At 37.9% G+C, this 45,463-nt stretch carries 45 protein-coding genes (1 of these 45 cut by a window edge); 25 read left to right on the top strand and 20 right to left on the bottom strand.

Annotated features, from left to right (window positions below):
- Nucleotides 1–206 precede the first annotated feature (206 nt).
- Nucleotides 207–830 carry an NAD(P)-dependent oxidoreductase gene (locus ACFQZ9_RS26915; RefSeq protein ID WP_498946456.1) on the bottom strand — a complete coding sequence of 208 codons (624 nt, stop codon included), beginning with the start codon at nt 828–830 and terminating at the stop codon, nt 207–209.
- A 315-nt stretch (nt 831–1,145) separates the two neighbouring features.
- Here ACFQZ9_RS26915 and fumC point away from each other — a divergent pair, with 315 nt between their 5' ends.
- Entirely contained in the window at nt 1,146–2,525 is a 1,380-nt protein-coding gene (gene fumC / locus ACFQZ9_RS26910; protein WP_498946455.1) for a class II fumarate hydratase, read from the top strand.
- A gap of 75 nt (nt 2,526–2,600) precedes the next feature.
- Here the strand turns inward: fumC and ACFQZ9_RS26905 are convergent, their stop codons facing one another.
- Nucleotides 2,601–2,810: an alpha/beta-type small acid-soluble spore protein gene (locus ACFQZ9_RS26905; RefSeq protein WP_026574432.1), complete on the bottom strand. Its 210-nt coding sequence runs from the start codon at nt 2,808–2,810 to the stop codon at nt 2,601–2,603.
- A 325-nt stretch (nt 2,811–3,135) separates the two neighbouring features.
- Here ACFQZ9_RS26905 and ACFQZ9_RS26900 point away from each other — a divergent pair, with 325 nt between their 5' ends.
- The gene (locus ACFQZ9_RS26900) at nt 3,136–3,306 is read left to right on the top strand and encodes a hypothetical protein (RefSeq protein ID WP_498946454.1); all 171 of its coding nucleotides are present in this window, start codon (nt 3,136–3,138) and stop codon (nt 3,304–3,306) included.
- A gap of 36 nt (nt 3,307–3,342) precedes the next feature.
- Here the strand turns inward: ACFQZ9_RS26900 and ACFQZ9_RS26895 are convergent, their stop codons facing one another.
- The 8 genes from ACFQZ9_RS26895 to ACFQZ9_RS26860 all read right to left on the bottom strand — a co-directional run bounded on the left by ACFQZ9_RS26895 (nt 3,343) and on the right by ACFQZ9_RS26860 (nt 11,123).
- Nucleotides 3,343–4,452, bottom strand: a complete 1,110-nt coding sequence (locus ACFQZ9_RS26895; protein ID WP_198312814.1) for an ABC transporter ATP-binding protein — start codon at nt 4,450–4,452, stop codon at nt 3,343–3,345.
- Between the two features lie 110 nt (nt 4,453–4,562).
- Nucleotides 4,563–5,468: a PucR family transcriptional regulator gene (locus ACFQZ9_RS26890; RefSeq protein WP_498946453.1), complete on the bottom strand. Its 906-nt coding sequence runs from the start codon at nt 5,466–5,468 to the stop codon at nt 4,563–4,565.
- Nucleotides 5,469–5,562: 94 nt separating this feature from the next.
- Complete coding sequence (locus ACFQZ9_RS26885; protein WP_498946452.1) at nt 5,563–5,775, bottom strand: hypothetical protein; 213 nt, start codon at nt 5,773–5,775, stop codon at nt 5,563–5,565.
- 53 nt (nt 5,776–5,828) lie between these two features.
- A complete protein-coding gene (locus ACFQZ9_RS26880) occupies nt 5,829–6,035 on the bottom strand; it encodes a YheE family protein (RefSeq protein ID WP_498946458.1) in 207 nt (68 codons plus the stop codon).
- 96 nt (nt 6,036–6,131) lie between these two features.
- Nucleotides 6,132–7,307, bottom strand: coding sequence for a YheC/YheD family endospore coat-associated protein (locus ACFQZ9_RS26875; protein WP_498946450.1), 1,176 nt, complete (start codon nt 7,305–7,307; stop codon nt 6,132–6,134).
- Complete coding sequence (locus tag ACFQZ9_RS26870) at nt 7,304–8,665, bottom strand: YheC/YheD family endospore coat-associated protein (RefSeq protein ID WP_498946449.1); 1,362 nt, start codon at nt 8,663–8,665, stop codon at nt 7,304–7,306. The genes ACFQZ9_RS26875 and ACFQZ9_RS26870 overlap by 4 nt, the downstream gene beginning before the upstream one ends.
- Nucleotides 8,643–9,746 (bottom strand): YheC/YheD family endospore coat-associated protein, encoded by a 1,104-nt coding sequence (locus tag ACFQZ9_RS26865; RefSeq protein WP_498946448.1) that lies wholly within the window; start codon nt 9,744–9,746, stop codon nt 8,643–8,645. The genes ACFQZ9_RS26870 and ACFQZ9_RS26865 overlap by 23 nt, the downstream gene beginning before the upstream one ends.
- Nucleotides 9,747–9,749: 3 nt before the next feature.
- Nucleotides 9,750–11,123 (bottom strand): YheC/YheD family endospore coat-associated protein, encoded by a 1,374-nt coding sequence (locus ACFQZ9_RS26860; RefSeq protein WP_498946447.1) that lies wholly within the window; start codon nt 11,121–11,123, stop codon nt 9,750–9,752.
- Nucleotides 11,124–11,327: 204 nt separating this feature from the next.
- Between ACFQZ9_RS26860 and ACFQZ9_RS26855 the strand changes: the two genes are divergently transcribed.
- From ACFQZ9_RS26855 to ACFQZ9_RS26830, 6 genes are all read left to right on the top strand, one after another.
- Nucleotides 11,328–11,675, top strand: a complete 348-nt coding sequence (locus tag ACFQZ9_RS26855; RefSeq protein WP_133332743.1) for a YlbF/YmcA family competence regulator — start codon at nt 11,328–11,330, stop codon at nt 11,673–11,675.
- Between the two features lie 248 nt (nt 11,676–11,923).
- Nucleotides 11,924–12,793 (top strand): Cof-type HAD-IIB family hydrolase, encoded by an 870-nt coding sequence (locus ACFQZ9_RS26850; RefSeq protein WP_498946446.1) that lies wholly within the window; start codon nt 11,924–11,926, stop codon nt 12,791–12,793.
- 119 nt (nt 12,794–12,912) lie between these two features.
- The gene (locus tag ACFQZ9_RS26845) at nt 12,913–14,424 is read left to right on the top strand and encodes a coproporphyrinogen III oxidase (protein WP_498946445.1); all 1,512 of its coding nucleotides are present in this window, start codon (nt 12,913–12,915) and stop codon (nt 14,422–14,424) included.
- A 424-nt stretch (nt 14,425–14,848) separates the two neighbouring features.
- On the top strand, nt 14,849–16,228 hold the full coding sequence (locus tag ACFQZ9_RS26840; RefSeq protein ID WP_026574443.1) for a purine-cytosine permease family protein: 1,380 nt from the start codon (nt 14,849–14,851) through the stop codon (nt 16,226–16,228).
- 185 nt (nt 16,229–16,413) lie between these two features.
- The gene (locus ACFQZ9_RS26835) at nt 16,414–17,895 is read left to right on the top strand and encodes a response regulator (protein ID WP_498946443.1); all 1,482 of its coding nucleotides are present in this window, start codon (nt 16,414–16,416) and stop codon (nt 17,893–17,895) included.
- A gap of 114 nt (nt 17,896–18,009) precedes the next feature.
- Nucleotides 18,010–18,801, top strand: coding sequence for an enoyl-CoA hydratase (locus ACFQZ9_RS26830; RefSeq protein ID WP_498946441.1), 792 nt, complete (start codon nt 18,010–18,012; stop codon nt 18,799–18,801).
- Nucleotides 18,802–18,840: 39 nt separating this feature from the next.
- Here the strand turns inward: ACFQZ9_RS26830 and ACFQZ9_RS26825 are convergent, their stop codons facing one another.
- The gene (locus ACFQZ9_RS26825) at nt 18,841–19,026 is read right to left on the bottom strand and encodes a YhzD family protein (RefSeq protein WP_198312804.1); all 186 of its coding nucleotides are present in this window, start codon (nt 19,024–19,026) and stop codon (nt 18,841–18,843) included.
- A 124-nt stretch (nt 19,027–19,150) separates the two neighbouring features.
- Here ACFQZ9_RS26825 and ACFQZ9_RS26820 point away from each other — a divergent pair, with 124 nt between their 5' ends.
- The 6 genes from ACFQZ9_RS26820 to ACFQZ9_RS26795 all read left to right on the top strand — a co-directional run bounded on the left by ACFQZ9_RS26820 (nt 19,151) and on the right by ACFQZ9_RS26795 (nt 26,959).
- On the top strand, nt 19,151–20,050 hold the full coding sequence (locus ACFQZ9_RS26820) for an ABC transporter ATP-binding protein (protein ID WP_498946438.1): 900 nt from the start codon (nt 19,151–19,153) through the stop codon (nt 20,048–20,050).
- Nucleotides 20,043–21,296 carry an ABC transporter permease gene (locus tag ACFQZ9_RS26815; RefSeq protein ID WP_498946436.1) on the top strand — a complete coding sequence of 418 codons (1,254 nt, stop codon included), beginning with the start codon at nt 20,043–20,045 and terminating at the stop codon, nt 21,294–21,296. Before ACFQZ9_RS26820 ends, ACFQZ9_RS26815 begins: the two co-directional genes overlap by 8 nt.
- 125 nt (nt 21,297–21,421) lie before the next feature.
- Nucleotides 21,422–22,642: a metallophosphoesterase family protein gene (locus tag ACFQZ9_RS26810; RefSeq protein WP_498946434.1), complete on the top strand. Its 1,221-nt coding sequence runs from the start codon at nt 21,422–21,424 to the stop codon at nt 22,640–22,642.
- Between the two features lie 18 nt (nt 22,643–22,660).
- Complete coding sequence (locus tag ACFQZ9_RS26805) at nt 22,661–25,663, top strand: ATP-binding protein (RefSeq protein ID WP_498946432.1); 3,003 nt, start codon at nt 22,661–22,663, stop codon at nt 25,661–25,663.
- A gap of 54 nt (nt 25,664–25,717) precedes the next feature.
- Nucleotides 25,718–26,662, top strand: a complete 945-nt coding sequence (yhaM, locus tag ACFQZ9_RS26800) for a 3'-5' exoribonuclease YhaM (protein WP_198312799.1) — start codon at nt 25,718–25,720, stop codon at nt 26,660–26,662.
- A 108-nt stretch (nt 26,663–26,770) separates the two neighbouring features.
- Entirely contained in the window at nt 26,771–26,959 is a 189-nt protein-coding gene (locus ACFQZ9_RS26795; protein WP_133332732.1) for a sporulation YhaL family protein, read from the top strand.
- 52 nt (nt 26,960–27,011) lie between these two features.
- Here ACFQZ9_RS26795 and ACFQZ9_RS26790 read toward each other — a convergent pair whose 3' ends face one another.
- The gene (locus ACFQZ9_RS26790; RefSeq protein ID WP_498946430.1) at nt 27,012–27,887 is read right to left on the bottom strand and encodes a peptidylprolyl isomerase; all 876 of its coding nucleotides are present in this window, start codon (nt 27,885–27,887) and stop codon (nt 27,012–27,014) included.
- Between the two features lie 194 nt (nt 27,888–28,081).
- Between ACFQZ9_RS26790 and ACFQZ9_RS26785 the strand changes: the two genes are divergently transcribed.
- A complete protein-coding gene (locus tag ACFQZ9_RS26785) occupies nt 28,082–28,177 on the top strand; it encodes a YjcZ family sporulation protein (RefSeq protein WP_198312797.1) in 96 nt (31 codons plus the stop codon).
- A gap of 87 nt (nt 28,178–28,264) precedes the next feature.
- Here ACFQZ9_RS26785 and ACFQZ9_RS26780 read toward each other — a convergent pair whose 3' ends face one another.
- Nucleotides 28,265–28,444, bottom strand: a complete 180-nt coding sequence (locus tag ACFQZ9_RS26780) for a hypothetical protein (protein ID WP_026574454.1) — start codon at nt 28,442–28,444, stop codon at nt 28,265–28,267.
- 180 nt (nt 28,445–28,624) lie between these two features.
- Between ACFQZ9_RS26780 and ACFQZ9_RS26775 the strand changes: the two genes are divergently transcribed.
- On the top strand, nt 28,625–29,008 hold the full coding sequence (locus ACFQZ9_RS26775) for a DUF1878 family protein (RefSeq protein WP_498946427.1): 384 nt from the start codon (nt 28,625–28,627) through the stop codon (nt 29,006–29,008).
- Here ACFQZ9_RS26775 and ACFQZ9_RS26770 read toward each other — a convergent pair.
- The 3 genes from ACFQZ9_RS26770 to ACFQZ9_RS26760 all read right to left on the bottom strand — a co-directional run bounded on the left by ACFQZ9_RS26770 (nt 29,005) and on the right by ACFQZ9_RS26760 (nt 30,993).
- A complete protein-coding gene (locus ACFQZ9_RS26770) occupies nt 29,005–29,577 on the bottom strand; it encodes an HTH-type transcriptional regulator Hpr (protein ID WP_198312796.1) in 573 nt (190 codons plus the stop codon). The two genes, ACFQZ9_RS26775 and ACFQZ9_RS26770, sit on opposite strands and share 4 nt — an antisense overlap.
- A 329-nt stretch (nt 29,578–29,906) precedes the next feature.
- Nucleotides 29,907–30,437, bottom strand: coding sequence for a tryptophan transporter (locus ACFQZ9_RS26765; protein WP_026574457.1), 531 nt, complete (start codon nt 30,435–30,437; stop codon nt 29,907–29,909).
- A 136-nt stretch (nt 30,438–30,573) separates the two neighbouring features.
- Nucleotides 30,574–30,993, bottom strand: coding sequence for an HIT family protein (locus ACFQZ9_RS26760; RefSeq protein ID WP_198312795.1), 420 nt, complete (start codon nt 30,991–30,993; stop codon nt 30,574–30,576).
- A 594-nt stretch (nt 30,994–31,587) separates the two neighbouring features.
- On the opposite strand from ACFQZ9_RS26760, the gene ACFQZ9_RS26755 reads away from it, so the two are divergent.
- From ACFQZ9_RS26755 to ACFQZ9_RS26740, 4 genes are all read left to right on the top strand, one after another.
- Nucleotides 31,588–32,328 (top strand): ABC transporter ATP-binding protein, encoded by a 741-nt coding sequence (locus ACFQZ9_RS26755; protein WP_498946423.1) that lies wholly within the window; start codon nt 31,588–31,590, stop codon nt 32,326–32,328.
- Nucleotides 32,321–33,532: an ABC transporter permease gene (locus tag ACFQZ9_RS26750; protein WP_498946421.1), complete on the top strand. Its 1,212-nt coding sequence runs from the start codon at nt 32,321–32,323 to the stop codon at nt 33,530–33,532. Before ACFQZ9_RS26755 ends, ACFQZ9_RS26750 begins: the two co-directional genes overlap by 8 nt.
- A 605-nt stretch (nt 33,533–34,137) precedes the next feature.
- Complete coding sequence (locus tag ACFQZ9_RS26745; protein WP_498946420.1) at nt 34,138–35,100, top strand: nuclease-related domain-containing protein; 963 nt, start codon at nt 34,138–34,140, stop codon at nt 35,098–35,100.
- A gap of 58 nt (nt 35,101–35,158) precedes the next feature.
- Nucleotides 35,159–35,881: an EcsC family protein gene (locus tag ACFQZ9_RS26740; protein ID WP_498946419.1), complete on the top strand. Its 723-nt coding sequence runs from the start codon at nt 35,159–35,161 to the stop codon at nt 35,879–35,881.
- 22 nt (nt 35,882–35,903) lie between these two features.
- On the opposite strand, the gene ACFQZ9_RS26735 is transcribed toward ACFQZ9_RS26740, so the two are convergent.
- The 3 genes from ACFQZ9_RS26735 to ACFQZ9_RS26725 all read right to left on the bottom strand — a co-directional run bounded on the left by ACFQZ9_RS26735 (nt 35,904) and on the right by ACFQZ9_RS26725 (nt 39,449).
- Nucleotides 35,904–37,082 carry a M20 family metallopeptidase gene (locus tag ACFQZ9_RS26735; RefSeq protein WP_498946417.1) on the bottom strand — a complete coding sequence of 393 codons (1,179 nt, stop codon included), beginning with the start codon at nt 37,080–37,082 and terminating at the stop codon, nt 35,904–35,906.
- A 105-nt stretch (nt 37,083–37,187) separates the two neighbouring features.
- The gene (locus ACFQZ9_RS26730; protein ID WP_498946415.1) at nt 37,188–38,585 is read right to left on the bottom strand and encodes a hypothetical protein; all 1,398 of its coding nucleotides are present in this window, start codon (nt 38,583–38,585) and stop codon (nt 37,188–37,190) included.
- Nucleotides 38,586–38,948: 363 nt separating this feature from the next.
- Nucleotides 38,949–39,449: an antibiotic biosynthesis monooxygenase family protein gene (locus ACFQZ9_RS26725; RefSeq protein WP_498946414.1), complete on the bottom strand. Its 501-nt coding sequence runs from the start codon at nt 39,447–39,449 to the stop codon at nt 38,949–38,951.
- Between the two features lie 272 nt (nt 39,450–39,721).
- Here ACFQZ9_RS26725 and hemE point away from each other — a divergent pair, with 272 nt between their 5' ends.
- The 5 genes from hemE (at nt 39,722) to lplA (ending at nt 45,097) form a co-directional block, all read left to right on the top strand.
- Nucleotides 39,722–40,768, top strand: a complete 1,047-nt coding sequence (gene hemE / locus ACFQZ9_RS26720; RefSeq protein WP_198312455.1) for a uroporphyrinogen decarboxylase — start codon at nt 39,722–39,724, stop codon at nt 40,766–40,768.
- Between the two features lie 91 nt (nt 40,769–40,859).
- Nucleotides 40,860–41,792, top strand: a complete 933-nt coding sequence (hemH, locus tag ACFQZ9_RS26715; protein WP_498946413.1) for a ferrochelatase — start codon at nt 40,860–40,862, stop codon at nt 41,790–41,792.
- 31 nt (nt 41,793–41,823) lie between these two features.
- Nucleotides 41,824–43,260, top strand: coding sequence for a protoporphyrinogen oxidase (gene hemY / locus ACFQZ9_RS26710; RefSeq protein ID WP_198312453.1), 1,437 nt, complete (start codon nt 41,824–41,826; stop codon nt 43,258–43,260).
- Nucleotides 43,261–43,352: 92 nt separating this feature from the next.
- Entirely contained in the window at nt 43,353–44,087 is a 735-nt protein-coding gene (locus tag ACFQZ9_RS26705; protein WP_198312452.1) for an MBL fold metallo-hydrolase, read from the top strand.
- Nucleotides 44,088–44,107: 20 nt separating this feature from the next.
- Nucleotides 44,108–45,097, top strand: a complete 990-nt coding sequence (gene lplA / locus ACFQZ9_RS26700; RefSeq protein WP_498946412.1) for a lipoate--protein ligase family protein — start codon at nt 44,108–44,110, stop codon at nt 45,095–45,097.
- A 49-nt stretch (nt 45,098–45,146) separates the two neighbouring features.
- Here lplA and ACFQZ9_RS26695 read toward each other — a convergent pair whose 3' ends face one another.
- Nucleotides 45,147–45,463 carry the final stretch of a fatty acid--CoA ligase family protein gene (locus ACFQZ9_RS26695; RefSeq protein WP_498946410.1) on the bottom strand. Its footprint extends 1,246 nt past the window's final position, so 317 of the gene's 1,563 nt are visible here — the last part of the coding sequence; the start codon falls outside the window, past its right edge; its stop codon occupies nt 45,147–45,149.

The raw sequence follows: 45,463 nt of genomic DNA, 5'->3' as shown, positions 1-45,463 counted from the left end.
GTTTCTAAACTATATTTGGTCATAATTAAAAACTGCACCTCCAATTGTTATTTGTGTCTAACAATTGGGGTGCAGTTCATTTTGATTAAGTCCTCTTTTTTATAGGCTGTGTAAAAGGATACTGTTGATTTTTAAAAACGTTGATAGGAGCGAGCATCCTGGAACGGAAATCAACAACTAAGTTTAACAGAGGTTTTTTATAAAAACTAATAAGTCAACCCCACCCGAAAACCAACAAATTCCTCACGAAACAATTGCTGATAGGCAAAATCGCCCGTATCAAAAACAGAAATAGAAGAAGGATTTTCCGGAAGAACATCTTTTTCATAGCGGTATTGCCCGATTCTTTCTCCAAGCGGTAAATAGGTCGGGCAGACAACCGTCCAATCAAGCCCGGATTCTTTCAAAATAAGATAGGCACGTAAATGCTCCTTTGCATCCCGGGTTGTTTTTCGTTTTGATTCCTTTGATTGAAAACGATAAAGATGCGGTGCAGAACGAGCTTGGAGAATTCCGGCAGTACCAATCGTTACGATACGTGTAATCCCTTTAGTTTTCATATGTTTAATTATCACCGGCATGGAATCAGATAGCGTAGTTGTATCATCTGTATTCAAGGCACTAATCACTACATCCGCACCTTTCATGACCTGAGCGATTTTGATCTCGTCTAATGCATTCCCCTCGATCATCGAAAGCCGGGAATCCTCCTTTAAGGATAGTTTATCTGGATTTCTTACAAGTGCTTGTACATCATGTTGGTCGGAAAGGGCGTTAGCTAAAATAATCGAACCCACTCTCCCTGTTGCTCCAAAAAGGCAAATGTTCACGAAAAGTTCACTTCCTAACCTAAAAGTTGTTGATATTTATCACAGGATTACGCTGTTTCCTATGATACCTTAAAATTGTTTAAGTATATTTATAAGGAGGGACATGTGTATGTCTGAGTATTCTGTAGTGCTGACAATCGGAAGTTTTTTAATCCTATCCTATTATATTATATATACCATCGTGAAAGCATAAGGCTGCAGACAAAATGTCTGCAGTTTTTTAATTTAACACTAGCCCCCTCCAACACTTTTATAAATAAAATGGATAAGAATGGGAATATATATGTAGAGGAAAAAATAAGTGAGGTGGGTTTTTTGGAGAATTTCAGAATTGAAAAGGATACACTAGGAGAGGTTCATGTGCCTGCGGATAAGTTCTGGGGGGCACAAACACAACGCAGTAAGGAAAATTTTAAAATTGGAAAAGAAAAAATTCCATTAGAAATGGTTTATGCTTTAACCTACATAAAAAAAGCAGCATCAATGGTAAATGGGCAACTTGGTAAGTTGAATGAAACAAAAATGGAGGCCATCAAGAGTGTATGTGATGACATCCTTAACGGGAAGTACGATGAGCATTTTCCTCTGGCAGTCTGGCAGACAGGAAGCGGGACTCAAACGAATATGAATGTAAATGAAGTGATTGCGAATCGTGCAAATGAAGGGCTCAAAGGGGAGGGGAAAGCTGAGAAAATACATCCTAATGATGATGTAAATATGTCACAAAGTTCGAATGATACTTTCCCAACCGCCATGCATATTGCCGCTTATAAGAAAGTAATTGAGCATTTAATCCCTTCGCTTCAAGAACTAAAAAACACACTAGAGGAAAAAGAGAATGCCTTTAAGGGATTAGTTAAAATTGGGAGAACTCATCTTCAGGATGCAACTCCACTAACATTAGGCCAGGAAATAAGCGGCTGGAGAGCGATGCTTGAAAAAAATGAAAAAATGATCACGGATGCCTGCCATTATTTACTTGACCTAGCGATTGGTGGTACAGCAGTAGGAACCGGTATCAACGCACATCCCGAGTTTGGAGCGAAAATGGCTGAAAAACTTTCAGAGCTGACGGGGCATCCCTTTCGCTCCTCACAAAATAAATTTCAGGCTTTAACCAGTCATGATGAAATTGTTTTTGTTCACGGCTCTTTAAAAGCACTTGCAGCCGATTTAATGAAAATAGCCAATGATGTAAGATGGCTTGCCAGCGGTCCAAGAAGCGGTATCGGTGAAATCAGTATTCCTGCTAATGAGCCGGGAAGTTCGATTATGCCAGGGAAGGTAAATCCTACTCAAAGTGAAGCCTTAACAATGCTTGCCTGCCAGATTTTTGGTAATGATGCTGCTATCGGCTTTGCTGCAAGTCAGGGGAACTTTGAATTAAATGTGTTCAAACCAATGATTATCTTTGATTTAATTCAGTCGATTACATTACTTTCTGACGGAATGCGCTCCTTTAACGAAAACTGTGCAAAAGGATTAGAGGCAAATGTAGAGATAATTAGGCAGCACGTAGAAAATTCGTTAATGCTGGTCACAGCATTAAATCCGCATATCGGTTATGAAAAAGCTGCAGAAATAGCCAAACTAGCATTTAAAGAAAACACCACGCTCAAAGAAGCTGCCGAAAAAACAGGTTATGTTTCGCCAGAACAATTTGATGAATGGATTAGACCGGAAAAAATGGTCTAAAATGAAAGCCCCCTCTTCGAAAGAGGGGGCTTAGCCATATTATTTATTTTTTTTATTTACCAATTTACCTTTTGATTAACGGTTGAATGCGCCGCCGCCAAGTTGGGATTCAGCCATTGCAACAAGACGCTTTGTGATTTCTCCTCCAACAGATCCATTTGCACGAGAAGTAGTATCTGCTCCAAGATTTACGCCAAACTCTGATGCAATTTCATACTTCATTTGATCAAGTGCCTGTTGAACGCCTGGTACTAAAAGTTGATTAGAGTTGTTGTTACTTGCCATAGTTGAATAACACTCCTCTTAATAAATTTGGGGTCAGTATGGAATTGAACCATAATGGTTGAACCATTGCCTCCTTGGCCTAACCCATCGTTAAAAGTTTTGCGTGTGTTTGTGTTTCTGTGTTGCTTTGTATTCTCTATTATGTTTAAAAATGAGAAGCTTATGCGAATGATTGATTGGTAATTTATTCCACTATTTTTGTATTCCAAAAGGAGCAAACTAATTTCATCTTATAACTTAAAGGGTGAGAGCTATGTCAGTGTGCCCGGTATGTAATGGATTACGGGAAGTATACTTACTATGCACGAATTGTGGAGATTCTATGTTGGAAAGTGGAAGACTAATGGATTTTTATGATGATTATAGTCCATATATGGAGATTGATCTAATGAAAATGGAAGATGGATATCCGGATACTAATTCAGGGAATAAATGTCCTCATCTTTATCGATGTCCATCCTGTTTAGCCGATACGGTAGTATTTATAAAAGAATAAGCCCGTAAAAAACGGGCTTATTCGAAAGAAGATTTATTAATCATTATTTGGACGAATACGGAATTCGTTGTCGACATCAAAGAAATGTGCTTTATTTAAATCAAATGCAAGTTCAATGGTATCTCCTGGTTTAACATCAGCGCGTGAATCAAGTCTGGCAACGAAATCCTGTTCGCCGATTGTAGAATAAACCATTAATTCCGCACCTGTTAATTCAGCCACATCCACTTTTGCAGAAATTTTTGTACCGGTAGAAGCTTCAATAAATACTGGCTCATCATGAATATCTTCCGGACGTACCCCTAGAATGATGGATTTTCCGACATAGCCTTGCTCGCGAAGGTATTTCATTTTACCCTCTGGAACAGCGATGGAGTTTTTGCCAATGACAAATTTTCCATCTTCAAGCTTCCCGCTTAAGAAGTTCATGGCTGGTGAACCGATAAAACCGCCAACAAAAACATTTTCCGGTTTCTCGTAAACTTCCTTTGGTGAACCAACTTGTTGGATAATACCGTCTTTCATGACGACAAGGCGAGTCGCCATTGTCATTGCCTCGGTTTGGTCATGGGTTACGTAAATCGTTGTCGTGTTAAGTCGACGGTGAAGTTTTGCAATCTCTGCACGCATTTGAACACGAAGCTTAGCATCAAGGTTTGATAATGGCTCGTCCATTAAGAATACCTTTGCATCACGAACAATTGCACGACCTAGTGCAACACGTTGACGCTGACCACCGGAGAGCGCTTTTGGTTTACGAGTTAAATAAGGCTCTAGACCAAGGATTTTGGCTGCTTCTTTTACACGGCGATCAATTTCATCCTTTGGAAACTTACGAAGTTTCAAGCCAAACGCCATATTATCATAAACGGTCATATGTGGATATAATGCATAGTTTTGGAATACCATGGCAATATCACGATCTTTAGGAGCAACATCATTCACTCGCTTGCCATCAATGAAAAAATCTCCCTTTGAAATTTCTTCTAAACCGGCAATCATACGAAGCGTTGTTGATTTCCCACAGCCGGACGGACCTACGAAAACGATAAACTCTTTATCATCAATATGAAGGTTAAAGTCTTCAACTGCAGTAACCTTATTATCATAAATTTTATAAATATGGTCTAATTTTAACTCAGCCAATTGAACTGCCTCCCCTAATCGATTTATTCTATTCTCAGTTTACAGAGAAAGGGGAAAATTCGATATAGACAGGTTGCACAAAAAATGAAAACGCTTTTTTGGGCAGTATGTTACTTTCGTTGATGCTCGAAGAGTAAACAGGCTAGAAAGACAGTAAAGGCACCGAAAAAATCCTTTAATTGAATCCCTGTTTTTTCGATAAATTTATCGATTCGGTACTGAAGCGTGTTTCGGTGAATATATAATTTTTTTGCAGTCAGGCTGGCATTTAAGTTATTTTCTAGAAAGGTTTTAATCGTTATATACATATCAGGGTCTTCATTAAATATTCCTGACAATTCTTGATGAATCATCTCTCGGAGTGTATCTGGCAGCTGAACGGTTAAAAAGGATGGAAAAACTCGCTGAAAGGTAAAAAAGTTGCTTTCTGACAGATGATTTTGCCCAAATGTAAAGTATTCTTTTTCCCGCAAAAATTGCGAAGAAAGTTCTTTCGTAAATAGCGTGAATTTCCCTATATAAAAAAATGGTTTTGCGTAAAAGTCACTTTCAAGGGTTTCGGACATCGAAAATAAATCTTTCTCTGAAAGGGACATTTGGTTCTTTTCTTCTATCACAATTCCACTGTTCCCATTTTCCCAAATGATGATAACATCATCTGAAAAAAATCCCTTTAATGCAGATTCAATCTCGGTTTGGTCCAAGTCACTTCCTTTAAAGTGGAAATGGATAAATCTGATTTGGATATCATGATCACAGGATGGAGGTTGTCCATTTATAAATAAAAATTCATACCATCGTTTTGAAAGATCACTTGACGGGATAATAGGAAATTCAATCCATTCATAAAGCGACTTTAGCAGCATGAATTCCTGGTCGGTTAAGGTTCCTTTTGGAATACCTATCCATTCATTTTCATGTCTGTCATAAAAGACATGAAATGGTTCGGAAGGACGTTCAGGCTTTTTCGGAAATAAAACTGCGCCATCATACAAAGGCAATAATTTTCTCAACATCATTCATTTCCCCGTATTTACGTATTTTTATGATTTCTTTTTATTATAGCAGTTCATTAAAAAAGGCTGCACCGAAAACGGTTCAGCCAGGATCTTAATCACATTCATAAGGCGGTGCTTCCTCGACGAGGTCACGGGCTTCTTCAATATTGGTGGAATCGTAGCGGGCATGAACAGATCCGCCAGACATTCCTTCATTCATCATTCGGTCGATATCAAGATAAGCCTTGTCGCGCCCTTCAAATTCTAAATCTGTGTTGGTTACATTGTCTTTGTCTTTTTTCAAGACTATCGCTCCCTTTCCCATTTTCTCCTATTTAGTTTGTGGAAAGGTCTCATTTTCATACGTAAAAGAAAAGATTAATGATCATACACATGATAAAGCATGAGCTCATGAACCTGACTAGTCAGCCATTCAATCTCTTCTTGTAACGGGGTGACAAGAGTCCATTCGATTTTCCCTGTTTGATTATAAATTCCTGTATATCTTTGTTTTTTATAGTAAAAGGAAAAACTCCAGCCGGGAATATTTTGATTTTTAAATAGCGGTTTAAACTGAAAGTGCATGAGCAAGGTAATCATCCCCTCAGGTAAGTTGTCCCTTTTAGCTTACCTTGTTCATGGGAGGAAGGAAATACTGAATTTGTGGAAATATTAAAAAAGTTAAAAATTAGCGATTTGGTAAAATAAGCTGCAAAGTTTTTCAATTTTCTTGGTTTCTATTTCTGTTTCATCAAAGCTCATTGGTTTTGAATTGATTTCATAGAGATAATAATTACCGGAATGGCTGACACACGCATCAATGGAAAATTCACCAAAAAACCCAAGCTCATCCGATAGAACCTTTCCAGCATGCTTAACAATTGTTTTAATAAATTCATCGTGTTTATTCGTTTGGAGGAGCTGATAGGGGAGAAGTCTGCCGCCTAGCGGAACATGGGTAGTGAGATCCTGATGATACGATTGGCGGATTCCAATCCCTGTAACTTGATAATCATTTTGCACTGCATGGACGAGAATTCGAAAATCAAAGCGATTCCCTTCAAATTGGGCGGAGTCAATCTCTTCCTGTGCCAAATAATGCTTTGAGGTTAGTTCCTGCTCCCAGTGCTCCCAAAAGGCTTGAAAAGTGGGGAAGTTTTCATTTATTTTTAGGCCCTGAAGAAAGATTTCATTATTTTCAATTAGTTTTAAACGGTAAATTCCTTTTCCTTTCGCTGATTGAGCTGGTTTTAAATAAATATTTCGATGTTTTTGAAGAAATGAAAACAGGTCATTTTTTGGGAATGCCAAAATCGTTTCAGGCAAAAAATCTTGGAGAATCGGATGATTTTTAAAGAGGAAATAAAGTTCAGATTTATCGATAAAGCATGGGTTGAAGAATGGGATATTCTTTTCCTTCAGGATTTGGAAAACATGTTGACTCTGATCAGACTGTTCAGATTTTCGAAAAGGTATTCGATTATAGACCAGATCAGGGAAGGGGGCAGTAATTTTAATCCAATTCTCTTGTGCAGGAAGGAATGTAAATCCTTCGATAGAATCATCGTGAACTCCTTCGGATGTAAAGATAAAGCTTATTCCACCTTGTGAAATAAGCTTTTTTTGGAGTTCTATAAAAAGGGGCCCATTTCCGGTAATTGACCCATTTCTTTTTTGAGCTGTCATGATTCCAATGAGCGGCCCAAGATGATTATTTTTTATCCCCAATTCAAAGCTCAAATGATCCGAAGCGGCTTGTTTGAAGCAAATCGGCTGTTTCTCTCCGCCAAGTGTTACGGTCCCGTCCATCTCACCTTGATACCACTGTGTCGCAACTGGGTCAAAGTAAATTTTCATTTGAATAATTCCTCAGGATGTAAAATGGATTGTTCGGTAATAAAAATAGCAAATGCAAGGGTAAGTTTCCGGGTTAATAGGTCAAATTCCTCCAAATCGGGATGATTGAAGATCGATCTTCCTGGTTTCGAATTGGCTTCAAATAGCCAAACGTCCCCATTCCGGTCAATTCCTAAATCGAAGCCAATTTCCCCAATAATACCTTCGATATTATGTTCGAGGGCCTCACTTAACATTAGGGCTGCACGGGAGAGTTTTTCGGTATAGAGTTCACTTTCTTCCCCAAGGAAAATTTCCTCAAGTGTTTTAATATCCCCACCGCTCCTCTTATGGGTTGTTACACTGCCGAGGCCAGCAATTTTTGCAGCAATGGCTGTTACCTGCCATTTTCCTTCCTCATCCTTATTGGTGTGGACACGAAAATCAACCGGCCGTTTCTCGTGTCGAAGCAAATGAATTCCCTGTTGTACCAGCATTTTATCTAAACGTTGATTGGTAAAAACATGAGGAAATAATTTTTCAAGACTTGAGAATTTCCGTAGTCGATTTACGAAGTCCTCATCCTGATAACGGCAAAAATACTCGCCCGTATGTTTATCATAAATAATTTGATGGACACCCAATCCAAGACTCCCATTTTTCGGTTTGATATAAACATGCCCATATTTGGCCAGCATCGTTTCAATTAAGGAAAAGGATGTAAACGGGATGGTTTCGGGCAAAAAGTTTGCTGCTAAACCATCCTGCTGGAGTCTTTCATATACATCAAGTTTATTGAAAAAACCCGGATTATACCAGGGAATTAGATAATCCTTTTGAAGCCTTTCTTTCACTTTAATTAATTTAGGGTTCCTTTCGCTTTTGCGATTTGGAAGACGGTCATAAATGACATTTGGGAATGGAACATCAAAGGTTTGCCATGTATTTTTGTAGTAAAAATACCCTTTAATGAGTCCCTGCTCCCAATCTATATGTTGTTCACCAAACACAAAAGGCAGGGCCCCTGAATTTTTAACCGATAGAAGCTTTGTAAATAGCTGTGTTCTCTCTCCCATCGGCTGTGAAGGAAAAGATGTGAAGCCAGCCGTGAAAATCCCAATCAGTGGACCGATATGAAGAGTTTGCTTATCTAAAAAGACATGCATCGGAACAGCCAGGTCAGGTAAAGACAGAGCTTCCTGGATGGCTTTACTAAGAACAATCCGATCATTCTTATCAGGATGCGGGAAAAAATGAACCTCGATTGATTTGGAACCGAAAGCCATTTTATTGATCGCTTTTCCCTTCAAGAGGGAAGGGGGACAGAAAACAATCTGTTGGTTGTTTTGAGCAATCTCAATTCGATAGTGTTTTCTCATATAAGTTCTTCCTTTCTTGTAAATCAGACTGAGAAAGGTATTTTCCATAGAGAAGCGGCGCAAGGTCAAGAGTTTCTTTTAAGTCTTTCTGGGTCTGTAAGAGGACCTTTCTTCCGGGTTTTGAATTCATATCCAGAATCCATAGTGAACCGTTTTTCGCAAGTCCAATATCGACACCGATTTCAAATAAAGGTAAAAACTCTTTTTCAAGTAATGGGGGAAGATGTGTAATAATATATTCCAACTCACTGCAAATAAAGTCTTTATTGTGGGCCGGTAAGGTGGAGAGCCATGTGGTAAAGTCAATGGCTGAACCGCCGGCACTTAAGTTTGATAGGATTCCGCCGGTGGTTCCGACTCGAACTCCTTTGCCGCGTTCAGCCCATATCCCATTTTCGTCCTTTTGGATAAAAATGCGGATATCAAAGGGCTGAAAATCATCATTATATAGCTCTAAATATGGTTGATATAGGTATTTGTGCTGCTTCAATAGGGTCTTTAACCATGCCATTAATTTTGCCTCATTTGGAAAAATACGTGATATGATTTTTTTATTTTTTTCTGTTTTGACATGGAAGGTTTTGTCATTCTTTTTTAGATAATAAATACCATAGCCTTGTGAGCCATTAATTGGCTTTAAAATGATTTTCTTTGTTTTATCCAGTTCTTTTAACAATCCTGTAATATCATTTACCGGGTTTGATTTCGGTAAATAAGCGGATAACATTGAACTTCGTAATGCTTCGTAGAGGTCTAATTTATTAGGCAGACCATATCCTAAAAAGGTAATATCATCCCTGCTCTTTAACCAGGATACAATGGGCAAGCATTGCTTCGAATGCTCATCCTCCCCGTAAAAGCAGCGATCATATAATATGGTTGGGATTGGAAATTCACATTCTACCCAACTGTTTATCTCTGAATCAAATTTTTTTCCTTTTACTTGAAGGGTATGGGGATGGATTTGGGAAGGGATAAAGCGGAAACATTCTATACCGCAAGAGTGTGCTTTTGCTGCAATTCCATCAAGATAGGAAGTTTCACTATCTATATTTAATGTCATAATACCTAATGCAATCAAAGATTATTCCTCCTTTTTAAGAGGGGGTTCAAAGGTAAGTTTTGTGCAAAAGCGGATAATTGCTTTTGCAGAAGGGCGAATTTTCCTGTTCCCATCCTCAAAGTTTTTCGACGGTTTGGAATTCACTTCAATAAGCCAAAGCTCTCCGTCATTGTCCACTCCTATATCGATTCCAAGTTCACCGGTAATTCCAGGGGAATACCGGCTGATGGTTGTGGCTGTATCAATCGAAAGTTTTTTCATTTGCAAAATAACCGTAGCAGCCTTTTCCTTTTCAATTCCGGTACATAAGGCCTGAAGAGGCTTCATAATGGTTCCGCCTCTGGCAATATTGGATACAAACTCTTCTTCATGTGAAATTCGTGCTACAAGGGACGTAACTGACCAATTATTCTGGATATTTTTATGGCATAAGGCTCTAAAGTCCATTGGACAGGATTCTCTCATCATAAGATGTATTCCTTGCTGGATAATATAAATTCTATTACCTTGAATCATTTTTATTTGTTTATAAATATTTTCGATGGAGTCATTTGCTAAAATTTTATTTGACACTGCCTTTATAGAAGTTTTCAAACTATATCCGTTTTGATCGTGAGTTAATCTGAAAATATTTTTTCCTTGACTCCCGTGGATGGGCTTGATAAAGACCATATCATATTTTTGTGTGAATTCTTCAAGATTTTCCTTCGTGAAGATTTTTGTCTCCGGTATATAGGAGTGCAGGGAATTTTCCTGGATTAATTGCTCATATACATCCCATTTGGAAAGAAATCGGTCGTTAAAGATGGGGATCTTTAATTGGTCAAGTTTTTCACGAAAGCGTCCAAATTGGCTTGATTTTTCTCGCTTGCGTGAGTGTATTCGATTGTAGACCACATCCGGTAAGGGAAGTTTTTTTGGAACCCATTTTCTTTCTTCTAGGTAATATCCTTGATTCGAGAATTCATCATCGGAAAAAACATAAAAAAATCCACCTGCTTCAGAAATACCATGATGAAGCTCCTCACAAAATGTATGGATTGAACGAAAATTAGGTTCTTCCTGGTTTTTAAAATTAAAATCGGTTAAAAGCCCAATAATCGGTCCAAGAAACAAAGTGTGATTCTCTACATCAAATTTTGCTTGGAAGGTATAATGTTTTACAGGTAAGCAAAAATCTTGTATGAAAACTTCCGAAAGAGATATTTCATTTTCCGCCATTTCGGTCGTTTGAATTTTTGTTTTAATGGTTTGTTTCCCTAATGATAAAATTAATTCCCGCTCTCTTTGTAAATGTAATTTTTTAAATAATTGATTCGACAAATAGATATGATTGTCGGCCTCGCAGGCGGGTTTCCTGGGGGTAATAGTGATTTTGGTTAGGATTAGGGACATGATCACTCCTCATTTACTGAAGAATCGGTTAAAGTAAAACTTGACGGGGTAAATAGGCATTAGCTGATATAGTATCCTATGTAAATACAATCCAAATTGTGATTTAACTAAGAAAGGACACGGGAGTTAGTGACATTCTCGCTTTATTGGGCATAGTTTGATATAGTTGAATGTAATTGTTGAATGGTAAAGGAGTGGAAAGAAGTGGCAGTTAATTTATATGATGCAGCATATGCATTAGAAACATCCATTCGTCAAAGTGATGAATTTGTACAATTAAAGCAAATGTATAATGAAGTAAATGCTGACCCGGCAGCGAAACAAATGTTTAATCAATTTCGGGAGATTCAAATGAATCTTCAGCAAAAGCAAATGATGGGACAAAATATTTCTGAAGCTGAGGTACAACAGGCCCAAGCAACCGTCGCTCATGTACAACAAAATGAAAAAATCGCCCGTCTCATGCAGGCTGAACAAAGAATGAGTATGATTATCGGGGAATTAAACCAATTAATTATGAAACCGTTAGAAGAACTCTACGGCAAAATGTAAAATGTTTAAAAAAAGCATTCAGTGATTAAAACTGAACGCTTTTTTTATTAAAAAGGCTGTGTTAAAAGACAATGTTGATTTTTTAATTCTGTTGATTGGAGTGCGTGGAACGGAAATCAACAGGCAAGTGTTCAAAGCTTTTTATTTCAAAAAAATAAATCCTCTGCTTTCCCCTTTGTTCTATAAAGTGGTAAAAAAACATAAATGTGATATAAGGGTAATTTCACCAAAGAACAGGGGGCAACATAATGATTTATCGCTTGCTTGCGTTAAATATTGATGGCACACTTCTTCAATCAAATGGGAAGATTCAAAAATCAACAAAGGAAGCCATTGAATATGTTGGGCAAAAAGGGATCTATGTAACACTTGTGACCTCAAGAAGCTTTCCCTCGGCACGTAAAGTTGCCAGGGCTTTAAAAATAAAAACACCATTGATTACCCATCAAGGTGCCTTTATATCTAATGTACTTGAAAAGCCTATTTACGTGAAAAGAATCACCGAAGACATTACCTATGACACTGTACGTTTGCTAGAAACGGTCCCATGTCAAATCCGGCTTGTCCATGAACAATTTTCATTAGCCAATAAATTAAAGCTTCACAATAATTTATTAGCAAAAACTGTTTTTACTTCTGGTGACCCTGTTTTCTATTCTCAGCAATTTGTGCCGTCATTAAGCGAATATTTGCATGATCAACCAGTAACACCGCCAAAAATTGAAGTTTATTTTGAAACCGAAAGTGACTTGAAGGATGCAAAAATAGCACTGGAGAAAATGTACACAGAAATTGATATGATTGAACTGGATTCCCTTCGTTTAGATATCGTTCCTGCAGGAGTTTCGAAATTAAGTGGATTGACTTATCTTGGTCAACAACTAGGGATTAGTAAAAAAGAAATGGTTGTGATTGGTGAAGGTATGGATGATATTCCACTCATTGAAGAAGTGGGTCTTGGGGTAGCAATGTGGAATGCCAGCTTCGAAGTGAAAAGAGCTGCGGACTGGGTAACACGTTCTCAAAACGAGAATGGGGTTGCCTACATGGTCAAAGAACATTTCAGAAAGCAGCAGCCAATTGAATTTTTGAGGAAAATGAATATTATCAAAAAATAATTTTTGAAGGTACCAAGGTTATAACTTTGGTATCTTTCTGTTTGCAATGATTTCCATTATATTGACCTTGAATTATTGATTTTGTACACTTAAGGAAGTTTAATTTGAGGTGATTGTTTTTGAGAATATCAATTATTGGGTTAGAGGATACAAGATTTGACCGGCCGCTCCAGTTGATAGCCAATTTGTTTTTTGAAGAATCATTGATTCTAAAAGAATATGATGAAAAAGCAGATATAAGCATAAAGTTTTCGATGCAAATAAACGAAATTGTGACAGTCTCGGCTGAATTAATCAGCCTTTCCGGAAAAAAGGTGACGGCAGAATACGAAAAAGAACTGCTGCCGGGTGTTTCAGATAAAGAAACCTTTAAACAAATAAAGAATGCAGTTGCCCATGTTTATTTAACGGTGCTGCAGGACTGTACCGGAATAATTCAAAAATGGGGGATTTTGACAGGCGTCAGGCCAACGAAGTTGCTCCATCGTAAAGTTCAAGAGGGGATCCCTAAGGAACTTGCCCATCAGCAGTTAAAGGATGATTATCTGATTACCGATGAAAAAATCAACTTAATGCAGCAGATTGTCGATCGGCAGTTGTCGGTCGTACCAGATTTATATTCACTGCAAAAAGAAGTCAGTATTTACATTGGGATACCGTTTTGTCCGACAAAATGTGCTTACTGCACCTTCCCGGCCTATGCCATCAATGGCCGCCAGGGGTCAGTAGATTCTTTCCTGGGTGGGCTTCATTATGAAATGAAGAAAATTGGTCAATGGTTACAGGAAAAAGGAATTCGAATTACGACAGTATATTATGGCGGAGGAACTCCGACAAGTATTACAGCAAAAGAAATGGACATGCTTTATGAAGAAATGTATGAATCATTCCCTAATGTTGAAAAAATTCGTGAGATTACGGTCGAAGCCGGACGCCCTGATACAATTACTCCTGAGAAGTTAGAGGTATTGAAAAAGTGGAAGATTGACAGAATTAGCATTAATCCTCAGTCATATACTCAGGAAACGTTAAAAGCAATTGGCCGGCACCACACTGTAACTGAAACAATTGATAAATTTCATTTAGCGCGTGAAATGGGGATGAATAATATCAACATGGATTTAATTATCGGACTACCTGGAGAGGGTCTGCCGGAATTTACCCATTCACTCGCAGAAACAGAAAAACTGATGCCGGAATCTTTAACGGTTCATACTCTGTCTTTTAAACGTGCTTCTGAAATGACTCAGAATCGGGAGAAATACAAGGTTGCCGAACGCGCTGAAGTCGAGAAAATGATGGGGCTTGCGCAAGTTTGGACAGATGATCATGGGTATGTACCGTATTATTTATATCGTCAGAAAAATATTCTAGGAAACCTTGAAAATGTCGGATACTCGCTTCCGAATCAGGAAAGCATTTACAACATTATGATTATGGAGGAACAACAGACCATTATTGGTATTGGCTGCGGTGCTGCAAGTAAATTTATCGACCCTGTTACTGGGAAAATTACACACTTTGCCAATCCAAAAGATCCGAAAACCTATAATGACAGTTTTGAAGCCTATACAGAAGATAAGATTAAAATCTTAAATGAGTTATTTACGGAAAAAGGGTCCCCTGCATAAAACTTGCAAGGGTCCTTTTTCTTTTAGGCTGTGTTAAAGGTGATGTTGATTTTTAAAACAAAGTTGATTGGAGCGGAAAGCAACAACCAATTTAAACAGAGACTTCTTGTGAAAAATTGCAATAGGCTTTTAAAATCAAAAAATAATCCATAAAATCAAAGAAAAATCCAGAAAATAATCAAATGGATAGAATAATCTGGAAGGTGATATTCAGAATTTTTATTGTTTTTGAAAAACAATCCTCTATATAACCTTACCAATTCTTAGATAAAATAAATATTAAGAAATAGTAATTTCCTAAAGCACTAAATCATTACAAAGGGAATTGAAAACGTTCCCAATTGAATTAAATTGAAGAAGGGTAGGGTATTTATATTCTTGTTTCATTGTTCAATCACCATAACGTGATCAGGAGGGGTAGTATATGAATATTGAAAAACGTACGATAGAATTTATTCCTGAATCAGAAAGACATGGCAGTGTCCGTAATTTATTTACCATTTGGTTCAGTGCGAATATGCAGGTAACAACTCTAGTTACCGGTGCTCTTGCGATTGAATTCGGATTAAGTATTTTTTGGGGACTTATAGCAGTTATTTTAGGAAACCTGCTTGGGGCGATTTTTATGGCTTCCCATTCTGTACAAGGACCAAAACTCGGAATTCCTCAAATGATTCAAAGTCGTGCCCAATTCGGGGTAGTTGGTGCTGTTATTCCACTTTTTGTTGTTATTCTGATGTATATTGGCTTTTTTGCCAGCAGCGGTGTGCTCGGTGCCCAAGCAATTAGCAGTGCATTTTCCATCCCTGTTAACTGGGGCATTGTGTTAGTGAGCATAATCTCACTTGTTATTACTCTTATTGGTTATGATTTAATCCATAAGTTGGAGAAATATTTTGCAATCATTTTTGCTATTGTTTTTATTTTTGTTACTGTTGAGGCTTTTAGACTTGAGATGCCGGCACATATTTGGGCACCAGGTCATTTTTCAGGAGGTACATTCTTATTAATGGTTAGTATTGCAGCAACATGGCAATTAACCTATGCTCCGTATGTAGCTGATTATTCAAGATATCTACCAAGTAATACCCCTTCATCCAAAACATTTGGTTATACCTATGCCGGTACTGTAATCGGAACAGTGTGGATGATGTCGTTAGGAGTTATTCTTACAGCACTTATTCCAAAATTTCTAGACAATTCTAGCTTAGGGCTTGCTAAACTTGTCGGACCGCAATTAGCTGTTATTATGTACGTGGTGATTGTGCTTGGAGTTTTAGCAGTAAATGTGCTAAACCTTTACGGAGCATTCATGTCAATTACGACAACATTGGAGGCATTTACAAAATTAAAAGCAACAACTAATGTCCGTTTTTGGCTAGTTTTTGCTACAGCCATTATTGGAACAGTATTAGCTATATGGGGAAATGGAAACTTTTTATCGAATTTTGAGAATTTTATCCTTTTACTTTCTTATTTTATGGTTCCATGGACGGCCATTAACCTAATCGATTATTACCTTTTACGACGCGGTGAATACAATGTTTGGGATGTTTTTGATGTAAATGGGCAGTATGGGAAATTTAATTGGATTGCCATTATCGCATATTTGATTTCATTCATTCTTGAAGTTCCATTCGTGAATACATCCATGTATGTTGGTCCAGTTTCCAAAGCATTGGATGGTACTGATATTGCCTGGATTGTGGGTCTAGCCGTTCCGTTGGTTCTCTATTATTATCCAATGAGAAAAAAAATTAATTTAAGCAATCCTATCATAACTAATAATCAAAAAGAAATGTAAGACGTAGTACTAGACTACATTAATTGGAAGGCTGACCTTTTGGGGTGGCCTTTTTCTAGTTTTGTTCTAAAAGTGGATACATACAAAGCTCCTTGTGAAATTCACGTTGCAGAGTATAATTTCCTATATAGATGGTATATGTATGAAAATATCGATTATATACTTTGATGTGGAAGGTTGATTAAATGCGTTTGTTAATAGCTGATAGGGATTCAACGGAACGGAATGGAATTGAATGGCTAGTCAAATCCTATTCAATGAGAATTTCGGATATCCATCAAAGTTCGGATATGGTGTCATTATTAAAAGAGTTGGAAGAATTTAAACCGGATTTACTCCTTGTAGAACTGGAGATGATCCCTTCTACAGGTTGGGAAACCTTTATTAATAAAATTGAAAAATTTGAAGGGGCGGTCATCGCCATAACAACAGAAGCAGTTTTTGAAAGGGCATGGCAAGCTATACAAATCCAATCATCAGGTCTGCTTTTAAAGCCATTATCACCTGAACGTATCAGACTAGTAATTTCTAAGGTAATTAACAGTAACAAAAATAATAAAATATCAGAACTAGATAAATGGACAGAGAAAGAACTATTGCCAAGATATTATAATTCCTTATTCATTGATGTAGAAGATTTTAGAGCGAATGTTATCGGAATATTGGTTTTGCAACCGGAAGACAAAAATGAAATAAGAGAGCTTTCAGAATGGCTGCAGGATTCTACCTCTTCTCAACAGTGGTACGTTTTGCCTTTAAGAGATCATATTGTTTGTCTTCTCCCCAATTATACTGGTGAAATGGTCTACGATGAAGGAAAACGAATATTTCGGGAAGCCATTAGAAGAAACAGTAGTAAATTATTTATAGTCGTTTCTTCGATTAATTACTCATCAACAACGATACACGACTGTTATGAAAAAGCGTTGCAATCTTTAAAAACAATATTCTTTAAAGGATATCAACAAATTGTAGAAGTTAAAAATACTCCTGTATATCTTGATATTGATCCTTTCTTAACATCAAACGAGCAACGGGAATGGATGGAAATGCTTGAAAAAGCAGACAAGCTAGGGATTAAACGTTGGTTGTACGGTAAGTTTACCGAATTTCTAGATGGATATCCTGACCCGGAATTGCTGCGTATTCGTTTGACTAGTATACTTGCCCAATTACGGCGCTTCATGAAAACCTATCAACTGGAAAAGAAACATCAGATGGAAATTTACTATCAGCAGATTTTTCAAACCATATTACATGAACCGGTTTTATTTAGAATTGTCCAGGAATTACTCCTTTTTACTTATGATATTTTTCAACAAGTGCAGAATCAAAGAGGGAATGCTTCAGGTGATTTTATTGAAAGAGGTCTACGCTTTATCGATGAAAATTATCGTCGTTCCGATTTGTGCCTGGAGGAAGTAGCCAACTTTGTCCAAAGGAGCCCAAGTTATTTTAGCCATATTTTATCCGAGAGAAGACAACAAACTTTCCGCCAATATTTAGCGGAAGTTCGTATTAAACAAGCCAAACATTTATTATCTACTACATCGCTGACGATTCGTGAAATTGCCTTTGCAATTGGGTACGATGATCCGAACTATTTTAGTCGGTTATTTAAAGAATATACGGGTTGTTCCCCGAGATTATGGAAAACGAAAAAATAAAAAGAATAAAGATAATTAGGTTAGAAAAAATTCCATATATTATGAAAATTTATTTTTATTCTGTCCATTTTCCGATATAATCGTATTGAGAAAACAATGGGGGGCGCTTTTAGGTTGTCGAATCATTTTGTAACTGAAAAGGTAAATGTAATTGTCAATGGCCGTGTAGCAACTGTCGAGTTAAATCGACCGGAAACATTAAATGCAATGGATATCGATTTAATTAGGGGCTTAGTCTTTAAGTTAAAAGAAATCAGTGACTCTGATGACATTGATATTGTCGTGTTAACTGGGAAAGGCAGAGCCTTCTCGGCAGGCGGAGATATTAAAATGATGCAATCGAATATTTATGAGAATGAATTTTTCTCTTTCATGGATTCAATTAGCGAACTGATTGTAACCTTGTACAGTATGTCCAAACTAACCATTAGTGCCGTCTCTGGAGCAGCAGCAGGCTTAGGATTTAGTTTGGCATTAGCCACAGACTATATTATTGCTGACCAGTCTAGCAAATTAGCGATGAATTTTATCGGCATCGGCTTAATCCCTGATGGTGGAGCTCATTTCTTTTTAGAGAAAAGGGTAGGAGAATTAAAAGCCAAACAGATTATTTGGGACGGGAAAAAATTAGATCCAAACGAAGCCTTGGCCCTTGGACTCATCCAGGAAGTAGCAGAAGGTGACATGAAAGAAGCGTTAGAGGCTAGAATTTTGGATTGGTTAAGCCGCCCTGTACAGGCGATGATTAAAACGAAAAAGATTTTAGCTGAAAAAAACCGCCCACAGTTGCTTAAGATTTTAGAATTAGAGAAATATGGGCAAATAAAAATGCGGCAAACACACGACCATCAAGAAGGAATTCAAGCATTTATCGAAAAAAGACAACCTAACTTTATCGGAAAATAATGTAAAAAAGAAGCCCTTGGGCTTCTTTTTTGATATGATTTAAGAATGAAAAAGTAAGAGTTTACCACTTGGAGAGATGACACGATGGGTTTTTTCTAGTAAGTTTTTTTCTAATAATAGTTTCGTACCTAATTCTTTTGCTGCATCATCATGATCCGCCTGGAAGGCTTCATCTAAAATCTTTTCCCCATTTGGTTCAAATGCAGTTAGTTTATACGTTTTCATCCTGAAATCCCCCTATTAATAGATTGTTACTATTATTTTTGCATAATTCTTGAAATTTAGCAAAATAAAAAAAGAAACTTTTCAACCGTTTTTCACGTACTAATGATAAAGGAGTGATGGAAAATTGGTACTTCAGCTTAAAAATGTGTCAAAGCGGTTTGGGCAGTTTACTGCTGTAAATGATTTATCGCTAATGATACCGGAAAAAGAGATGTTTGGTTTTTTAGGGGCTAATGGTGCAGGTAAAACAACCACATTCCGAATGATATTAGGATTGCTTGAACCATCTGACGGGAAAATAACCTGGGATGATAAAGAGATTGATTATTCAACTAGCCACTTGGTCGGCTATCTTCCGGAAGAAAGAGGCTTGTACCCAAAACTAAAGGTTCGGGAGCAAATTGTTTATTTAGCTCGTCTTAGAGGGATGCAAAAGGCAGAAGCCGTAAAGGAATTACATACTTGGCTAGAACGCTTTAAAATCCCGGAATATGAGAATAAAAAAATTGAAGAGCTTTCAAAAGGTAATCAGCAAAAAATTCAATTTATTGCTGCTGTTATACATAAACCAAAGCTGTTAATTCTGGATGAGCCCTTCAGCGGTCTTGATCCCATAAATGTAGAACTTTTAAAGGAGGCAGTGGTCTCCTTAAAGGAAAACGGTGCAACCATTGTGTTTGCCAGTCATCGGATGGAGCATGTTGAGGAAATGTGTGAGCATCTATGTATTTTACACAAGGGTAGTCCGGTTGTTCATGGGGCATTGAAGGAGATTAAACGCACTTTTGGAAAAAAGAATCTGATTATTCATGCCGATTTTTCATTGGATTTTTTAAAAAATCATTCCGGGGTGTTAAAGTCAAAAGTGACTGCCCAAGGAATTCATCTTCAGATTGAAGGGGAAATGGTAGCAGAACAGATTTTGAAGGAAATTGTCGGCAAAGGATTTATACGTAAATTTGAACTTGAGGAGCCTTCCTTAAATGATATTTTTATAGAGAAGGTAGGAGATTCCTATGAATAGTTTTTGGATTATATTATTCCATACCTATGTAAATAAATTAAAAACAAAATCCTTTCTTTTCACCACACTGTTAACAGTAGTAATAGTTCTCGCCTTAACAAACATTCATAATATTATTAATGCATTTGATAAAAATGATGGAAAAGAGAAGGTTGCTGTATTAGATGAAACTGGTCAGCTTTATGTACCTTTAAAGAAGCAACTCAGCACAATTAATAAAGAAATTACGCTTACCCTTTATAAAGGCAGACTAGAAAAAGCAGAAAAAGCAGTTGAAAAAGGGGATTACATCGCCATTATTCAGTTGCGTTATAATGAGGAGAAATTGCCGGAGGCTTCCTATAAGGCAATGAGTATTGCGGACTCCGCCCTTTTTACCGATCTGCAAACAAGTCTTCAGCAGGTTAAAACCATGCTCGCGGCCTCGAAGATTCAGTTAACACCTGCTCAGCTGCAAAAGCTGTATGAACCTGTATCGTTTAAGAAGGACGCCCTCGAGAAAAATGCGAAAACAGAAGAGGAATTAAATCAGGCAAGAGGACTAGTATATGTTCTGCTTTTCATCATTTATTTCTCGGTCATTATGTATGCGAATATGATTGCCATGGAAGTAGCCGTTGAAAAATCTTCAAGGGTCATGGAAATTTTAATTTCAAGTGTTTCGCCAATTAAGCAGATGTTTGCAAAAATTATTGGAATTGGTCTTTTAAGCCTCACTCAGCTTGCTATTTTTCTATCTGTCGGTTATGTCTCCTTAAAACAAAATATGGAATCCTTGAAGGAAGGATTTTTCGGTGTTTATGGTTTTGGAGATATCCCGGTTGAAACGATTTCCTATGCGGTTATTTTCTTTATTCTTGGCTATTTCCTTTACGCAACACTTGCAGCCTTTTTAGGGTCGCTTGTCAGCCGGATCGAGGATGTGCAGCAAATGATTACCCCGATGACTTTACTCGTTGTTGCTGGCTTTATGATTGCCATGTTTGGTCTTGGCAAGCCGGATTCATCTTTTATTACGGTTACATCCTATATTCCATTCTTTACCCCGATGATTATGTTTTTACGGGTTGGGATGCTAAATATTCCCTTCTTGGAATCGTTCATTGGAATCTGCATCCTTGTCGCAACTATCATCGCATTAGCAATATTTGGAGCACGTGTTTATAAAGGCGGTGTTTTAATGTATGGGAAATCCAATTCCTATAAAGATATTAAAAAAGCACTGCAATTAACAAAAAATAAATAATTTCCAAAAAAGAGTATCAGCCATTTGTTATTGGAGGGTACTCTTTTTTAAAAAATTCAATACAGAACGTGCATTCGGTTTTTGGAGATGTTAAAATAAAGAAAAGACAGTGAAAGGAAAATTTTATGAAGCAAATATCCTTTATCCATGCTGCTGACCTTCACTTAGATAGTCCGATGGTCGGGTTGAAATATTTGCCCGCTGATATTTTAACTAGAGTCAAGGAAAGTACGTTCACAGCTTTAAAAAGACTAACAGCTGAAGCAATTCTTCGCAAAGTCGATTTTGTCATTTTTGCCGGAGATTTATTTGACGGAGAAGACCGCAGCCTTCGAGCGCAATCCCGGTTTCGTACAGAAATGCTGAAGCTTGCTGAACATGATATACCTGTTTTTGTCGTCCACGGCAATCATGATCATTTAAACGGAACTTGGGTACAACTCGACATGCCTGAAAATGTACATATATTTAGCCATGAGGTTGAAATGAAGCCACTTGAAACCAAGAGCGGAACCCGCATTCATCTTTACGGTTTTAGTTATCCCGAACGCCATGTGTTTGAAAAGAAAATTGATGATTATCAAAAAATCGACGGTGCCGATTTTCATATTGGCATTCTTCATGGAAATGAAAGCGGCCGTGAGGAGCATGGTAACTATGCACCCTTTTCCATTAAGGATCTATTTGAGAAAAACTTTGAATATTGGGCGTTGGGGCATATTCATAAACGGTCGGTCTTATCTGAAAATCCGCCAATTCTTTATCCCGGGAATCTGCAGGGGCGAAATAAAAAAGAAAAAGGTCCAAAAGGCTTTTACCATGTAACTCTAAAGGATTCAGAGTCCAATCTTGAATTTGTAGAGACATCAGATATTGTTTGGGAGGAAGCAGTCGTTGATGCCTCTTCAGCAGAAAACTTTCATCAAATTTTTCAATTATGCCAAATGACTATAAATAGTCTAAGAAAAGAAAAAATAGGAACCCTTTTAACGTTATTTTTAGAAAATGTCCATTTAGAAAATGCAAAGGAAAAAAAGAGTTTAAATAATGAACTTTTAGAACTCCTTCTTGAAGAGGAGAAAGAGGAAAAAGAATTCGTATGGATCGTTGAACTGAGTGTAGCTGAAGATGTCCAATTGGATCGAGAGCATTTGCAGGCTGAGGCGAATTTTTATGCCGAAATGTTTAAAACCTTAGATGACCATACAGACGTTGAGGAAACGTTAGCCCCCTTGTATGACCATCGTTTAGGCAGAAAATATCTCTCGAATTTAACGAATAGCAACCAAAAAGAAATAGTTGAAAAAGCAGAAAAGCTTTTAATTAGCTTACTTTATCAATCATAAAGAAGGGAGTGAGTTTATTTGAAAATTGTTGAGATTCATATATATGGGTATGGTCAATTGGAGAATATGCAAATCAAAAACTTAGCCGATTTTCAAGTGTTCTTTGGAGAAAATGAAGCGGGCAAATCTACGATTATGGCCTTTCTTCATGGAATTTTATTTGGTTTTCCAACTAAGCAACAATCTTCTGAACTGCGCTATGAGCCGAAACATAGTGACAAATATGGCGGAAGAATTAGAATCATTCATGATGATTTTGGTTCTGCTGTCATTGAGCGGGTCAAAGGGAAATCCACTGGAGATGTAAAGGTATCATTGGAAGACGGCAGATTAGGTGGAGAAGAGCTTCTTAAGGAATTATTGGGGAATTTTGATAAAGGCTTATTTCAAGCGATTTTTTCATTTAACCTAAATGGGTTACAGAACATTCATCAAATGAAAGGCGAAGAGATTGGAAAGTTTTTATTTTCCGCTGGTACATTAGGAACAGAACGACTATCAGAAGCGGAAGCAGTCCTGCAAAAAGAACTGGAAACACGCTTTAGGCCAAGCGGGAAAAAGCCATTGCTAAATGAAAAATTACAAGAGCTCCATGCACTAAATGGAGAGTTGAAAAAGGCTTTAGCTAAAAATGATGAATATGATTCTTTCATTAAAAAACAGGAATCCATTCAAGAGGAAATGGCAGGCATTCACCACCAGCTGTCAGAAATGCAAGAAAGCAATGAAAAATTGAATGAGTGGAAAAAAATACATTCACTTGTCAAAGAAGAATTATGGACGAAAAATGAGCTCGCTGATCTAGGAGAAATTCAATTTCCTGCCCAAGGGATCGAGAGGTTTGAGAGAGTAAATCAGTTGCTTTACCCGTATAATGCTCAAATCAAAAGCCTGCTTGAGAGAATTGAAGGCTTGAAAAAGGAATTGGCAGCTATTAGGCCAGACGATTTATTCCTTGAACACGAATCCACGTTAATGACAATATTGGATCAAATCCCTCTATTTGACCAGTTAGAACTGGAGAAACAGCAGTATCTTTCAAAGCTTCAAGATTATCAAGGTAGACTTTCTGAAACACTTGACCGCCTTCATTTGCCGGTAAAGGGAGAGGAAATTCTTTCCCTTAATACAAATATCTACGTAAAGAATGAAGTGGAAGTAGTAGCGAGCCGTGGCAAAAAGCTTAATGAAATGAAACAGGAATTGGAAGAGAGGTTTCAGGAAGAAAAAGCTGCTCTTGAAAAGCTTGAGATAGAGGTAGAATCAGCGGAAAGCCAGGTTCTTCCCCAAAAAGAAAGAGTCCTGCTTGAGGAAAAACTAAATGGGGAGGACAAAAAAAGTTTAGAAAATGAACTAAATTCAATTAAAGACAAAATTGAATTTTATCATCTTGCCAATGAACGTGAACAAAATGAATGGAAAAGACTCCAGAAGCAAAAGAAGCTTCAATTTCTTCTGTTTGAATTCATTTTACTTGGACTAGTATTCTACGGAATTTTTACAAAGCAATCGGGATTAGTATTTATCGGTATTTTTGCCGCTTTATTAACCGGAGTTTTAATGGTAAAAAGCTTCAATCGACCAAAAGGACAAGATTCCAATCCAACTTTAGATTCTTTGAAGGAAAAAGAGAAACAAGTAATCCAAAAGCTAGGTTCAGCAGAATATGCAAACTTTATGAAACTTCAGGAGCAATTACTTCTGGATAATCGGCGGAAGGAACAGTTACAAGGGTTGCAAATGCGACTTGAGCAGCAGAATGACCAATATGATAAGGTAATCTCCAAATTTGAAGCCTGGGAAATTGAATCGGCAAAATATAAGGAAAGTCTTTTTACCCTTGCCAGCCAACTGAAGATTCCTGAATATATCGCCATGGCGCATTTACGCGAGGCTTTCGGGCTTATAGAACAATATAAAACGCTATGGAGAGAAAAGAGCCATCTGCAAGAGCGTGTTTCACAAATCAAGGAAAAACAACTATCCATAGGGAATAGTCTTGAATTATTTGCAAATCGTTATTTATCGGAAGTTCATATGGATCTGCATAAAAAAGGCTATGCTCTCAGGGAGAAATTAAAGGTTGAACATGAGAAAAAGATAATGAGTCAAGAGAGACTAGCAAAACTCCTGGATTTAGAGCATGAATTAACACAAAAGAAACGGGAACAGTTGCACTTAAAAGAAGAAATTACAAAGCTTTTTGATGAAGCTGAGGCCAGCAATGAACAGCAATACTACGAACTGGGGGTAAAAGCTGAAAAACAAGCGAAGTTTAAAGAAAGATTAAAGGATATTCAAAAGCAGCTCCAGTTTTCAATAATTACTGAACCCGAGCGTGAGAGCTTTTTACACCTTCATAATATTGAAGAAATGGCAGTGGAACAGCAAAAAGAAGCCATCCGTTTAAAAGAAAGACTGACAGCACTGCAAGAGGAAGATGCCTCTATAAAATATGAGATTCAGGTCCTCGAAGAGGGTGGTATTTATTCTGAGCTTCTTCATCAATTTAAACAGAAAAAATATGAACTGGAAGAATTGGCAAAGGAATGGTCTGTTTATTGCCTTGCTCAAGATATTCTAGCTAAGACGGTTGAAAAGTATAAAAATACATACCTGCCAAGAATGCTGTCTAAAGCGGAGGAGTATTTGTTTTTTTTAACAGAGGGGAGATACCATCGAATTCATCTTCAAAAGTCGGGGACTGGCTTTTTAATTGAAAGGCAGGATTACACGATTTTTGAGGCAAATGAACTTAGCCAAGCCACTACCGAACAAGTCTATGTTTCTATAAGGCTTGCCTTGGCCACCACACTTTATGAAAAATATCGTTTTCCGATCATCATTGATGATAGCTTTGTAAATTTTGATGCCAGAAGAACGCAAAAAATCATTGAACTATTAAAGAATCTAAAACAAAATCAAATTTTATTTTTTACCTGCCATACCCATTTGCTTTCGAATTTCTCATATGAAAATATTCTCTTGCTAAATAAAGGGATTGTAGAGATTCCTTCATAGGGTGATAGACCAATATGTTATACTAGGTTTCATAGGAAGGGGCGTTGGAATACTATGAGTAAAGGAATTCTATATTATAATGTCGGTGACCAGGTTGAATTGTTTTTACTGATTAAAAACGCCACGAAAGGAACGGCTAGTAATGGCAAGCCTTTTTTGACGCTTATATTGCAAGACCAAAGCGGGGAAATTGAGGCTAAACTTTGGGATGCCGGTGAAGAAGATGAGAAAAACTATGCACCTCAAAATATCGTAAAAATACTTGGGGAAGTTCAAAATTATCGTGGCAAAAGTCAGTTAAAAATTAGACAAATTCGCAAATCAGGACCGAATGACCATGTTAAGCTTGATGACTTTCTTGAGGCTGCACCACTAAGTCAAGATGAAATGTCCAGCAAACTGACTCAATATATTTTTGATATGAAAAATCCTAATATCCAAAGAATTACAAGACATTTAATTAAAAAGCACCAGGAAGCTTTTTTAGTCTATCCGGCGGCAACAAAAAATCATCATGAGTTTGTTTCCGGTCTGGCCTACCATGTTGTCAGTATGCTCGATTTGGCCAAGGCTATTTCCTCCTTGTATCCTAGTCTTGATCGGGACCTTCTTTATGCAGGGGTTATTTTACACGATATGGGGAAAGTTTTAGAGCTTTCTGGACCAATCTCAACGGTGTATACGATTGAAGGAAATCTCCTCGGCCATATTACCATCATGGTGAATGAAATTGGCAAAGCTGCCAAGGAATTAGGAATTTCCGGGGAGGAAGTATTAATTCTTCAGCATCTTGTTCTTAGTCATCATGGAAAAGCTGAATGGGGAAGCCCGAAACCTCCGCTCATTAAAGAAGCAGAGATTCTTCATTATATCGATAATTTGGATGCAAAAATGAACATGCTTGACCGTGCACTTGAAAGAGTAAAGCCCGGGGAATTTACAGAGCGAATTTTTGCCTTGGATAACCGCTCCTTTTATAAGCCAGTGTTTCACAAATAAAGATAGCCCAAAAGGGTTATCTTTTTTATTTGGATAAGAATAAATTCTTGAAATACGAATACATTGTATTAAAAACATGGACAACCAATCGTGGAGGGAGTAATAAATATGTCTATTCCTATTTGGGTATTTGCAGTGGTGGCAGGAATCGTAATTAGTGCTTTAATGGCTATTAAGACCGGCAGGGAGGAACACCAGCTGGAAATGGAGAGCATTGAAAAGGAAGGGGAAATCTATCTAGAGCGCCTGGAAAAGGAAAAGGAACGGCGTGAAGGAGAAAAAGCTGCAGGAGTATAAGAATAGGAAAGAGTGACTCACAAACGGAGTCACTCTTCTTTGATATCATTTATTATTGCTGTGGTGCAGCAGTTGTTGTTTCCGGTTTAAGAGCGTCTTTAAGGTCTTTGTCAGAAACAGTTACGTCTGCAGCTTTTAATTCATTCTGCATTGCTTTATTGATGTCATCATTTGTTAATTTTGAGGATTTTACTTGATATTCAAGTTCTTTCTTCATTTGATCAAATGATTTTTTCTTTTTCTTGTCTGTAACTTGGATAATATGATAGCCAAACTGTGATTTAACTGGTTCGCTAATTTCATTAATCTTTAGGGCATATGCAGCTTTTTCAAAGGCAGGATCCATTTTTCCGGTGCCAAACCAGCCTAAATCGCCGCCGTTTTGAGCGGAACCTGGATCTTGTGAGTATTTCTTAGCCAGGTCTTCAAATTTTTCGCCTGCATCCAATTTTTTCTTAACCTCTTTTGCTGTTTTTAAATCGTTTACAAGGATATGGCGTGCCTTAATTTCTGGCTGATATTTAGCATAGGCATCTTTTAATTCTTTGTCAGTGACTTTGACGTCTTTCATGGCCGCTTTTTCCTGCATCATGCCAACCTTCATGGTTTTCTTTAAGTCAGCTTCACTTTTATATCCATATTGTGCAAGTGCAGCCTCAAAATTAGACCCAAGCTGTTCTTTTAATTGTGCAACTTTGGTGTCCAATTCTTTGTTTGTCACGTTGTATTTCTTTGCAAGAACTTTTTCGTAAACTAACTGTTGCAGAGCTTGATTCCCAATCTTGTCTTTCATGGCTTGATAAAGCTCTTCTTTTGTTACGTCTCCGACCTTGCTTTTTGCTACGGTATCAGATGAACCCGATTGATTACATGCACTTAATGCAATAACCCCGCTGGCTAACGTAAGGGCTAATAACCATTTTTTCACGATGAACCTCTCCTAAACAGTAAATTCTTGTGGCACACATAACTTGACCACAACCTATACTATAACATAAAAGGGAATAACAGCAAAAATTTAAGCCATTGAAGTTGGGCTTTTATCAGAAATTTTCATCGAGCCTAGGCGAAATGAGCATTGCTTGAATAGGATATCGTAATCGGCATGAAGGAGGGAAACATATGACAGGTGCAGCTGGAGCATACGGTGGAGGATTTGCGTTAATCGTTGTCCTTTTCATCTTATTAATTATCATTGGAGCGGCTTGGGTTTATTAAAAGCCAAAATTAAAAGCGATGAGGTATCTCATCGCTTTACTGTTTATGACGAATTTACTTACTCGTCATGCTGGAGATAAAAGAGTATTATGTATACAAAATCTCCACGTATGACGATACAAGTAAAATGGTAATGAGGACATTTATGGTCCGAAATACCTTATGCTGCCGATCTTCTGGAATTTCCTTTTGAATACAAAGGGAATTAGTCATTTTATTTACATAAAACAGGATAAAGATAGCAAAGACAATAAAAATGGAGATCATCGACGATTCCCTCCTTGTTGTTCATCAGTATACTCTTACTACAATATCAAAAAATGTTAAAAAAAGATAGTCTAAAAGAGTGAAAGAAAAAAAGCCTTTGATATTTCAAACACGATTAGCTAAAATGCTGTAAAGCGATAAAATAAAAAATTGTTTACCTTCTGGCAGAAAAGGTAAATAATGAACATAAAAGTATTGATTTGGAATGAGGTAAATCCAGTGGAGAATCACGAATTACTAAATAAAATTCAGTTGCTTGAGTATCATCAAAGACTTCTTCTAACATTAATCAACAATCCTAAACAGGATTTTTACAGGATGATCATTGAAAAAGGCCTTTCAGAACAAGAAGTAAGAGAATTCATGCAAATTTGTGACGAATTGAGCATAAAAATGGAAGAACAAAAAGCGGAAGGATTTATTTATTTTCAACCGCTTTTTACCGAGTTTTTATATTTATTACCTGAAAAATTAGATAGTAAAGAAGTAATTCTGGCTTGCTCTTCCCAGGGACTTTATTTACCGCTTATGAAGGAATTGAATAAATACATATACGCTGATTAGACTAGTTCTTGCTCTGATTTTGCTTTTCTTAGTTTGCCGTCTTGCTCCGTAAATTCACTTTCAATATTATGGAAAGAACGTTCGAAAATTTCCATGAAATCATCCCCGTAAATATTTCGAACAATCGCCATCATTTCAATGATGTCTGGAAACTTCCCATATAGATCTCGAAGTGGGAGGGCACCGGTATAAACGGCGTTACTGTTTGGCTCATATGTCTCCATCAATTGAAGCAATACATTTTCCCCTTCAGGCGTAAGTTGGATATACGTATTCCGCTTATCGTTTTCCTTTTTTGAGAATTTAAGCAAGCCTCTTTCTTCTAACTTTTTTGAAAAATTAAACGCTGTGGAGACATGCATAACCCCGAATTTTGCCACGTCGGAAATGGAGGCACCATTTAGATGATAGGCAATCCATAGGATATGATGTTCGTTAATATTTAAATCAAACGGTTTTATCCACTGTTGCCAATCCTTCTCAATTGACTTCCACAAAGCTTTACTTAATTGAGCAATTCGCTGGCTAAAAAGCATCGCTTCTTTCATAGAATATTGTTTCTCTGACATCCCCAATTTCACCTACTTTTTTATTTCTCTATTATCATTATGCCAATAAAATAAAAATTAATAAAGATATAAATTTACAAAATCTTTAGAAATTACAATAATGTTGCTAATTTTTTGATAATTTTTTAGAAACAAAGGGTCTTGAAAAATTCTTATCCCTATTTTACGTGTTTTACGAATTAATTCCAACCTTTTGAATATTCTATTTTTAAAAAAATTCCCGATCAGCTATGAATCCACAAGTGGATTAAATTGACAGGTTAATAGGCTGGAACAGAAAATGGGAAATATTATATAAAGAAAAGAACCCAAGGGGGTTCTTTTCTAGATCATTTTTGAATAACAGACGGTGATGCCAACTTTGTTCTTTTTACGACTGATTGAGCAACTGGGAATAAGATCACCATAGCAACAGTATTTACAACAGTTGCAGGTAAAACAACTGCAGCAAAAAGTCCAACAAATGGCCCAGGTAATCCAACAATTACCAAAGCAGACGATAAAAAGACAGTTCCAGATACTAATGTACCAAGAGCTGTTAAAACAGCAGCACTAATAACGGAATTACGGAATTGTTTTAAAGCTGTAAATAGGCCAAAAAACACAGAAGCTGTGACAAGTTTATCAATGATATTTGGAATTTGACCTCCTGGGAACCCAGTGGTTAATGCAGAAATAATTCCTGTAACGATGGCTAAAAGTAATACATTCTTAAACTCAGGAAATAAAATAATTCCTAAAAACATCATTAATAACATCATGTCGGGCTTCATACCTAAAAATATTGGCGGAATTACCGCGTGTAAAACAGCCCCAATCCCCACTAATAATGCTAAAGCTACCAGATTCTTTGTATTCATTTCTCAACTCTCCTCTTCTAATCTCTGCTATTGGTTTCTCCTGCAGTGCACTCATTGCCTGCAGCGAAAAACTTGAAATCATTATACCACATTATCATTAAAATGATAAAGAAATAATTTTCAGAGAATTTAAAAATCAAAGGTGATTTTTGATTCCAGATGCCATTTCCTGCAGGATTGCAGGTGTATAATCACTTTGGTTATTCTTCCATACTGCACCAAAACCATCACCTTTGCCATACCGCGGAATTAAATGCATATGATAGTGGAATACTGTTTGTCCTGCCTGTTCGCCATTATTATTCACCGTATTTAAACCAACAGGTTCAAATTCCTGCTTTAAGGCTTTAGCAATTTCCGGGACAACTTCGAAGAGGTTTCGGGCGATTTCAGGTGTTAACTCGAATACATTTTCTTTATGTATTTTCGGTATAACGAGCGTATGGCCCTTTGTGACTTGGCTAATATCTAAAAAAGCCAATACATGTTCGTTCTCAAATACTTTAGCGGACGGGATTTCACCATTAACTATTTTGCAAAAAATACAATCGCTCATTTTTCGCACAACCTTTCTAAATGTTTGTTTGTCTTATTTTACCATGGTGGGGGGCAATACAAAAGAAAAGAGCAGAATCCGTATAGGATTCCGCCCTCTCGAAGGGGAATTGCTTCAATTGGAACGTTCATTTAGGAGTGTTCTTTGATAAACACCTCATTTGTCCTTAGAGTGTTTTTATAAAGAAACATCATTGTTCAAGCTGACCATCCCCTATGTTGTTTTTATATGTTTTCCCAACTTATAAAAACAAGAAGCGATCTGCGGTAAACACCTCATTTGTTAGTTTATTTGTGAATAAACCTTGGTGTTATGAACTCAAAATGGTTTCATGCACATTGTACAAAACAACCATCCCCTTATTTTGAAACGAATTAGAAGCTACTTGTTTGAAAGGAAATTGTCTTTAACAGACACCTCATTTCAAGTTTTGATGAATTTCTTCATCGAAGTAAGTTGTTTCCCCTTCGAATATTATGATAACCAGTTTGATGACTTATATACAAAAAAAGATAAAAAAATTGAATTTCTATTTTTATCGTGGCCAATTTGTTAAAATGAAAGGAAATATCATGCAATGGAAGGACGTTGTACATGTCTTTATTAACGATTGAACACCTTGTCGGGGGATATACAAAAAACCCCGTTCTAAAAGATGTTTCATTTGAAGTAAAGGAAAAAGAAATCGTTGGACTTATTGGCTTAAATGGTGCCGGAAAAAGTACCACGATTAAACATATTATTGGATTAATGGAGCCAAGAAGCGGTGAAATAAAAATTAAGGGTCAAATTTTTACGGACAATAAAGAAGCGTATCGAAAACTGTTCACTTTTGTTCCGGAAACTCCCATATTATATGAAGAGCTTACATTGGATGAACATTTGCGGTTAACCGCGATGGCTTATGGTCTTAATGAAACAGAGTATAAGTCGAGGGTCGCACACTTGCTTTCTGAATACCGAATGGAAAAACGTTTAAATTGGTTTCCAGCCCATTTTTCAAAAGGGATGAAGCAGAAGGTAATGATTATGTGTGCCTTTTTAGTTCAGCCCGCCCTTTATATTGTCGATGAACCATTTGTAGGCTTGGATCCGCTTGGTATCCAATCACTACTGGATATGATGAAAAAAATGAAAGAAAACGGAGCAGGAATTCTTATGTCGACCCATATCCTTGCCACTGCTGAGAAATATTGCGACCGGTTTGTCATCCTGCATGAGGGGAAAATCAGGGCAAAGGGGACCTTGGCTGATTTACGTAAGGAATTTTCCATGCCGGATGCGTCTTTAGATGATTTGTATATTCAATTAACAAAGGAAGAAAAATATGTTTGATGAAAAAAGTCTTTGGAATCAGCGTTTTGGACGCCGGCTTAAGGATTTAGGAAGTTATCTGCGCTATATTTTTAATGGTCATCTTGTAATTGTCTTGGTATTTTTAGCAGGGGGAGCCGCTTTTTATTATCAGAAATGGATTGAAACGCTGTCGGCCGACTTCCCCGCCGAACTGATTATCGCTGTTCTAATTGGGCTTTTTTTAACCTATAGTCCTGTTTATAATTTTTTACTGGAAGCAGACCGGGTTTTTCTACTGCCTCTTGAAACCCGTCTTCGAGGTTACTTTTTGCGGTCGGTGATTGCAAGCCTTGTTTTCCAAGGATATATTCTCCTAATGGTTCAAGCTGTTCTGATGCCCATGTATGCTCATGTAAGTCCTAATGGTTTTCATTCTTTTTTACTGTTTTATGCAGTACTATTGATTATCAAAGCATGGAACTTGGTGGTAAGCTGGAAAATTCACTATTTTGTTCAGCCCTCGATTTTCCGTTGGGACATGGTTGTGCGCTATTTTATCAATGCTGTTTTTACCTTCTTACTATTTAAACAAGCTAATATTGTTATCCTGTTGATTATGTTGGTCGTGATGGGATTCTACTATTGGTCGTTTCGGGCTCGGACAAGAAAGCTCGGGCTGAAATGGGACATGCTGATTGAACAGGAAGAGAAGAGAATGGCTTCTTTTTATCGTCTGGCAAATCTGTTTACAGATGTACCGAAGTTAAAGGATACGGTAAAAAGAAGGAAATGGTTAGATCTTTTCTTGAAGAGAATTAGTTTTATCCAAAAAAATACTTATTTATTTCTATTTTCACGGACGTTTTTGCGTTCCTCAGATTACCTGGGTCTGTTTATTCGCTTAACAGTCATTGGAGCTCTCGCGTTGTATTTTATTTCTTTTGGTTTTGGGCAAATTGGCTTGGCCGTTTTATTCTTATATTTAACCGGTTTTCAGCTGCTGCCGCTTTGGAATCATCATCAAAACAAACTATGGGTGGATCTTTATCCGGTTGCAGCGCAAGACAAGACGAATGCTTTTCAGTCGTTATTGATGGTTATTCTGGTGTTGCAAGCCTTCCTGTTTGCTTTATTTATTTTACTAAAAGGGGAAATCGTAATTGCAATGCTTGAACTCGCTGCAGGACTGGTGTTTTCTTACTTGTTTGTTTACCTTTATAGTAAGAAGCGGGTAAGGGCTTGATAGGTGATTTAGCTGGGGTGGAATGTATTTCGGTCAAAGTGGAAAGTAAAAAAGCCTAACTGGAAAGTATACCAGTAAAAGTAGAAAGTAAGCATGAATAGGGGGATCTTCGAGCAAGGAAATTCCCCAAAATGGATTTGAAATTACCTTCGCCAGGCAAATGCCTGGCGTTTTTGAGTGGAGAAATGGTTATTAATGGGTGTAACCATAGAGGTGGAAAGTATTTCGGTCAAAGTGGAAAGTAAAAAAGCCTAACTGGAAAGTATTTCAGTAAAAGTAGAAAGTAAGCATGAATAGGGGAATCTTCGAGCAAGGAAATTCCCCAAAATGAAGTGAAATTAACTTCGCCAGGCAAATGCCTGGCGTTTTTGAGTGGAAAAATAGGTGTGAACAGGGAAGTGGAAAGTATCTGGAGCAAAGTGGAAAGTAAAAAAGTCTTACTAGAAAGTATTTCAGTAAAAGTGGAAAGAAAAATATAGGAAGAGAACCCAAAGGCGAACTCCATGCCTATTTAAGTTCAAAAAACGTTCAATAAAATAAACTTTTTATGAAGGGGAATTAAAATAAAAAGGAGAAACCATAAAAAAAAGAAAGGAATGATTCTATTGGACCTAAAACCCTGTGCCATACCCCCAATTATCCCCAAACTAGAGGCTGCAATTAGAGCACTTCCCACTGATTACCCTTCATTACTGGCAATACTGCAAGATCATAATAATGAAATGCGAGGATATAAAGGCCAAAAATCACTCGTGTTCTATTTAGACCAGCTTCCCAAGAAAAAATATGATATCATCCACGATCTTCGGCTCTTCGATGGAAAATATTTTTTTCAAATCGATATCCTTCTAATATGCACTTCATTCGCACTCATCATTGAAGTGAAAAATAGGGGCGGAGAAATCATTTTTGAAAGGAATTTCAACCAAACCACCCTTAAACAGGGCAATAAAAGAACAAGGATATCCAACCCAGTCCTTCAGGCAAAGACACAAGCTGAAAAGTTGAAGAAATGGCTGCAAGAGCATAATTGTCCCATGTTGCCTGTCCTGTACCTTTTTGTAAATAGTAAAGAGGAGACAGTTATTATAACAGAAACCCATAATTACGAAATTAACCGAAGGATCTGCAATAGTGAGGGTTTATTGGAGAAAATTGAATCAATTGAAAGAAGCAGTCATGAAAGGATGGATGCAAAGGATTTAAAGAAAATCACGCGTCTTTTACTGGCAAGCCATGTACCTGAAAATTACAATATCCTTGAAAAATATAATATTTCCCCAAAAGTTCTTCTTACAGGAGTCCGTTGCCCCAAATGTGAAACCCGCCCAATGAATTATATATACGGAAAATGGATTTGTCCTAACTGTGGAATGAAGTCTAAAGATGCACATCTCCAGCACATAAACGATTATTTTCTTCTAATAAAGCCCACCATTACAAATTCTGAACTTCGACAACTCTTAAAAATTGATTCCATTAAAATTGCAAATAATATCCTTACTAACTCGAAACTTCCCTTTACAGGAAAGTTTAAGGACCGCGTTTACCATCAACCCAAGAATTGAAACCTTTTTAAAGAGATTTTCGTAAAATATGTAAGGCCATAAAAAAGGTTGTGTTTTCATGAATGATTACGAATTAAAGATTTATGATGAGGTAACGGATTGGAAATTTAAAATCACGAAACGCTCGGGTATGGTAAATAGATTTTCGAAAAAAGCTCAGGGGAAAATAAACGGATTGATTCCGGAGAAAGTTCATCAGGTCGTCACAGAGAGCATCAAAGCAATGGTAAAAACAACGTTATTTGGTTCTCAAATAACTACGAATAAACATCAAGCAAACGGCCACACCCTAAAAGTACGGGATGAATTAATGCGCAAGAAAACGGCAGCCTTTCAAAAAACCGCACTGCTTGAGGGAGCGGGAACTGGTGCGGGCGGAATCTTACTAGGACTTGCAGACTTTCCATTGCTGCTTACAATCAAAATGAAATTTCTTTTTGAGGCAGCTTCCATTTATGGCTTTAACACAAATGAGTATGAAGAAAGGCTGTTTATTCTTCATGTTTTTCAGCTGGCATTTTCAAGTGATGAGGTCCGAAGGGAAACCCTTAAGAGTATCGAAAATTGGGAGGAGCGAAAGCAGGTTCTCATGGAAATGGATTGGCGCAAGTTTCAGCAGGAATATCGCGATTACATCGATTTTGCCAAAATGCTGCAGCTCGTACCAGGAATCGGTGCTTTTGTCGGTGCCTATGCCAATAACAATCTCCTCAAGCATTTAGGTGAAACAGCAATGAATGCCTATAGGTTGCGGATATTAAATAAAGCCCCTGAACTATAAAAAAATGTTCAGGGGTTAACTATTACTCTTGGTTATGAATCTGAATAGCCGCTGTACCTAGTGTTTTTGCAGCGATGAGCATTGCTTTTTCATCAATATCAAATTTAGGATGATGGTGCGGAGCTGGTTTTTCTACTCCTTCCGGTCTTGCCCCAGTGAAAAAGAACGTACCTGGAACCCTTTCCAAATAATAGGCAAAATCTTCACCGCCCATTTGCGGTTCAGTTTCCTCAATCATTGAGACCTCCGGAACCTCTTCAGCACAGGTAATAAGAAAATCTGTTTCCTTTGCATGGTTCACAACAGCTGGATAGCCTCTTTCATACAAGAATTCAAAACGGCTGTCTGCAAGGTAACACGTTCCATGGATGATTCGTTCCATTTCTTTTTCAATAAATGAGCGAATCTCTTCGTTAAATGTTCGCACTGTACCGACAAGCTTTGCTTTATCAGCAATGACATTAAAGGCGTTTTGGGCAGTAAAAGAACCTACCGTTACCACCGCTGATTCTACCGGATTTACTTTTCGGCTGACAATTTGCTGGAGATTTATGACCAGCTGGGATGCGGTAACAATTGCATCTTTCGTTTTGTGCGGCTGGGCACCGTGACCGCCCTGACCTTGGATATCAATTTCAAACCGATCTGCTGCAGCCATGAATGGGCCTGTTCGGTATTGAATTTTACCAGTAGGCTCGCTGGCCCATAAATGGGTTCCAAAAATAACATCTACTCCCTCTAAGCAGCCATCTTCAATCATCGAAATTGCCCCGCCCGGTGCGTATTCTTCTGCATGCTGATGAATGAATACATAATTACCGGCTATTTCATCCTGAAGTTCATTTAAAGCTTTTGCAAGAAATAACAGTGTTGCTGTATGACCGTCATGTCCGCATGCATGCATAACACCAGGAACGGTTGATTTATAGGGAACATCCTTTTCATCTTGGATTGGCAGGGCATCAAAATCTGCCCTTAATGCAACGGTCTTTCCTGGTTTTTTTCCATAAACCTTGGCGACCACTCCATTACCGCCAACATTTCCTTTTACCTCAATACCGAGTTTTTCATAAAAATCTTGAATGAATTTTGCTGTTTGATACTCTTTAAAGGATAATTCTGGATGCTGATGCAAATAGCGGCGAACTGAAACCATATCATCATAGTAACCTTCTAATTTAGCAAAAAGCTTATTAAGCATGAAATCCCTCCAAGAATATTTACTATTTTCATACTATTTTACCACTTTTTAATACATATGTAGAACCATTGAAAAAGAGGCTGAATCATTCAGCCCCTTTCCGACTTATATTAAAAACATTGCTACTATCGTTGTGACAACTAAACCTACTAAAACAGGGACAAGGTTTCGTCGTGCCAGTTCGAACGGGTCAACATTACAAATGGCGGCAGCAGGGATTAACGCCCACGGGACTAGAGTTCCGCCCCCTACCCAAATGGCGGCAATTTGCCCAAGAGCAGTAAGCGTCGCAGCACCTTTGCCAATTGCAATTGCAAACAGATGGGCAACAGACCCGGCAAGGGAAATTCCTGAGAAGCCTGAACCATCCAATCCTGTGATCGCACCCACGGTTGTCAATGTAACAGCGCCAACAGCTTTACTTAATGGCACGATATTGGCTAATGCTACACCAAGATCATTGACAATACCCTGCGAGCCTTTTGGTAAAAAGTCCCCAATGATTTTGGTAAATCCAGCATCGCCTAAATAAAAGAATGCTGCGATTGGGATTACCGGACCAAATACTTTAAAACCAAACTGAAATCCCTCTATTAAATATTGGGTCGTTTGTTCCAGACCCTTGCCCTTATGACCTGTCATCGTAATTAATAACAAAATAAGGATGGAGGTGCCGCCAATTAAAGCGGTTGCATCACCGCCCTGCAATTTAAGGATGGACATAGCTGCCACGTCAGCTGCAAAAAGAAGGGGAACTAAGATTGCAAAAAAGCGTTTTTGGGCAGTGGATAAAAGGGTTGGTCTTTCAGAGGTTTCCGTACTGGATTCATCTACAACGGAAGAGTTGAGTGTGAGTGTACCTCGTTTCATATCCCTTTTAATAAAGTAGAAAGCGGTTAAGGTTGTTACAAGCCCCATGACAAATACTAATGGGATACTTGCATCAATTACATCCTGAATGGGAAGTCCGGCGGCATCAGAGGTTAATTTCGGTGCAGCTTGAATAACAAAGTCTCCTGATAGTGCAATTCCATGACCAAACAGATTCATTGCCATTGCAACAGCAAGTGCTGGAAGTCCGGCCCGAATCGCAACAGGAAGGAGGACAGCTCCTAACAAAGCCACAGCCGGAGAAGGCCAGAAAAACCATGAGATAATCATCATCAAAATACCAATAGTCCAATAAGCAAGAGTGGGGTTTCGGATTAATTTTGTAAAAGGAGAAATCATAACATCGTTAATTCCGGTATCTGTTAAGGTCTTACTCATTCCAACTATTATCGAAATAACTAAAATAGTAGATAAAAGCTCTGATATAGCATAAGCAAAACTGTTAAAAATACTGCTGACAGAAGCACTTAATGAACCGGTGGCCGTAATCGCAATTAAGAAAATCCCAGCGATACAGACAAGGGTAGTATCTCTTCTCATCACCATAAAACCAATGATCAAAGCAATAAAGACAACATATATCCAATGGAGAGCCGTGAGCTCAACTAGCATAGTACTAACCTCCTTTCATTCACCCAAAGGCGAATAGGGTCATTCGCCCTTAGATGTATTTACAGAATATGAAAAAACACCAAAGTGGTGAGAGGAGGCGTAAGAAAAATTTTAGGGATTAAGCTTTTAAGGAAGGGCTGTGTTAAAGGACGATGTTATGTTTTAAACAACGTTGATTGGAGCGGAAGGCACGAAGACTCCTGTGGGAGTACGGGGCAGGGGAGTCCCCACAGGAGCGAAGCGACGAGGAGGCTCCCCGGACCGCCCACGGAAAGCGAAGTGCCTGGAGCGGAAATCAACACCTAGTCTAACAGAGCCTTACCAAAAGAAATGGAATGGAGACTTACTCCATTCCAAAAGTTCCTATTTTGGGATTGAATATTGACTAATATAGGGTTCACTCTCAAATATATGCGGAAGGGTATCGATTCCATTTTCCATCGCTTCTCCTTCCTGCGTGGAAATGGATAAGGTATTCTGCCAGCTATGAAAGGACATTTCGTTTTCCCAAACAGTTAAAATTGCATATGTATTGGAGCCTTTTGGTCGAAGGGCGCGAATCGCGATAAATCCTTGTTCGTTTTCAATCGATTGCGCTTTCTTCTTAAAATAATGCTCAAACAATGGGCGCCCTTCATCCGTTACCGGATAATTGCTTAGGATGACCATACTCCCATTTTGAATATCCCCCGCTGATTCAAATACCTCATAAATTCTCGGTTCCTGAAAAACAGTTTTTCCATTTGTTTCATGCAGTAGTAAGGCACCATTTCCACCTGTCATCGTAATCATGGTTTCACTAGGATACTTATTTTCAATACTTTTTAAAAAATCATATGTGCCAACTGTCATATAAATGTTCATTTACATCACTCCAGCTCAAGTTTCATTAAGGATTAGTTTATACTAAAATCATTTTTTGCATGCTTACATATTTCTCCTACCACATGAAACCATTTATGAAACGTAAAAACGACTATTTTTTGACACTTATACTAGTTATCTATACACCAATAGGAATAATGGATATAGTGAAGAGTGTGATCATCACAAGACTGTGCTGCAGTGAAGTTTTATTTTACTGCTATATATATTACAATGGAAAACAGACATGTTTTGAAAGGGGATTTACGTAAATGTCAAAAGTGATAAACGAGACATTTTTAAAAGCAGCAAGAGGAGAGAAGACGGACTATGTTCCAGTTTGGTATATGAGACAAGCCGGACGCTCACAGCCGGAGTATAGAGAAATTAAAGAGAAATACTCCTTATTTGAGATTACCCATCAACCGGAGCTATGTGCTTATGTAACTCGCCTTCCTGTTGAGAATTATAATGTTGATGCCGCAATTCTTTATAAAGATATTATGACTCCGCTGCCAGCATTAGGGGTGGAGGTTGAGATTAAAGGCGGAATTGGTCCTGTCATCTCAAATCCCATTCAATCCTTAGCGGATGTGGAAAAACTAGGGGAAATCTCTCCGGAGGACGATGTTCCCTATGTATTAGAAACCATTAAACTATTAACACAGGAACAGTTGAGTGTTCCGTTAATTGGCTTTTCTGGTGCGCCATTTACACTCGCCAGTTATATGATTGAAGGCGGGCCTTCAAAAAATTATAACAAAACGAAAGCATTTATGTATGCAGAACCAAAGGCTTGGTTTGCTTTAATGGAAAAGCTTGGCGATATGATTATTACATACGTAAAAGCTCAAATCAATGCAGGGGCAAGAGCGATTCAAATTTTTGACTCATGGGTTGGAGCCCTCAATGTTGAAGATTACCGAATTTTTATAAAGCCAATCATGAACCGAATTTTCGCATCCCTTAGGGAAGAAAATGTGCCGCTTATTATGTTTGGTGTGGGCGCAAGCCATCTAGCGTTGGAATGGAATGACCTTCCGCTCGATGTAGTTGGATTGGATTGGCGTATGCCGATTCAGCAGGCAAGAGAAATGGGGATTCATAAAACGGTTCAAGGGAATTTAGACCCTGCCATTTTGCTCGCTCCTTGGGAGGTTATTGAGGAAAGAGCAAAAGCCATTTTAGACCAAGGTATGGCACAGGATGGATATATTTTTAATCTTGGACATGGAGTCTTCCCTTCTGTTAACCCTGATACATTGAAAAGACTAACTGCTTTCATCCATGAATATTCTGCATCGAAATTAAGTCGGTAATTACCATTGAAGTGTTAAAATTGGTAAGATGATTATTTTTTTGGCACAATATAGTGAGTTGTCAATAGAGACTTAAAAAGAGGTGCAAATCATGACAAAAAGAAAAATGGGTCTGCTTGTAATGGCATATGGTACCCCATATCAAATAGAAGATCTTGAACGCTATTATACACATATTCGTCATGGACGGAGGCCAACGGATGAAATGCTCGAAGACCTTCGTAATCGCTATGAAGCAATTGGCGGCATTTCCCCGCTTGCAAAAATTACGCTCGAACAGGCAGAAAAACTTGAAGAACATTTAAATAAAATCCAGGATCAAGTGGAATTTAAAATGTATCTTGGATTAAAGCATATTCAACCATTTATTGAAGATGCTGTTAAACAAATGCATGAAGATGGAATAGAAGAAGCTATTAGTATTGTACTTGCTCCTCATTTTTCAACTTTTAGTGTTAAATCCTATAATGGGAGAGCAGTTGAAGAAGCGGAAAAATTAGGCGGACTAAAGATTACTTCGATTGAAAGCTGGTATCAAGAACCTAAATTCATTGATTATTGGGCAGGGAAGCTTAAGGGGATATATCAGCAAATGCCGGAGGATGAAAAGGAAAATGCTGTTCTAATTGTTTCAGCCCATAGCCTGCCGGAAAAAATCCTCCAATTTGGCGACCCATATCCTAAACAGCTTCAAGAAACAGCAGATTTAATTGCTTCACAAGCCGGCATTAATAAATATGAAATTGGCTGGCAGAGTGCGGGGAACACTCCAGAACCATGGTTAGGCCCCGATGTTCAGGATTTAACAAGAGATTTATTCAAAAAAAATCACTACAAGGCATTTGTTTATGCACCTGTTGGGTTTGTTTGTGATCATCTTGAAGTTCTTTATGATAATGATATTGAATGTAAAAGAGTCACAGATGAGGTGGGGGCAACATACTATCGCCCGGAAATGCCGAATGCCAAAGATGAATTTATTGATTGCTTAGCTGGCGTAATTTTAAAAACGTTAACGGATTGAAGGGAATTCAAGTAGGAAGAAGGTGACGTCCGTGGCGGAAAAACAAAAGGTTGCCATCATTGGGGGTGGAATTGCCGGGCTCGCGGCAGCCTTCTATCTTCAAAAAACAATAAGAGAAAATCAATTGCCAATCGAGGTCATGTTAATTGAAGCTTCCCACCGTCTCGGAGGAAAAATGCAAACCGTTGTGAGGGACGGCTTCACAATTGAAAGGGGCCCGGATTCCTTTTTGGCACGGAAAACGAGCATTATCCGCCTGGCCAAGGAAGTGGGCATGGATCATCAATTGGTTCCAAATTCAACCGGTAAATCATATGTCTTGGTCAATGAGGAACTGCATTCCATGCCAGGCGGATCCATCATGGGAATTCCAACTGAGATTGGTCCGTTTATTACAACGAAATTATTTTCTCTTCCCGGTAAAGTTAGAGCGGCTGCTGATTTTATTTTGCCGAAATCCCAAAGTGGCCAGGACCAATCATTGGGGGACTTTTTTCGAAGAAGATTGGGTAATGAAGTAGTGGAGAATTTAATTGAGCCACTCTTATCAGGAATCTATGCGGGTGATATTGATCATTTAAGTTTGATGTCAACCTTCCCGCAATTTTATGAGGTCGAGCAGAAGTATCGCAGCTTGATTATCGGGATGAAAAAATCTGCCCCGGCCCAACCGAAAAAACCTGTCAACACTCAAAAGGGAAAGGGCGGCTTTTTGACCTTTAAAACAGGACTTCAGTCGTTCGGTGAAGCCATCGAAGCGAAATTGGATCCTCATTCGATTTTAAAAGGGCATCGTGTGGATAAAATCACGAAGGTAAACAAATGCTATGAAATCTTTTTGAACAATGGAGAAACATTGGCAGCTGATTGTATCATAGCAGCAACCCCTCATAAGGTGACACAGTCCATGTTCTCGCACTATAAATTTTTTGACCCGTTTAAATCGGTTCCCTCAACATCAGTCGCAACGGTTGCCTTAGCTTTTCCAAAAGAGGCAATTAAAAGGGATATTGACGGTACAGGGTTTGTAGTTTCTCGAAATAGTGATTATTCAATTACTGCCTGTACGTGGACACATAAAAAATGGGAGCATTCCACTCCTAAAGGAAAAGTTTTGCTCCGGTGTTATGTGGGAAGAGCGGGGGATGAGACCATTGTTGAACTCTCAGATGATCAAATTATTAAGTTTGTTCTAGATGATTTGAACAAAACTATGGATATTTCAATGGAACCTGATTTTGCCGTTGTTTCTCGCTGGAAAAATGCCATGCCACAATATACGGTAGGGCATAAACAAAGGCTTGAAACCATTAAGAAACATATAAAAGAAGAATTACCTGGAGTATTCTTGGCTGGAGCTTCCTATGAAGGTGTAGGTGTCCCCGATTGTATTGACCAAGGGGAAGCTGCTGTTAAGGCTGTTTTCGAATATTTACAAGAGGCACAAGAAGAAGCTGTTCATCCATAACAGCTTCTTTTTTAACAAATGGCTGTGTAAAAGGACAATGTTGATTGGAGCGGAAATCAACAACTTTAGTTCAAATAATAGGGGGTAAATCCATGGAACTTACAGTTATAGGACATTGGGGCGGATATCCGAAAAAGAATGCGGCAAGCTCTGGTTACTTACTTGAGCATGAAGGCTTTCATCTTTTAATTGACTGTGGCAGCGGCGTTTTAGCCAAGCTGCAAAATAAACTTGAGCCGGAAGAACTGGATGCGGTGTTAATTTCCCACTACCACCCGGATCATATTGCTGACATTGGCGTACTCCAGCATGCAAGATTGATTCAGGGGTTATTAGGAAAAGAAAGCTCCACCCTGCCTATTTATGGACATCAATTCAATCAACATGAATTTTCCAAATTAACCTATAAGGAAATTACCAAGGGAATTGCCTTTGATCCTTATGGTGTTCTTACAGTTGGACCGTTTCAAGTGTCTTTTTTAAAAACCAATCATCCTGTTCCATGCTATGCCATGAGGATTGAAGGAGGCGGTAAGGTTTTAATCTATACTGCTGATAGCTCCTTTAAGGAAGAGTTTATTGCGTTTAGTAAAGAGGCCGACCTATTGTTATGTGAATGCAATTTCTATGGAAATCAAAACGGCAAGTCTGCAGGTCATATGACAAGTATAGAGGCGGGGAAATTTGCCAAAGAGGCGGCCGTGAAACAATTAATTCTTACTCACCTTCCGCATTACGGAAATTTAAGTGATTTAGTTCACGAGGCTTCTACTGAATTTACTGGTATAATAAGGCTTGCTGAAGAATTTCAAACGATTTTACTCTGAAATCAGAAGGAGGAAGGCATATGTTATTTATTGATAATAAAGGGATAACAGACCCGCAAATTAATCTTGCAATTGAAGAATATGCCCTTAAAAATCTCGATATCAATGAAACCTATTTATTATTTTACATAAACCAGCCATCCATCATTATTGGAAAAAATCAAAATACGATTGAGGAAATTAATACAGACTATGTAGAAAAGAATGGAATTATTGTCGTTCGAAGATTGTCCGGCGGGGGTGCCGTCTATCATGATCTCGGTAATTTAAATTTTAGCTTTATTACAAAGGACGATGGCGAAAGTTTTCATAACTTCCGAAAATTCACCGAACCGGTGGTAGAGGCCCTTAAAAAGCTTGGAGTAAATGCGGAACTAAGTGGTCGAAATGATCTCCTTGCAGAAGGCAGAAAAATTTCTGGTAATGCTCAATTCTCAACACGAGGGAGAATGTTTAGCCACGGAACGCTTCTATTTAATTCAGAAATGGATAATGTCGTTTCAGCTTTAAAGGTTAAGAAGGAAAAAATTGAGTCGAAGGGTATTAAGTCCATCCGCAGCCGGGTAGCGAATATCTCTGATTTTCTTAGCGAAAAGATTAGTATTGAGGAGTTTCGATCACTGCTTCTAAATTATATTTTTGGTGGGGAAGAGAATATTAACGAATATGTCCTTACTGATGAGGATTGGGAGAAGATTCACCAGCTTTCCGAGGAACGCTATCAAAACTGGGAGTGGAATTACGGGAAATCGCCGAAATTCAATCTGCAAAATTCTCACCGCTTCCCTGTGGGCTCAATTGATGTTCGTTTAGAGATAAATAAAGGGATGATTGAAAACTGTAAAATCTATGGTGACTTTTTCGGTGTTGGGGATGTAAGTGAAATTGAAGACAAACTAAAGAATATTCGTTACGAAAAATCAGAAATTGAAAAGGTGCTTGCTGATATGGATGCCGCCCATTATTTTGGAAATGTAACGAAAGAGGAATTTATTCAGCTAGTCTATTGATCCATTTCACTAAAAAGGCAGGCTAAAAACCTGCCTTTTAGATTACATTTTATTGATTGACCCTTTGTTTTATTTGGGATTTTAGCGCTCTTCTTAATATCTTACCGGTAGTATTCTTCGGAAGTTCGTCCAAAAACTCAATCGACGATGGAAGTTTATATTTTGCTAGATGACCTTTACAGTATTCAAGAAGTTGATTTTCTGTTAGATTTGGATTTTTACTAACCACATAGGTTTTAACAGCCTCGCCCTGATTTGGATCCGGTACACCAAGCACCGCGACTTCAACAATATCCGGATGGTTGTAAAAAACCTCCTCAACTTCACGAGGGTAAACGTTATATCCCCCGACAATAATTAAATCCT

This window comes from Neobacillus sp. GCM10027624 (genome assembly GCF_042675345.1).
Taxonomy (GTDB): Bacteria; Bacillota; Bacilli; order Bacillales; family Cytobacillaceae; genus Neobacillus; species Neobacillus cucumis_D.
Note: the sequence above shows the minus strand (reverse complement) of the source record. Positions and strands in the feature narration are given on the sequence as shown.

Coding starts and splice junctions, on each gene's coding strand:
- ACFQZ9_RS26835 (WP_498946443.1), top strand. CDS start 16,414: ATGCGTTTGTTAATAGCTGATAGGGATTCAACGGAACGGAATGGAATT.
- ACFQZ9_RS26755 (WP_498946423.1), top strand. CDS start 31,588: ATGTCTTTATTAACGATTGAACACCTTGTCGGGGGATATACAAAAAAC.
- ACFQZ9_RS26770 (WP_198312796.1), bottom strand. CDS start 29,577: ATGTCAGAGAAACAATATTCTATGAAAGAAGCGATGCTTTTTAGCCAG.
- ACFQZ9_RS26885 (WP_498946452.1), bottom strand. CDS start 5,775: ATGGGAAAGGGAGCGATAGTCTTGAAAAAAGACAAAGACAATGTAACC.
- ACFQZ9_RS26840 (WP_026574443.1), top strand. CDS start 14,849: ATGAATATTGAAAAACGTACGATAGAATTTATTCCTGAATCAGAAAGA.
- ACFQZ9_RS26705 (WP_198312452.1), top strand. CDS start 43,353: ATGGAACTTACAGTTATAGGACATTGGGGCGGATATCCGAAAAAGAAT.
- ACFQZ9_RS26730 (WP_498946415.1), bottom strand. CDS start 38,585: ATGCTAGTTGAGCTCACGGCTCTCCATTGGATATATGTTGTCTTTATT.
- hemH (WP_498946413.1), top strand. CDS start 40,860: ATGACAAAAAGAAAAATGGGTCTGCTTGTAATGGCATATGGTACCCCA.
- ACFQZ9_RS26785 (WP_198312797.1), top strand. CDS start 28,082: ATGACAGGTGCAGCTGGAGCATACGGTGGAGGATTTGCGTTAATCGTT.
- ACFQZ9_RS26740 (WP_498946419.1), top strand. CDS start 35,159: ATGAATGATTACGAATTAAAGATTTATGATGAGGTAACGGATTGGAAA.
- ACFQZ9_RS26825 (WP_198312804.1), bottom strand. CDS start 19,026: ATGAAAACGTATAAACTAACTGCATTTGAACCAAATGGGGAAAAGATT.
- ACFQZ9_RS26725 (WP_498946414.1), bottom strand. CDS start 39,449: ATGAACATTTATATGACAGTTGGCACATATGATTTTTTAAAAAGTATT.
- ACFQZ9_RS26760 (WP_198312795.1), bottom strand. CDS start 30,993: ATGAGCGATTGTATTTTTTGCAAAATAGTTAATGGTGAAATCCCGTCC.
- ACFQZ9_RS26780 (WP_026574454.1), bottom strand. CDS start 28,444: ATGATCTCCATTTTTATTGTCTTTGCTATCTTTATCCTGTTTTATGTA.
- hemE (WP_198312455.1), top strand. CDS start 39,722: ATGTCAAAAGTGATAAACGAGACATTTTTAAAAGCAGCAAGAGGAGAG.
- ACFQZ9_RS26810 (WP_498946434.1), top strand. CDS start 21,422: ATGAAGCAAATATCCTTTATCCATGCTGCTGACCTTCACTTAGATAGT.
- ACFQZ9_RS26890 (WP_498946453.1), bottom strand. CDS start 5,468: ATGTTGAGAAAATTATTGCCTTTGTATGATGGCGCAGTTTTATTTCCG.
- ACFQZ9_RS26750 (WP_498946421.1), top strand. CDS start 32,321: ATGTTTGATGAAAAAAGTCTTTGGAATCAGCGTTTTGGACGCCGGCTT.
- lplA (WP_498946412.1), top strand. CDS start 44,108: ATGTTATTTATTGATAATAAAGGGATAACAGACCCGCAAATTAATCTT.
- yhaM (WP_198312799.1), top strand. CDS start 25,718: ATGAGTAAAGGAATTCTATATTATAATGTCGGTGACCAGGTTGAATTG.
- ACFQZ9_RS26870 (WP_498946449.1), bottom strand. CDS start 8,665: ATGAGAAAACACTATCGAATTGAGATTGCTCAAAACAACCAACAGATT.
- ACFQZ9_RS26860 (WP_498946447.1), bottom strand. CDS start 11,123: ATGTCCCTAATCCTAACCAAAATCACTATTACCCCCAGGAAACCCGCC.
- ACFQZ9_RS26905 (WP_026574432.1), bottom strand. CDS start 2,810: ATGGCAAGTAACAACAACTCTAATCAACTTTTAGTACCAGGCGTTCAA.
- ACFQZ9_RS26875 (WP_498946450.1), bottom strand. CDS start 7,307: ATGAAAATTTACTTTGACCCAGTTGCGACACAGTGGTATCAAGGTGAG.
- ACFQZ9_RS26775 (WP_498946427.1), top strand. CDS start 28,625: ATGAACATAAAAGTATTGATTTGGAATGAGGTAAATCCAGTGGAGAAT.
- ACFQZ9_RS26765 (WP_026574457.1), bottom strand. CDS start 30,437: ATGAATACAAAGAATCTGGTAGCTTTAGCATTATTAGTGGGGATTGGG.
- ACFQZ9_RS26815 (WP_498946436.1), top strand. CDS start 20,043: ATGAATAGTTTTTGGATTATATTATTCCATACCTATGTAAATAAATTA.
- ACFQZ9_RS26880 (WP_498946458.1), bottom strand. CDS start 6,035: ATGCACTTTCAGTTTAAACCGCTATTTAAAAATCAAAATATTCCCGGC.
- ACFQZ9_RS26795 (WP_133332732.1), top strand. CDS start 26,771: ATGTCTATTCCTATTTGGGTATTTGCAGTGGTGGCAGGAATCGTAATT.
- ACFQZ9_RS26850 (WP_498946446.1), top strand. CDS start 11,924: ATGATTTATCGCTTGCTTGCGTTAAATATTGATGGCACACTTCTTCAA.
- ACFQZ9_RS26735 (WP_498946417.1), bottom strand. CDS start 37,082: ATGCTTAATAAGCTTTTTGCTAAATTAGAAGGTTACTATGATGATATG.